Source organism: Mesorhizobium sp. M1307, from assembly GCF_040318155.1.
In the GTDB taxonomy this organism is placed as follows: Bacteria; Pseudomonadota; Alphaproteobacteria; order Rhizobiales; family Rhizobiaceae; genus Mesorhizobium.
The window spans coordinates 1-57,671 of record NZ_JAMYLR010000023.1 but is presented as its reverse complement, the minus strand read 5'-3'; the positions used below and the strand labels follow the sequence as shown (position 1 = coordinate 57,671).

The 57,671-nt window shown below is 59.3% G+C and carries 38 protein-coding genes and 13 pseudogenes (1 of these 51 running past the window's edge); 27 read left to right on the top strand and 24 right to left on the bottom strand.

The features are described from left to right. On the bottom strand, window positions 1-1,046 hold the 5' portion of the coding sequence (locus NKH16_RS22455; protein ID WP_352901824.1) for an MFS transporter. The gene continues 604 nt to the left of window position 1, outside the view; 1,046 of the gene's 1,650 nt are visible here — the first part of the coding sequence; the start codon lies at window positions 1,044-1,046; its stop codon lies off the left edge, out of view. A 281-nt stretch (window positions 1,047-1,327) separates the two neighbouring features. On the opposite strand from NKH16_RS22455, the pseudogene NKH16_RS22450 reads away from it, so the two are divergent. Both NKH16_RS22450 and NKH16_RS22445 read left to right on the top strand, forming a co-directional pair. Further along, a pseudogene (locus NKH16_RS22450) lies at window positions 1,328-1,543 on the top strand (hypothetical protein); the annotation flags it as partial. Window positions 1,544-1,632: 89 nt separating this feature from the next. Beyond that, a complete protein-coding gene (locus NKH16_RS22445) occupies window positions 1,633-1,974 on the top strand; it encodes an FMN-binding negative transcriptional regulator (RefSeq protein WP_352849561.1) in 342 nt (113 codons plus the stop codon). A gap of 626 nt (window positions 1,975-2,600) precedes the next feature. On the opposite strand, the gene NKH16_RS22440 is transcribed toward NKH16_RS22445, so the two are convergent. From NKH16_RS22440 to NKH16_RS22420, 5 genes are all read right to left on the bottom strand, one after another. After that, window positions 2,601-3,035, bottom strand: coding sequence for a hypothetical protein (locus tag NKH16_RS22440; RefSeq protein WP_352901821.1), 435 nt, complete (start codon window positions 3,033-3,035; stop codon window positions 2,601-2,603). Between the two features lie 190 nt (window positions 3,036-3,225). Beyond that, a complete protein-coding gene (locus tag NKH16_RS22435; RefSeq protein WP_352901818.1) occupies window positions 3,226-3,735 on the bottom strand; it encodes a GNAT family N-acetyltransferase in 510 nt (169 codons plus the stop codon). Beyond that, the gene (locus tag NKH16_RS22430; RefSeq protein ID WP_352453587.1) at window positions 3,736-4,020 is read right to left on the bottom strand and encodes a type II toxin-antitoxin system TacA family antitoxin; all 285 of its coding nucleotides are present in this window, start codon (window positions 4,018-4,020) and stop codon (window positions 3,736-3,738) included. A gap of 538 nt (window positions 4,021-4,558) precedes the next feature. Continuing rightward, window positions 4,559-5,743 (bottom strand): glycosyltransferase family 9 protein, encoded by a 1,185-nt coding sequence (locus tag NKH16_RS22425; RefSeq protein WP_352901816.1) that lies wholly within the window; start codon window positions 5,741-5,743, stop codon window positions 4,559-4,561. A gap of 582 nt (window positions 5,744-6,325) precedes the next feature. After that, on the bottom strand, window positions 6,326-8,392 hold the full coding sequence (locus tag NKH16_RS22420) for a carbamoyltransferase family protein (RefSeq protein WP_352638524.1): 2,067 nt from the start codon (window positions 8,390-8,392) through the stop codon (window positions 6,326-6,328). Window positions 8,393-9,405: 1,013 nt separating this feature from the next. Between NKH16_RS22420 and nadE the strand changes: the two are divergent. From nadE to NKH16_RS22405, 3 genes and pseudogenes are all read left to right on the top strand, one after another. Beyond that, window positions 9,406-9,737: pseudogene (gene nadE / locus NKH16_RS22415) on the top strand (NAD(+) synthase); the annotation flags it as partial. A gap of 397 nt (window positions 9,738-10,134) precedes the next feature. Continuing rightward, window positions 10,135-11,217 carry a sensor histidine kinase gene (locus NKH16_RS22410; RefSeq protein WP_352901813.1) on the top strand — a complete coding sequence of 361 codons (1,083 nt, stop codon included), beginning with the start codon at window positions 10,135-10,137 and terminating at the stop codon, window positions 11,215-11,217. Between the two features lie 651 nt (window positions 11,218-11,868). Then, on the top strand, window positions 11,869-12,126 hold the full coding sequence (locus tag NKH16_RS22405; protein ID WP_352453904.1) for an aminopeptidase: 258 nt from the start codon (window positions 11,869-11,871) through the stop codon (window positions 12,124-12,126). Window positions 12,127-12,128: 2 nt separating this feature from the next. Here NKH16_RS22405 and NKH16_RS22400 read toward each other — a convergent pair. After that, a pseudogene (locus NKH16_RS22400) lies at window positions 12,129-12,438 on the bottom strand (integrase); the annotation flags it as partial. Window positions 12,439-12,629: 191 nt separating this feature from the next. On the opposite strand from NKH16_RS22400, the gene NKH16_RS22395 reads away from it, so the two are divergent. Beyond that, the gene (locus NKH16_RS22395) at window positions 12,630-14,291 is read left to right on the top strand and encodes a tannase/feruloyl esterase family alpha/beta hydrolase (RefSeq protein WP_352901811.1); all 1,662 of its coding nucleotides are present in this window, start codon (window positions 12,630-12,632) and stop codon (window positions 14,289-14,291) included. 242 nt (window positions 14,292-14,533) lie between these two features. Here the strand turns inward: NKH16_RS22395 and NKH16_RS22390 are convergent. Next, window positions 14,534-15,660, bottom strand: a pseudogene (locus NKH16_RS22390) (site-specific integrase). Between the two features lie 525 nt (window positions 15,661-16,185). Here NKH16_RS22390 and NKH16_RS22385 point away from each other — a divergent pair. After that, window positions 16,186-17,154, top strand: a complete 969-nt coding sequence (locus NKH16_RS22385; protein WP_352453731.1) for a glycosyltransferase family 10 domain-containing protein — start codon at window positions 16,186-16,188, stop codon at window positions 17,152-17,154. A 138-nt stretch (window positions 17,155-17,292) separates the two neighbouring features. On the opposite strand, the gene NKH16_RS22380 is transcribed toward NKH16_RS22385, so the two are convergent. The 8 genes and pseudogenes from NKH16_RS22380 to NKH16_RS22345 all read right to left on the bottom strand — a co-directional run bounded on the left by NKH16_RS22380 (window position 17,293) and on the right by NKH16_RS22345 (window position 22,328). Continuing rightward, window positions 17,293-17,649, bottom strand: coding sequence for a hypothetical protein (locus NKH16_RS22380; protein WP_352453730.1), 357 nt, complete (start codon window positions 17,647-17,649; stop codon window positions 17,293-17,295). 266 nt (window positions 17,650-17,915) lie between these two features. Further along, window positions 17,916-18,071: pseudogene (locus NKH16_RS22375) on the bottom strand (ATP-binding protein); the annotation flags it as partial. Window positions 18,072-18,167: 96 nt separating this feature from the next. Then, window positions 18,168-18,428 (bottom strand): annotated as a pseudogene (locus tag NKH16_RS22370) (transposase); the annotation flags it as partial. 106 nt (window positions 18,429-18,534) lie between these two features. Next, window positions 18,535-19,557 carry a transketolase family protein gene (locus tag NKH16_RS22365; RefSeq protein WP_502895560.1) on the bottom strand — a complete coding sequence of 341 codons (1,023 nt, stop codon included), beginning with the start codon at window positions 19,555-19,557 and terminating at the stop codon, window positions 18,535-18,537. Next, on the bottom strand, window positions 19,554-20,393 hold the full coding sequence (locus NKH16_RS22360; RefSeq protein ID WP_352975226.1) for a transketolase: 840 nt from the start codon (window positions 20,391-20,393) through the stop codon (window positions 19,554-19,556). Before NKH16_RS22360 ends, NKH16_RS22365 begins: the two co-directional genes overlap by 4 nt. Window positions 20,394-20,412: 19 nt before the next feature. Then, on the bottom strand, window positions 20,413-21,165 hold the full coding sequence (locus NKH16_RS22355; RefSeq protein ID WP_352901809.1) for an SDR family NAD(P)-dependent oxidoreductase: 753 nt from the start codon (window positions 21,163-21,165) through the stop codon (window positions 20,413-20,415). Window positions 21,166-21,200: 35 nt separating this feature from the next. Beyond that, a pseudogene (locus NKH16_RS22350) lies at window positions 21,201-21,861 on the bottom strand (amidohydrolase family protein). After that, window positions 21,861-22,328, bottom strand: coding sequence for an ATP-binding cassette domain-containing protein (locus NKH16_RS22345; RefSeq protein ID WP_352457358.1), 468 nt, complete (start codon window positions 22,326-22,328; stop codon window positions 21,861-21,863). Before NKH16_RS22345 ends, NKH16_RS22350 begins: the two are co-directional and overlap by 1 nt. 122 nt (window positions 22,329-22,450) lie before the next feature. Here NKH16_RS22345 and NKH16_RS22340 point away from each other — a divergent pair, with 122 nt between their 5' ends. Next, the gene (locus NKH16_RS22340) at window positions 22,451-23,422 is read left to right on the top strand and encodes a LysR substrate-binding domain-containing protein (RefSeq protein ID WP_352457357.1); all 972 of its coding nucleotides are present in this window, start codon (window positions 22,451-22,453) and stop codon (window positions 23,420-23,422) included. A gap of 95 nt (window positions 23,423-23,517) precedes the next feature. Here NKH16_RS22340 and NKH16_RS22335 read toward each other — a convergent pair. Further along, window positions 23,518-24,238, bottom strand: a pseudogene (locus NKH16_RS22335) (IS5 family transposase); the annotation flags it as partial. A gap of 151 nt (window positions 24,239-24,389) precedes the next feature. Here NKH16_RS22335 and NKH16_RS35045 point away from each other — a divergent pair. Further along, complete coding sequence (locus tag NKH16_RS35045; RefSeq protein ID WP_502911728.1) at window positions 24,390-24,821, top strand: hypothetical protein; 432 nt, start codon at window positions 24,390-24,392, stop codon at window positions 24,819-24,821. A gap of 627 nt (window positions 24,822-25,448) precedes the next feature. Here the strand turns inward: NKH16_RS35045 and NKH16_RS22325 are convergent. Then, window positions 25,449-25,583 (bottom strand): annotated as a pseudogene (locus NKH16_RS22325) (integrase); the annotation flags it as partial. 1 nt (window position 25,584) lies between these two features. Here NKH16_RS22325 and NKH16_RS22320 point away from each other — a divergent pair. From NKH16_RS22320 to NKH16_RS22300, 5 genes and pseudogenes are all read left to right on the top strand, one after another. Next, a pseudogene (locus NKH16_RS22320) lies at window positions 25,585-26,088 on the top strand (DUF1403 family protein); the annotation flags it as partial. A 5-nt stretch (window positions 26,089-26,093) separates the two neighbouring features. Then, window positions 26,094-26,801 carry an SMC-Scp complex subunit ScpB gene (gene scpB, locus NKH16_RS22315; protein ID WP_352901802.1) on the top strand — a complete coding sequence of 236 codons (708 nt, stop codon included), beginning with the start codon at window positions 26,094-26,096 and terminating at the stop codon, window positions 26,799-26,801. A 342-nt stretch (window positions 26,802-27,143) separates the two neighbouring features. Continuing rightward, complete coding sequence (locus NKH16_RS22310) at window positions 27,144-30,797, top strand: TerB N-terminal domain-containing protein (protein WP_352901800.1); 3,654 nt, start codon at window positions 27,144-27,146, stop codon at window positions 30,795-30,797. Then, window positions 30,794-32,116 (top strand): ATP-binding protein, encoded by a 1,323-nt coding sequence (locus NKH16_RS22305; RefSeq protein WP_352706976.1) that lies wholly within the window; start codon window positions 30,794-30,796, stop codon window positions 32,114-32,116. The genes NKH16_RS22310 and NKH16_RS22305 overlap by 4 nt, the downstream gene beginning before the upstream one ends. Further along, window positions 32,025-34,355: a DEAD/DEAH box helicase gene (locus NKH16_RS22300; protein ID WP_352706978.1), complete on the top strand. Its 2,331-nt coding sequence runs from the start codon at window positions 32,025-32,027 to the stop codon at window positions 34,353-34,355. The genes NKH16_RS22305 and NKH16_RS22300 overlap by 92 nt, the downstream gene beginning before the upstream one ends. A 72-nt stretch (window positions 34,356-34,427) precedes the next feature. On the opposite strand, the pseudogene NKH16_RS22295 reads toward NKH16_RS22300, so the two are convergent. The 4 genes and pseudogenes from NKH16_RS22295 to NKH16_RS22280 form a co-directional block, all read right to left on the bottom strand. Further along, a pseudogene (locus NKH16_RS22295) lies at window positions 34,428-34,529 on the bottom strand (nucleotidyltransferase); the annotation flags it as partial. 237 nt (window positions 34,530-34,766) lie between these two features. Further along, window positions 34,767-35,606 (bottom strand): HNH endonuclease, encoded by an 840-nt coding sequence (locus NKH16_RS22290; RefSeq protein ID WP_352901796.1) that lies wholly within the window; start codon window positions 35,604-35,606, stop codon window positions 34,767-34,769. A 1-nt stretch (window position 35,607) separates the two neighbouring features. Further along, entirely contained in the window at window positions 35,608-37,218 is a 1,611-nt protein-coding gene (locus NKH16_RS22285; RefSeq protein ID WP_352901793.1) for an AAA family ATPase, read from the bottom strand. Between the two features lie 185 nt (window positions 37,219-37,403). Continuing rightward, window positions 37,404-40,226, bottom strand: coding sequence for a TrlF family AAA-like ATPase (locus tag NKH16_RS22280; protein ID WP_352901790.1), 2,823 nt, complete (start codon window positions 40,224-40,226; stop codon window positions 37,404-37,406). A gap of 449 nt (window positions 40,227-40,675) precedes the next feature. On the opposite strand from NKH16_RS22280, the gene NKH16_RS22275 reads away from it, so the two are divergent. Continuing rightward, the gene (locus tag NKH16_RS22275) at window positions 40,676-41,935 is read left to right on the top strand and encodes a metallophosphoesterase family protein (RefSeq protein WP_352901787.1); all 1,260 of its coding nucleotides are present in this window, start codon (window positions 40,676-40,678) and stop codon (window positions 41,933-41,935) included. After that, on the top strand, window positions 41,932-45,402 hold the full coding sequence (locus NKH16_RS22270; RefSeq protein ID WP_352901785.1) for an AAA family ATPase: 3,471 nt from the start codon (window positions 41,932-41,934) through the stop codon (window positions 45,400-45,402). The genes NKH16_RS22275 and NKH16_RS22270 overlap by 4 nt, the downstream gene beginning before the upstream one ends. Before the next feature lie 251 nt (window positions 45,403-45,653). Here NKH16_RS22270 and eruA read toward each other — a convergent pair whose 3' ends face one another. Next, entirely contained in the window at window positions 45,654-49,760 is a 4,107-nt protein-coding gene (gene eruA / locus NKH16_RS22265) for an NACHT domain-containing antiphage protein EruA (RefSeq protein WP_352901782.1), read from the bottom strand. Between the two features lie 618 nt (window positions 49,761-50,378). Between eruA and NKH16_RS22260 the strand changes: the two genes are divergently transcribed. Beyond that, entirely contained in the window at window positions 50,379-50,723 is a 345-nt protein-coding gene (locus NKH16_RS22260) for a hypothetical protein (RefSeq protein ID WP_352619096.1), read from the top strand. Here NKH16_RS22260 and NKH16_RS22255 read toward each other — a convergent pair. Beyond that, entirely contained in the window at window positions 50,669-50,920 is a 252-nt protein-coding gene (locus NKH16_RS22255) for a DUF6074 family protein (protein ID WP_352541505.1), read from the bottom strand. The genes NKH16_RS22260 and NKH16_RS22255 overlap by 55 nt on opposite strands. Window positions 50,921-50,995: 75 nt before the next feature. Between NKH16_RS22255 and NKH16_RS22250 the strand changes: the two are divergent. The 10 genes and pseudogenes from NKH16_RS22250 to NKH16_RS22205 all read left to right on the top strand — a co-directional run. After that, window positions 50,996-51,175, top strand: a pseudogene (locus NKH16_RS22250) (transposase); the annotation flags it as partial. 655 nt (window positions 51,176-51,830) lie between these two features. Then, the gene (locus tag NKH16_RS22245) at window positions 51,831-52,028 is read left to right on the top strand and encodes a hypothetical protein (protein WP_352492323.1); all 198 of its coding nucleotides are present in this window, start codon (window positions 51,831-51,833) and stop codon (window positions 52,026-52,028) included. Between the two features lie 668 nt (window positions 52,029-52,696). Beyond that, a complete protein-coding gene (locus NKH16_RS22240) occupies window positions 52,697-52,924 on the top strand; it encodes a hypothetical protein (RefSeq protein WP_352492322.1) in 228 nt (75 codons plus the stop codon). A gap of 354 nt (window positions 52,925-53,278) precedes the next feature. After that, complete coding sequence (locus tag NKH16_RS22235; RefSeq protein WP_352492321.1) at window positions 53,279-53,533, top strand: DUF982 domain-containing protein; 255 nt, start codon at window positions 53,279-53,281, stop codon at window positions 53,531-53,533. A 227-nt stretch (window positions 53,534-53,760) separates the two neighbouring features. Beyond that, complete coding sequence (locus tag NKH16_RS22230; RefSeq protein ID WP_352901778.1) at window positions 53,761-54,006, top strand: DUF982 domain-containing protein; 246 nt, start codon at window positions 53,761-53,763, stop codon at window positions 54,004-54,006. A 36-nt stretch (window positions 54,007-54,042) separates the two neighbouring features. Next, entirely contained in the window at window positions 54,043-54,261 is a 219-nt protein-coding gene (locus NKH16_RS22225; RefSeq protein WP_352901775.1) for a DUF982 domain-containing protein, read from the top strand. A gap of 8 nt (window positions 54,262-54,269) precedes the next feature. Then, complete coding sequence (locus NKH16_RS22220; protein WP_352901772.1) at window positions 54,270-54,509, top strand: DUF982 domain-containing protein; 240 nt, start codon at window positions 54,270-54,272, stop codon at window positions 54,507-54,509. A gap of 704 nt (window positions 54,510-55,213) precedes the next feature. Then, a pseudogene (ligD, locus tag NKH16_RS22215) lies at window positions 55,214-56,593 on the top strand (DNA ligase D); the annotation flags it as partial. A 100-nt stretch (window positions 56,594-56,693) separates the two neighbouring features. Continuing rightward, window positions 56,694-56,951: a non-homologous end-joining DNA ligase LigD gene (gene ligD / locus NKH16_RS22210; protein WP_352901863.1), complete on the top strand. Its 258-nt coding sequence runs from the start codon at window positions 56,694-56,696 to the stop codon at window positions 56,949-56,951. Between the two features lie 106 nt (window positions 56,952-57,057). Further along, window positions 57,058-57,671, top strand: a 614-nt coding sequence (locus NKH16_RS22205; RefSeq protein WP_352901769.1) for a helix-hairpin-helix domain-containing protein, incomplete at its 3' end; no start/stop codon positions are given.

Genomic DNA, 57,671 nt, shown 5'->3' with positions numbered 1-57,671 from the left:
CACCTTGGGCTTGCCAACTGCACACACACGTCGGTTCCGGTCCAGGTGACAACCCAGCCTGCGCCAGCGATTGCAAGCGCGATCGCTGCTACAGCCACCGATGATGTGAGAGCCAGTAAAAGGCAACACGTTGCGCAAGCAACGGATGCGAGCGTGATCAATCGATTTTGGGACGTGATGCGTCGCAAGTAGCTATTGCCAATGCCCGCGATGAAGGCGCCTGTGCCGAAGCCGGCTAACAGGACGCCGTAAACAATTGGCCCCCCCGCCAGTTGGTCGCGAACCACGAGGGGGAGCAGAGCAAGGATCGAGATGCTTGACAGCCCGAACAGGGTTGCGCGCACGATCGCCACTCTGATCTCCGAGGAGATTGCCGTGAAGCGCATGCCATCATGAATGGCCGTCGTCATCCGCTCGCGCGGAAGAGGCGAAGAGCGAACTTGCCACTTGGAGCGCAGCACAGCGCTCAACGGGACCAGGTCGGTCAGCGCAGCGAAGGCGAAAGCCGTAAGGGGGCCCAGCAAAGCCAAAATTACACCGCCCAGCGCCGGTCCTATACTCCGAACCACGTTGTACCCCACCGACATCAGCGTCACTGCAGCGGGTATGTCGCGCTTTTCCAGGATGTCGCCGACCGAGGCGTGCCAGGCTGGATCATTCAAGGCAAAGCCGCATCCCGCCAAGAAACTCAGTCCCAAGATCAGCCATGGACTGACAAAGCCCAGTCCAACAGAGAGAGCCAGCGCCGTGGATGCCAGTGCGATCAGGCAATGTCCGGCAAGCATCACGCCGCGGCGGCTGAAGCTGTCTGCAATCGCTCCAGCAAGGATCGACAAGAAGAAGGCGGGCAGTGTCGATGCAGCCTGCACGAGCGCAACCATCAGATCGGAGGCTGAAATCGTTGCCATAAGCCAGCTTATAGCCACGCTCTGCACCAGCCAGCCAAGGCTGGATATCTGCGTGGCTGTCCAGATCGAACGAAAGACCGGATTCTGAAGAGGGATCAGTGTGTTTGCCGCAAAGGGCGGGGAATCTTGACGCCGCATGACTTCTCACCTCCACCACGTAGTTCTTTCGCTCACTCACTTGCTGACAGCGGTGCGCTTACGCACAGCTGCGTCACAACCAAGTTCCGATATCGCGCTCGCAACAAAGTAGATGTCGCATCCACGGTGCTGATGCGCGATGAGTGTGCCAGTTGGGCGTCAGCTGGTCTGGGTCGCGCAGCCCGATGGGGTGCGGTCTGCCCTGCGACTCTTGGCCTTGGACGGTGCTACCGCCCCGATGGCCGGGTTGTCAAACTGCCACGGTGCTAGCAGCGAATCCTCTGCCGATCGTCGGCCGCAGGATCGCGGTGGTGGCGGACGAGTATTCTGATCCGGAGAAAGGCAGCGGCGCGGTCAAGATCACGCCGGCGCACGACTTCAACGAATTTGAGGTCGGCAGGCGCCATAAGTTGCCGGCGATCAATATTCTCACCGTAGAGGCGGCGGTCACCCTCACGGACAATGACGACTGTCTCGCCGGGCTGGAGGTGACGCCGTAGCGCCATGCGGTCCGGGACGAGCTCGACGGTCTGACGCTTACATCTCGCCGAACTGGTATCCAAGCAAGCATGAATTCCATAACCAGGTGCCGACGTGGAACTATCTCGTCGTCCACGCCCACGGACGCATCACTGTCCGGGATGATGAGCGCTATGTGCGCCGTAACGTGGCGAAGCTCACTCACATGCATGAAGCCTCGCAGCCTGCCCCGTGGAAGATGGGCGACGCGCCGAAGGACTTCATTGACACGATGGTGAAGGCGATCGTCGCCCTGGAAATCGAGATCACCAGCCTGGTTGGTAAATCAAAACTCAGCCAGAACAAAGAGGTGCGCGACATTCAGAACGCTGGTGAAATGCTGAATGCCCGAGGCGTCAATGGGATGGGAGAAGCGATGCTCGCGGTTGCGGCGGCCAAATCCCAATAGCAACTATCTTGTCCCGACAAGCCGCTGGTGCTGGATTTCCAACGGGTGACCTTGAGAGACAAATGCTTCGGCTCGCCGGAAACGCGACCAGCATCTGACCACCCGCTATGCGGCAGATGGACAAGAACTCAGGCCGCCATCGCCAGCCACATCCGCAATGCCGCCGGATCGATGGAAGCTGCTTACCCCGCCAGTCTCTCCGGTCATGCCGCCTGCGTCGTTAATACCTTGAACAGCAGCCTGGCGGTTAAACCGCCTTGCGTGTTCGGTATGGCGGCACAGCGGTTTGGAGATCGGCGAACGCCACGCCCCACGGTAGCGATGCCTCGCATGACCAAGCAGCGGCATGTGCGGCAGGCTTGCACCCGCTTCAGATGCGAGACGGGTCAAGACAATCATCCTGCACAACGCCACGCGGCGGTGAGCCGGTTTCGAAAAGGGCCGGCCCCGGCCGTTCATACAAGTGGAGTTGGGGGGGCGGGGCCGGATCAAGCCTATCGCGTTGGACCCGCCGGGACCGCGCGTACATCATCCCGGCAACGCCAGGCGCTCGCCTCGCGTCATGCGGGCTTCGGCTTGGCGCGCCGAATGTCTGGACCGGCATCGCGGAGCAATGGCGCACCAGTCTACGACATGGTGCGTAGTCGCCATGCTGCCCCTGGCCAGATCGTAGATGACCTCGGCTTGTTCGCCATGGCGAGCCGAAGCACGTTGACGGCCGTGCCGGGTGATGCGCCGTCCCAGACTATCATCCCAAAATCGGCGCGCGCCATCTCCCGGTCTTTGGCGGCGTAGATCCAGTATCCTCTAGCACCTTCAGGAGACGGGACCCGGTAGGCAGCCCAGTCGCCCAGATCATTGCGGGGTTCCTTGGCCGCATGGAAGACCCCGACATGTTTGTAGCCGTAGCCCGCGAGCAGGCCCTGCGCCTCGGCATCGGCTCCAGACGCGTCGCCAATCAGCACGCCGTGCACGGCAACCACGATTGGGCGGATCCGAGCGACGGCAGGTTCCGTCAGCTCAAATATCTCGCGTGAACCCCCTATGAATATCATCGACATCATGACTTTCCCTTCTCTCCAGGGCTCCCTCGCTCTGACCGCCGTCTCCCTCTGGCCCTGCGTGAGGGGTCACCCGAACGCCGAGACGGCGAAGCCGGCTCGGGGAGCGGCGGGACGCCGCAACTAGAGCCCGGTCGGCGGCAGGCCGGCGCGCAGACCTGCCGCTTCCGGAGGCGCTACGCGCGCGGAGCTAGTGGCCTTTGTCGGCCAGCCAGAGGCTCACGTCCTGGATCGAGCGCATGAGCACCGACGGATTGTCCCGCGCGGGAATGAAGCCCCAGCTCTGCCAGTAGCGCTCTGCCTCGGCGTCGATCGCCCGCACCACCACCGCGCGGCCGCCGACGATGTCGGCGCCGGCGACGCAGCGATACAGCGCGTCCTTGACCAAGTCGCTACCGACGCCTTGTCCGGCATAGCGGTGGTCGACGGCGAGTTGTCCGATCAGCAGGCAGGGGATCGGATCGGGCGGGCGTCCGGTGCGGATGGCGCGCGGTGCGCTATTTGGCTGGATCACGCCCGGCGCGAAGCCGTAATACCCGACGACTGTTCCCTCGTCGTGAACGACCAGGACGCGGGTAAACCCGCGGGCCTGGTTCGTTCGCGCGAAGCCGGCCAGCCAAGCATTGAGCGCCGGCTTGCCGCAATCGAAGCTGTCGAGGCGGTGTGCGTGGTCGAGGAGTTCGATGCCTGAAAGCGCCACCTAGCGGTCCCAGGGCGGGGACCGACGCAGCCGCTCGGCCGCCTTCGCCGGGGGCGCAGCGGCCGGGGCTGAGATCGCCTGCATGAAGGCGTCATAGGCTTCCGGGGACACGCGGATGACGGTTTCGTTGAGGATGGCCGCCTGCGCCTCGTGCAGCGCGGCGCGCCGCATGAACTCCGTGCGCGACAGGCCGAGCAGCTCCGCGCCGCGGTCGATGATGGTGAGATCATCGTCGCGAAACCGCATCGAGACGGGTGCTTCCTTCCTGGTGGGTGTGGTGGCCATGGCGCGCTCCTGTGCTGCGGACGTATATACGTTAGTGTAACGCGGAACGCAATGCTACGTTCCCTGGCGACGTCTCGTGGCGGATGGTCTGAGGATTTCTCGCCGCATCGGTTCTTCTCGGCTTCTCGCCCCAGTCGCCATTGCCGCAACCCAGAGCAAGGTGGCTTTGGTCAGCTCCGGCGGATCAATTACGGCTTAGAAAGCGCATTTGTTTTTGGCGGCCGGATGAGCGGGTCCAGAAGCGAAGTCGCTGCCATGACTGTCGCCGGACGAGCCCCGGCTATCCCGAACCTGATGAACATCTGACGCGATGGCGACTTTCGGGCCGTCACGCCACAAAGGAGGAACGGCTATGAAGGCTGGGCGGCGGCACTTTCATTCTCAGGCGCCGCTCTATGCCACCTGTCGGCCAATGTGACATCGCCACTGCGGTCCTTCGAACAAGTCGATTCGATTCTGAATTTCGGCCTTTAGATGATTGTAGCGATTGAATCAGCGACAAGGGCTGGGCAATCGCGGTTGTGGTGACCGCGAGCCACTAAGCTTGTGCCGTACCCTTACAATGATTCATCAAGGCGTTTACCTCGGCAATCACGAGATCCGGCGTGATGTCGAACTTGCATCGGACTTTGACCGGACAATGCCGCACTTGGTCCAGACCACATCCGCGACATTCAATAACACTCATAAGCATGCTGACCAAGGGACCTCGAAACCCCCAAATCTCCGGTAGATGTGACGCCGTGAAAATGCCGATAGTAGGGCGGCCAAGCTGGGCAGCGACATGGCCGGTGCCTGAATTGTTAGAAACGACGAGCGCGGCCGAATTCACGAGACAATTGAATTCCAATTCTGACAAGTCGACGGCCGTCCGAATGTTCGCGGCCCCACGTTCCCTAGCTATCTTCGCAACCTCCTCAAGCGCTTCCAGGCATTCGCCACGGCCAACGAGGACCACCTCACCACGGGTCGAAAGAGCAGCGATAACTTTGCCAAAACTTTCAATCGGCCAATCTCGCAGGCTGGAATTGGAGAACGGAGCCACGACAATCGGGGCATTGCCTGTAGTCGAATTCTGTGGGTGACCCGCTCCGCTTTCGAAATAGGCAGCTGCCTTTGCGACCAGAAAGAGGAGGATTTCTGACACATGCTGGAGACGCACCTGCTTACGGTCAATGAACCAATCAAGCCATCTACGGGGGATTTTGTTAGCAAGCCCTATTTTTTGGACCAGCTTGTAGAAAATGGTTCTGCGCAGTTTCAGATTGAATGGCGCTATCGCAATATCGATCTGATGCATGCTGTACGGATCAACTATCGCCGCACGGTGCCTGGCGGGGACTTCAAGCAAGATGGGCCTTGTTTCTTCCGGAACACGCATATCAATGGCAAGATCAAACTCGCCAGTCAGCAGCGGCCTTATGTCGGCGGCTTCTTTGCGCGTTTTGACTTTGGGGTTGCGAGGAAAAAAGTCAAAAGCAATGTGATCGTCGGCGAGGTCGAACTGTTTTGCAGTAGCGATGTTCCAGCTTCCCACCACCAGCGTAATGTGGGCATGCGCAAAACGCTGACGAAGGTCCTTTAGGGGCCCTAGAGACATCCAAAAGTCGCCGACATGATCAAGCTTGAGGACCAAAATTCTCATCCTTGCGCTTGACTGTTCCGGCTCTTCCCAGCTGCGGTATATAATTTGATTGCCGTCGTGCTTTGTAAAATATGCCATTGCCATTCCGAAGATTATACGGTCAACACTGATAGCCCAGTGACGCGTGTGTAGGGTTGGAGTGCTCCCCACTTGTCCGCGTCTCCGCAAGAATTCTGCCATTAGATCCAAGCCGCGCTCCAGCAGGACCTGTCGGGCGAAGTCTGCATCTCTAGCGGTGGTAGCGCGCCAAGAAGCCAGCTATGTCCCGACCCGCAATGTGAAGGGCTTCGTCACGGTCTTGCATGCAGTGAGTTCGAGAAACGCCGAGTAGACTGCGTTCGCCAAGCCGCCGTCCCCAGATCTCGAGCATAACGGCAGTGGCCTCGCTCTTTGGTCGATGCTGATCCTGAATGAGACCGTCGCCGCCGGCGACGACATCGCCGGCCGGATTGACTGTCTCCGGCACGCCCTGTCGCTGTGGTCCCGCATCATGGTGGTTACAAAGGACCCGCCGCAGGCGCTTTTTTCTGCGCGTCCGGGTCGTCCAACATGAAGTGGACGAATCAACCCTGTGATGAAGTCGACCGCCTGCCAGCGGTGAGCTGGTAGGCGGCGTCGATGAACACCTTTATTCGCCGAGCTTGGATAGCGGCATCCCTATCACGCTGAGAGCCTGTTATGCTGGTCCAGCGTTTGATCGCAGTCTTGATCCATGCGAGCAGCTTGTGAGGGATGCAACCGAACGAGGCGCTGCTCCCACAGTCGTCGCAGGCCCTCCATCACAGCGTCACGCTTACCCTGATCCGGCGCAATTGTATTGAGGAGATCTCCCAACATGGCTTCGCCCTCAATCCGCATCAGCAGATTAAACAAGTCGTGTGAAATTCGTACACTGTCACTGCTGAAGTGGGTCGTGCTGATCTCGCAGTGAGTCTCCCGACGATCTGGCGCTTTGTAAGCGCGGGTTTGATGGAGGGACACATAGGGCGGCAACGAAACCGCAAGCGCAGTCCAATCCTGCAGCGTTGCAGCCCGCTTTTTTACCAGGAAGGGCCCGACCACAAGTCCATCCAGCTCTGTCGTCAGAAAGGTGGCAATCGCGTCTGCAACCGAATCCACGATCGGTTCGGCATTGTTGTTAAAGGACGTATTGAGCAGAATTGGAGTGCCTGTGCGCTTCTTGAACGCATTGATGACCTCCCAGTACGCGGGATTGGCGTTGCGCGATACTGTTTGCAGGCGAGCGGTACCGTCGACGTGCGTGATGGCACCGAGCAAGGCGCGCTTTGAGTCACGCACGCGAACGACGAAATTCATGAATGGAAATTCGTGCCTACCGTCCGGGAGGTCGAAAAATTCGCTCGCATCCTCCTCCAGCACAGATGGCGCGAAGGGCCGATAGCCTTCGCGCTTCTTGACCATCGCATTGATCCGGTCCTTGTTTGCGGCGGGCCGAGGGTCGGCAAGAATGCTGCGGTTGCCCAGCGCACGTGGCCCAAACTCCGAACGACCCTGCACCCAGCCGATCACGGCGCCGTTGGCGATCCAGTCGGCTGCACTGCTTGCCACGTCATCAGAGCGTTCAACCTCGAGATGTCCGGCCCATGCATTCAGTTCCTGTTGCACGGCGCGCTCGCTCCCGAGATCAGGACCCCAATAGACCTCCTGCAGTCGCTCACACGGCGCGGGGCGGCCCATCTCGTTAGAGACTATCAGCGCAGCTCCCAATGCGCAGCCAGCGTCGTGAGACGCGGGTTGCACGAAAATGTCTTCGAAAAGCCCTGAATACAGCAGCTTACCGTTCATCGTGCAGTTGTGGGCCACCCCCCCCGCCAGGCACAACCGCTTCATGCCGGTGGCCTCACGGTGATGCCGGAGAATGTGGAACACGATCCGCTCAAGCGCTTCCTGCAGTGACGCACTCACATCTCGATGCTGCTGGGTGAAGGGCATTCCCTTTCGCCTGACCTCGATATTGCGGAGCAACGCCGGACCGATGCGGTCGAGGTGAACACGGTAGCCACCGCCGTTGGCGGAGAGCTCGTAGAACTGCTCGAAGAGCTCGCGATAGGGAGCGGGGTCGCCGTAGGGCGCGAGTCCCATTACCTTATACTCGTCGAACAAGCCGTAGCCGAGATAGCGGATCGTCTCGAGATAAAACAGCCCAAGAGAATTGTTCTCGGGGAAAGCCTCGAGTTGCGTAATTTCTGTGCCAGACCCTACCGCCAAGAGGCCCGATAGGAAATCACCAGAGCCATCAATCGCTAGAATGAGACTTTGTTCGAAGCCCGACATTGCAAAGGCGCTCACGGCGTGCGCCTGATGATGACTTACGAATGAAATACGCGAACTGTCCAACTTAGTGCCGAACTCACGCGTTAACAGATCCTGCACCAACGTTTTAGCATCCAACGGAATGGAGAGAATGTCCGGGTGGGATGCGGACATACCTTCAAGCATGGCGTTGGCATAGGGCTCGCTGGCGTAGAGCGCGACACGATCAATGTCGTTGAGCTGAACCCCCGCCGCTGACAGACAGTATTGAATCGAACGAATTGGGAGCTTGTTGGAGTGTTTCATCCGATTGAGGCGTTCCTCTTCGACGGCTGCTATCACCCGTCCGTCTCGGACGAGCACCGCGGCGCCATCGTGCATAAAGGCGTTCCGAAGCTCGAATCGGTTTTCATGGACTTGGTCAAGTCCGCCGCTAATTCCTAGACACAGCATTTCTTTCTCCACATAGTGACGGGCAAGCCAAATTGGCCTGCCTCAGACCGTTTCCAACTAAATAGGCCGCGTTGTCGCTTGCAGCTGCAACCGCCTGTCAGGCATCACCGGCATCAAAGAACGCCTCATAAGGGTCCGCCTGAATCAACATGAGATGCTTCGATCGTGGCGCCTGCCGTTCCATGACGCCGAGAGCTTGGCTGGATCATCGAATCTTGAGCGGCTGCTGACTTGCATGCCGGCGATGCCGTTTTCATCTGCAGCACGAACTTGTGACGCGGGCTGCCTATATCCTTGCGAAGGGGCGGCTGTTGACAAATAATGCCGCGCCGTGAACTGGCCCGATTTCATTCCCCGAACGACCGTCGCACAGGCGACTGACATGTGCTGCACTGTCCGCCTGCTTCCCGGTCGCACATCCGATAACGCCTTCGCTTGTGCAGGAGGCCGCATCGCGTCATTCGTCGGCCAAACATGGCACCGACTGGAAGCCCGGCAATACCGCGTAGATGTAAAGTGCGCTGATGTTGTATGGTAGCGCTGCCGGCCGGGTCTCCAATCCGCTGCCCAAACGAGCGGACTGCCTGCGGCAAAAAGCCCGCCACAAGCAGAATCGCGCTGGGCAGCTGGCTCGCCTGCAAGACTTCGCAGCTCAGGAACATTGGGGACGACTAGCGTCGAACCGCCGACATGATCGGCCAGTTGCAACTCACTTCTCGGCACGACCTCCACTGCACGTCAGGGCGCATGGAAGATTTTCTCCTTTGGATGGGTGACCGGTGCGGACGTGCTTTTGTCCATGCAAGATTTCCGAAGAGTTATGAAATCGTTTGTTTCGATCAAAGTCATCCACGCTATGAATAGCTGCCGGACATGCGCTTCAAAGGGGCTTCAGGCTTCCCGGATGGCTACTCCGATTCGAAGCGCGTGGCATTCCATGCGCTCTATGACAACATTTTTCAGCAAAGGGTATGAGAGCAAACCCACACTTCTTTTTCAGAAGTCGCTTCGAAGCAGCCGAGGCCTTGATGGGCTTCTTTACCAAGTTCGGCGATGGTGCCGCAGACATTCTTCCTCTTTCCGGGCTGAACAAGCGCAGAGTTCGCGCCTTGGCAGTGTGTCTGGGCGCTCCGTCTGATCTTGTTGAAAAGATCCCGACCGCCGACCTGGAGAACCTCGTCCCGGTCTCACATACGATGAGATTGACGACTTCCTCGAAGGCCAAGAGATCAACGAAGCGGCGCACAGGCGTATACTTCATGCGCATTCCAGCACAGCCCATAAGCGAGCGCTTCCCGTCACAACGATTGCCATGACGGGTTCGATATTTAGGCATCGGCAATAGCGTCTCAACATACACGATCGATGGGCTTGCCGCAGTTAGGCAGCTAGCGGCCTGAATTACCGCTGGAGCGAAGCGCTGCTCTTTCAGCCCGCATGCGGTCATGAGGTTGACAGTGTCGGCACGTATCGCCGAGGCCGGCACGCGAACTCATTCTCCCTGAATGCCTGCTCTATCGATCTTCCGCAGCGTACCCACTTGACCGGTCGCTTCGACATTCCAGGCACCTGGATTGTAGCCGATCCTTGCCGCTCTGCTTCGGCCGGTCGCAATCTTAGACGTATGGCCGTTGCACACGACGCAAGGCCTGTTGTCAGGTGCATGACGCGGTGCGAAAGCAGCCTTGGCGATGGCGGGCGCGCTGCATTGTTGATATTCTCCGCACGGAACAGGCGCGCAAATGACACCGGATTCAGAAAAGGCCGAGGCGGTCGAGCAGTTGCTTGATACACCTGAGCTTGCAACCGCACTGGAAAGCGAACAGTTCAAAAAATTCCTTGACCAGGTGCCGATCGCCATTGCCGTTGCGAACCTGGCCGCTGAGGAGCGCGTAGTCTACGCCAACCCGGAATTCGAGAAACTGTCAGGCCTGACGGCCGCTATGCTCACACGAGGAAACTGGGCAGCCCTTTTGGGCAAAGGCCTCCACGAGCAGAAGGACCGGCCACTTGCCGAGGCCGTGGTCGAGGAAACCGATTTTGTCGGCACCTACAGGCTGGAACGCAACGAAGATAAGCCGACGATCGTGGACGTTTATTCCAACGTGATCGAGGACGACAACGGCAAGATGTGCTTCCGGCTGGTGGCGCTGGTCGACGTATCGGCCCATGGCGAGGCGGGAGATGAGCGCTCGGTGGAGGAGCTTGTCAGCGAGAAAGACACACTGCTGCGCGAACTGCAGCACCGGGTGAAGAACAACCTACAGATGATCACCGCACTGATCCGGCTGGAAAGCCGCAACGCGACCGAGGCCGACCGGAGACGGTTTGAGCGGCTTGCCGGTCGCGTCGACGCTTTGGCGATCCTCTACCAGACGCTAACGGCCGACGAGCCGAAAGAGGAGGTCGATCTTGGTGTGTATCTCAGCCAGATTGCGTCCGCGGTGATGAGCTCGCATGCAGTCGAGGGGATCCGGCTGGATATGAAGGTGGATACATATCCGGTGTCAATAAACGTCGCCATGCCGGCGGGGCTGGTCGTGAACGAATTGCTGACCAATTCACTAAAGCATGCCTTCCGGGGGCGCGACGGCGGCACGATAACGCTGCACAGCATCGTCGATGGCGACGGCTGCCGGGTTATAGTGGCGGACGACGGAATCGGCCTGCCGGAAGGCGAGGTGTGGCCCAAACCAGGCAAGCTCGGAGCGCTGATCGCGCGATCGCTGACCGAGAACGCCAAGGCGCAGCTAGCCGTCGAGTCCAGCGCCAACAAAGGGACGAAGGTGACCATCGTTTTCAAGCGGTCGGCGGCAGCAAGCTGAACGGTTGCTGTCGACTAGCAGGCTGGCGGCTGGCTTCATGTCGCGGCTTTGAGCAGGTGGCTGCAAATAGGCTAGGTCGCCCTTCACGGCCTGCTTCACATGGTCGAGGTCTTCCATTATGCTCCAGGCTTGCTGCTTCTGACTTCTCCATCCCCACCTAGCGGAAGGCACTCCCGCCTGATTGCGTTGCGGCTTGAGTCTTGACGGCGGGGGCACCTGACGCCTTCGCGCTCATCACGCGCGGGCCGGCAATTCAGCAGCGAGTCATCGCTTGGCCAATCTTGCCGAGGACGAAGGTCTAACCTACAAATAAAATTGGTCCGACTGTTCGTGGCGGGAGGTAACCGCGAATTTGCGCTATCGGGACAGGAGAGCAGTGCTGTAGGCAAACCGCGATGCGTGCATTCGTTCGATTGGTTCTACGATTATCCTGACGCCTGGGGTGACCAGTTGCACCAGTATTTCCTACTACGCGCAATCTTTGCAGGGTCATGTGCAGACCATCGCGGCCCGCCAAGACATCGGAAAACTGATCGACGATCCTTCAACCGCTGAGATATTGCGCGCCCGAATGGCATCGGCGGCCGCCATATAATAGTTTGCGGCAAAGACGGCCGCGATCGAACGGCTGAGGACGCGCTCGCCAACAGATTGCGCGACAGACGATGGGGTGGATACCGCGGATACGACGCCTGGTTCGATGCTCCGATCAACAACGCGAAGCTCGCCGCGACTTCCGTCTACAGCGATTCGGTTCAAAGGCTTGGCGCGTTGGACAAAGCTCGCCGCGCCGAAGCGCGATGCATAGAAGCCGGGATAGTCGCCCGAACACAAGTCGAACAAGCGGAGTGGTCGACCGTTTCGTCCTCCCCGGGGACGAGCCGGTTGCTCTGGCCTGGGGCGACCTGACGGGTCTTGCGGAGCACCGTCTCCAGCATGGCGATCAGGTCTTCGGGAAGTATGGCCTCATTCTGCACAGACGGTTTTGCGTGGCTGTTACGGATGCCGGCGGGCACGGTGGCGATATGGCGGTCCTTTCGATCGAGCGGCTCGCCACGCTGCGTATAATTCCACGCCAGGGAGGAGAGACGGCGCTCGATCGTCGCCACAGAGTTTGGTTTCTTGTCTCCTGTAACCTTTCTGGATGCACATGTAGAGGCCGACGGTCTGCGGATCAGGCGGCAACACCTCGAGGTGCTGCCGGCGCGCCCAGGCGCAAAAAATCCGCTCTCGACCGAGCGGCGTCAGACCGGTATTCTTATGGATGTTCATCCGGTCCCCCTGGAGTCACTGAAGCTTCGACAATCTCAGCTTTCCCGGTTCGGACCGGATGGACAACCTACTGAAAGCTCACAACTAGCTACCAATGCGATCAGCTTTCGGGCTATCGGGCGCATCCAGGGAGGATGGGTATGTTCTTGGCTAACGGGCTCAAGCTGCGGGACCGCGGGTGCACGCTGGCACTGATGTTGGCGATCATATGTGTATGTGCGCCTGCACTGGCGGCAAACGCGTCGGATCAGGCGTGCCGGTCCATCGCCAAGCTCAAAATTCCAAGCGTGATCTTTACCGAGGCTAGCCTTCAAAAGCCGCAGGAGATCCCCGCAGATCCCTTCACTGCATTCACCGGCGCCTCGCCTCAGGCGGTAAAAGTGGGCGGGCACTGCCTTGTCCGAGGTGTTATCGGGAAACGCCAGGGGGTCGATGGTCAATCATATGGCACCCGGTTTGAAGTGCGTCTTCCGACGACCTGGAACGACATGTTCCTTTTCCAGGGCGGCGGCGCAGTTGATGGCTTCCTGGCGCCGGCCGTCGGGACCATTCCTTGCCGGAACTCGACCGCGGCTCCCGGGCTCTTGCGCGGCTACACTGTTGTAAGCATGGATGGCGGGCACCCAAGCCCCGATCCGGCTTTCGGGGTCGATCAAGCCGCACGCATTGATTTTGCGTACGCCTCCATTGGCAAAGTCACTTCGGTCTCGAAGCAGGTGATTGCCAAGTTCTATGGGGCGGCTCCGAAAAAGTCGGTGTTCATGGGATGCTCGAATGGCGGTCGTGAGGCGTTGATAGCGGCTCAGCGATATCCGCTCGAGTTCGACGGCATTGTTGCAGGTAGCCCGGGTTTTCGTCTCAGTGCCGCCAACATTGCCGAAGCCTGGGATACTCGCCAGTACATGAGCATCGCTCCCAAGGATGAGGCCGGCCATCCTATTCTATCCCGCGCCTTCTCCCAGCAGGATCTGAACATCGTCGCCAAGGCGGTTCTCGCTGCCTGTGATGCCGGCGATGGCATTGAGGATGGCGTCATCAACGCCTGGCAGCAGTGCCGGTTCGACCCAAAGGTCCTGTCCTGCCAAGGCGATAAGACGGACAGCTGCCTCACGGCTGGTCAAGTGCAGGCCATGAGCCGCGCGTTCGCGGGTCCGGAAAGCTCCGATGGCGAAAAGCTTTACAGCGATTGGCCATATGATACGGGCGTTGCGGGCGCGGACTGGAGAATGTGGAAGCTGGGCAATTCCCCCACTTCCCAGTCGGATGCAAATAACATCGTTCTGGGAGCCCGCTCGCTTCAATACTACTTCATGACGCCCCCGGCGCCGAATTTTGACCCCCTGAAGTTCGACTTCGACAAGGATCCGGCACGCGTTGCGGATACGGCCAAGCTCAATGATGCGACCGGCACGTATCTCGCCAGCTTCGCTGCCCACGGTGGAAAGCTGCTCTTGTTTCAGGGACTTTCCGATCCGGTCTTCTCAGCCAACGATCTGGTGCGCTGGTACAAGCAAGTCGTCGAGGTCACAAGCGGCGGCGATTTGGAAGCGACTCGCCGTTTCGTGCGCATGTTCATAATCCCGGGGATGACCCACTGCGGCGATGGCCAAGCCTTCGACGACTTTGATCCTTTGGCCGCCATCGAGGGCTGGATAAACCAAGACAAGGCTCCGGATTCTCTCGCGGCTGGCAGCAAGGCATTCCCCGGCAAGCACCAGCCGATCTGCGCTTATCCCACTCAAGCTGCCTATGGCGGTAAGGGAAATCCCGATGAGATCGCGAGCTATTCGTGTCGGGGATAAGAGACCTCGTCATTTGTTCGCTTCAATCTGCGCGCATTCCCGGAACAGGTCTCCCGGACCAAGGATCGGTTGGAAAAGCTAAACCCGGAATTTGTGGGCCGTGCCATAACGCAGTTGATGATCATGCCTGACTACGAAGCGTCGGCCGCCGATAGTCTGGACACAGCGCTCGCTGTGCTCGATGAGGTAATTGTTATCGCCTGAGATCTGACCGCCTCATCCCAGCGGACAAAACGGGGGCATCAGAGCCCGGACGCCTTGGTGAGATTTACGCGGAAACGATCGCGCCGGCGCTGATAATTTCGCGTCATCTCCGCGGAGGCATGGCCGAGCTGTTTTTGCACATAGCGTTCGTCGACGTCGGCCGACGAGGCGAGGCCGGCGCGCAGTGAGTGGCCGGCGAATTTCTTGGCCCGTTCGCCCTCCGACAGATCGCCGCGCACGCCGGCGGCGAGCGCCGTGCGCTTGACCAGGCGTGCGACCTCCTGGTCGTTCAAGCGATCGGCACCGACGGCTCTGCCTTGACCAGCAACGCGCCGAAACAGCGGTCCGTGCGCAATGCGCGCCAGTCTTAGCCAGGTCTGCAGAGCGACCACAGGGCAGGTGGCGTCGGAGGAGCCGCGGCCGATTTCGACCTCGCGCCAGCCGGTTTTGCCGCGCAATGTGACAAGCAGACCCTTATCGGCAAAAATCTCGACCCAGCCGCGCCCGTCCTCGGTCTGATCCCTGCCGACGTCGAGGCCGACGATTTCGGATCGGCGAAGGCGGCCGGCGAAACCCAAAAGCATGGCGCGGTCGCGCAGACCACGCAGCGTGCCGCGGTCGAGGGTCTCGAACATGCGATCAGATCCTCGGGCAGGATCGCTTCCTTCTGCCGGGGAGGGGAGGCGTGGGTGTTGCGAACGCCAGCCATCACCGTGGCGATATGCCGGTCCTTGCGGTCCAGCGGCTGGCCGCGCTGGGCAAAATTCCAGGAGAGCGACGAAAGCCGGCGCTCGATGGTTGAAACGGTGTTGGGCTTTTTGTCGCCAGTGGCCGTACCTGACGCGCAGGCGGCGATATAGAGCCCGACCACCTGAGGATCGGGCGGGAACATCTCGATGCCTTGGCGCCGGCACCAGCTCGAAAAATGCTTCCAGTCGGCTGCGTAGGCGCGGCGCGTGTTGGCCGAACTCGCCGCCTCGATATAATCGCGCGCGCGGCCGGCGAGCGCCTCAAGATGCGCAGGCAGGCTGGGATTGGCAATGGCTGGAAGGGGAGGGGACGGGGCTAGGTCGGCATCGCCCATCTGCATGACGATATCGATGATGTCGGGCAAAGCCGCTTTGTGTATGAAGCTTGTCCGAAATTCGTAGCATATTTCGGACATCTTGACCGTCACTTCGTCCGAAATCGGACCACAGATTTCGGACAAAGCCCCGGCATCAACCCGCCAATATCTCGATCTGCCGTGGCCGCTGCAAACGTCGCCTGTGAGAGGCGAGCCGCCTCTAAACTGGTCGTATATCCCGATTAATAATAAGAATGTAGTCAACTTCCATATTTTAGAGGGCACGCATGCTGCCACTCAACCGGCCTGATCACCACACAAAGTGAGGAAGAACCTGGTTAGGTGCAAAGCGACAATTGCCTCGACAGCGGGTCCCGGAAGGTTTATGCTGCCCAATCTTACCGCAATCCGAAATGGCGATTGAGTACCTTCACGAGTGAAGGGATTCCCGCGGTCTTAGAGATGAGTTGTCGAATGGCGCGAAGTCGCACAGAATCGCGAAGTCGCACAGAATCGTGTGTTTGATACCGATCAGGATCGCGAGCTATTTCAGGTGCAGAGAGGTCTTGCGCCCGATGCACGAGTTGCTCCCGGTCCAACGGAAGTGAATGGGGTGGAACTGCTTTGTCGACCAAATTGTTGACGGAACGTCCGGCGCCCATTGTTGCTACATGTCTGGATTCTTGGGGCGTTTTGGATGATGCAATCCACCATCTCACTCCAAAGGGCAGTGGAATCTGGAACAATGTCGCTTTTGTACGCAGGACATCCTTCGCGCCCGATTGGCATATTGTCTTTAACTCTGCTTCTATTTTTGGGCTCCCTGTTGATATCGAGGCGAGTCCAAACAGGACAATTTTTGCAATCGGCGAACCGCCGACGAAAGCTCATCGCGCATTTCATGAAGGGCAGGGGAAAAATACCATCGTCCTGACGTCTGACGCAGAGCTGGCTGCTCGGCAGAATGCAGAGCGCCGATTCGTTTTGTCTCCACCTATCACTCGGTCTTGGTCTGTAACAAAGACATATGACCAACTTCTGGTCAGCGAAGTCGTGGACAAGCCGCTTCGGCTCTCATGGATTACCAGTAACATCGCCCTGCTTAAAGGGCATCGATATCGGCTGGCGTTTCTGGAACGGCTGAGAGAGGAGCTCGATTTTGACCTGTTCGGCCGAGGTTTTCGGCTGATTGGAGATAAATGGGACGCACTCGCACCGTACCGTTACAGTATAGCTTTCGAGAATACTCGTGCTGATTACTATTTTACAGAGAAGCTTATGGACTGCTTCGTTGCTGAAACAATGCCGATCTATTACGGCAGCCCGGCAATCACGAGGTTCTTCCCTTCCGACTCAATGGTTCTGATTGACCCAGAGGACAAGAACGTAATCCAAAAAATTCAAGAAATCATCGACTCGGACCTCTGGAAGGAGCGTCGCGGCGCAATACAAGAGGCGAAGCGGTTGGTTCTTGAGAAATACAATACGTTTGCTTATCTCGCGGGCTTCATCGAAAGCGTTCACGATAAACCCTTACCGCCGGAAGTTATACACATCGGTTCGCCTGCGGTCGATTTTGGGACAGACGAATGAAGTACTCCAACGCTCGCTTCGCGTGCCCGGCGGTTGGTGGTCTGGCGAGATCGGTACGGAGCGCTCGGCGGAGAATGCCTATCTGCGCAGACGGGCCGGCACGGGCGCACGAGGTCATGCGCCCCCGGCTGCCGCTGATCAGACGAACTGGGGAAGGCCAGGAACGGAATTGAGGACCTCGTCCACGAGTTCGTCGCCGGCATGTTCCTTGGCGAAGGCGATCGTCTCGTTGGCGATGGCGGCGATCTTTAGAATGCTGAGACCCTCACTCATCAATTGCTGGCCGAGCCCCATGAGGCCGCCTCCGCCCTCTGGGTCGTTGCCATGATACTTCGCCACTAATTCCGAAGCTCCGGGAATGGCCGCGATCATGCGCGCAACGGGACCGTCGGCCGCGTGGCGTTGCAGGAAACCCAGCATTAACCCAACGGCCTTCTCTGCGAGAGCCGGGCCGATGCCGGCACCAGTGGCGATGCGCGATAAGAATTCTTCCATGGCAGGGTTCGTCTCTCTTTAATGAGGTTTACACGGGGCCGGTCCGGCGCCCAAAGCGCCCTTGGCCGAACCACAATTGAACTCCACAAAAATAGGCCGGCGGAAGTGCTATTGCAACTGCGCGTAAAACCGCCTCTGTCAACGCAAGCTGCGTCGGACGTGCGTATTTCGCAAAAACGGGACAGTCGTTCCGCTAAATCGCGGACAGCAGTTTCACTAATTCGCGGACAGCAGGATGGGGTCGGCGCTCGGTTGCCTGGTTGAAGTCATTTGCGATTGATTTCGCCGTTTTCGGCGCCGGTCAAGGGCGGCGGTGTTTTTTGCTTTCTCATGCTGTCGCCTTCGAGGGTGATGCGATGGGCGTTGTGGATGATCCGGTCGAGAATGGCGTCGGCTATTGTCGGCTCCGCGAATGCTTCATGATGCACCTTTCCTTGATCGCCTGGTCCGTTGCAGTCGGCGTTGAAGTTGATCGATCTGGTCGCTGGAAAGGTTTCCGCTTGGCCGCGGGCGCACCATTTCTTTCCCACAAGATCCTTCAACGCGGCATTGTCGAGCATGGCGTCGGCCAAAAGCCGCTTCAGCCGCGTGTTCTCGTCCTCCAGAGCCTTCAGTCGCCGAGCCTCGCAGACATCCATCCCGCCGAAGCGGGCCTTCCAGTTGTAAATCGAGGCGTCGCTGACCCCGTGCTTGCGGCACAGATCGGCAACCGATACCCCGGCCTCATGTTCCTTCAAAATTCCGATGATCTGCTCTTCAGAGAAGCGGCTACGTTTCATGTCCTGGTCCTCTCGATGGGCCAGAACGAACTTCAAACCGGATTAGATAAGAGGGGCAAGGTCAAGGTCGATGACTCAACTGTTGTGTGGGGAGAGCTCTTACTTCTCATTCGCTCCAAATGCGGACGCGGCGCACGAGCTCGGAAGTTGAGATCCCGTAGCGATCGTGAAGCGTCGGCAGCGCGCCAGCGTCGAGGAACTCGTCGGGCAGGGCGATCTGGCGAAAGACTGGGGTCACTCTCTCGCGCATCAGCAGCGCGGCAACGCCTTCGCCAAGGCCACCAATGATGGTGTGGTTCTCCGCCGCCACCACCAGCCGTCCCGAACGGCGCGCGGCAGCGAGTATCGCCTCCGTATCCAGAGGTTTGATCGTCGGAACGTGCAGAACGGCGCAGCCGATCCTGTCGGCTTCAAGCGCCTTCGCGGCCTCCAGCGCGCGCATGGTCATCAGGCCGCTGGAAATGAACAATACGTCCGCGCCCTCGCGCAGCATTCGCGCCTTGCCGATTTCAAAAGTATAGTCGTCTTCGTCGAGCACGACAGGAACCTTACCGCGCGAAAGCCGCATGTAGACCGGCCCGTTGTAGTCCGCGATCGCCTCCGTGGCCTGTTCGATGTCGAGCGCGTCGCAAGGGTCGATGATCGTCAGGTTCGGCATCCCGCGGAAAATCGCGATGTCCTCCGTCGCCTGGTGGCTGGGGCCGTAGCCGGTCGTCAGCCCCGGTAAGGCGCAGACGATCTTCACATTGAGTTTCTCCTCGGCGATCGCCATGCAGATGAAATCGTAGGCACGTCGCGATGCGAAGACGGCGTAGGTGGTGGCGAAGGGCGTAAAACCCTCCCGCGCCAAGCCGGCGGCGGCGCTCATCAGCACCTGCTCCGCCATGCCCATCTGATAGAAGCGGTCCGGATGCTCCTGTGCGAAGACATGGAGATCGGTGTATTTCGCGAGGTCCGCCGTCAGGCCAACTATCCCGGGCCGCTGGTGCGCCAGTCTGGCCAGTGTGTGCCCGAACGGCGCATTGCGTGTCGGTACGCCATCGGGCGCGATCGACGCGATCATCGCCGATGTGGTCTTGCGCTCACCGGCATTGGCGGCGTGGCGCGGCGCGAACTTTGACAACCTCAACGCGGACGTCCCTTTTCCAAAGCTTCGAGCGCTAACGTCCATTCGTGCGGTTCGACGCGGATGAAATGCGTGATGTCGCGGGTTTCCAGGAATGGCACACCCTTGGCCATGCGCGTATCGCAAACGATCACACGCGGACGAGGTTCCTTCAGGCCGCGCGCCATGTCGAAGGCCTTGCGGACCGCCTCGATGTCGTTGCCGTCGACGCGCTGCGCATGCCAGCCGAACGCCTCGAACTTGTCGGTCACCGGTTCGGAGGAGAGCATGGCCGTCGACGGACCATCGGCCTGCTGATTGTTGAAGTCGACAATGGCAATGAGATTGTCGAGCTTGTGGTGGGCGGCCGACATCGCGGCTTCCCAGGTCGAGCCCTCACCGAGCTCGCCGTCGGACAAAAGATTGTAGACGAAACTGTCGCTTCGCTTGCGCGTCAGCCCCATGCACATGCCAACGGCAATGCCAAGGCCGTGACCGAGCGAGCCGCCGGTGATCTCCATGCCGGGCGTGTATGGCGCCATGCCGGACATCGGCATACGGCTTTCATCGCTGCCATAGGTTTCGAGCTCTTCCTCCGGCAGCACGCCCGCTTCGATCAGAGCCGCGTAGAGCGCGATCGCATAGTGTCCGATCGACAGCAGGAAGCGGTCGCGTCCCTCCCACAACGTGTCCTCCGGCCGGTAACGAAGCGCATGGAAATAGGCGACGGCAAGCACGTCGGCGACACCCAGCGCCTGTCCGACATAACCTTGGCCCTGGACTTGACCCATCCGCACGGCGCGTCGGCGGATACGATAGGCTCGTTCGGCCAGGCTGACATTGCTGCCAGCGCGAGGCATCTCAAGCTCCGTTGTCCACTCAGCCATGGATTAGCATCCCACCGTTGACATCGATCACGGCGCCGGTGATGTAGCTGGCCAGATCGGAAGCCAGGAAGAGATAGGCGCCGGCTACGTCGCGCGCCTCGCCCAGCCGGCTGAGCGGGATTCCCTTGATGATTTCGGCGCGCATGGCGTTGGTCAGTTTGCCGCCGGTGATGTCGGTCTGGATCAGGCCCGGTGTGATGCAGTTGACGCGGATGCCTTCGGGACCGAATTCGCGCGCCATGGCCTTGGCAAGCCCCAGAACACCCGCCTTGGCAGCCGAATAGTGCGGGCCACCGAAGATGCCGCCGCCGCGCTGGGCCGAAACTGACGACATGCAGATGATCGAGCCGCCGCCATTTTCGCGCATGTTCGGGATGAATGCCTGGCTGAGATGGAGCACGCCGCGTAGGTTGACATCGAGGATGCGGTCCCAGTCAGCCGCGCTGATCTCCAGCGTCTTGACCGGCTGCGTGACGCCCGCATTGTTGCAGAGCACATCGATCCTGCCCAAGGTTTCTGTCACTTGCGCCGCCGCCCTCTTGCAGGCGTCGAGGTCCGCGACGTTGCACGCAAGGCCGATATGGTCGGGTCCAAGCGACGCAGCGGCGTCACGCGCTTGCCCGTCATCGAGGTCGAGTATTGCAACGCGAGCCCCGTGCTGTACCATCAGCGCTGCCGTGGAGCGGCCAATTCCCCGGGGGCCCGCGGCCCCCGAAATCACCACGGCCTTGCCCTTCAGCAACAAGTCGAACTCTCCTGCTATTTCTGTTTGCCGGTGATCTAAAGTCGGTAGAACCGGGCGGCGTTGTCATGGAACAGCGCGAGCCGCTCCTCGTGCGGGTGGGCGATCGTAATTTCCTTGAAGGCGTTCAAAATGGCGTCGAAGCTCGAGAACAGCTTGTCGACGGGGAAGTTCGTCGCGAACATCGAGCGGCCGACGCCGAAGGCTGCGATCGCCTCCTCGATGCTCGGCGCCGTCGACCTGCATGCCGGTGTGATTGAGAATGATCTGCACGTCGGGAAAGTCGCGCGCCAGTTCGAGGAACTCGCTCATCTGCGGATAGTAGAGCTGCGGGTCGAAGCTCAGCCCGCGCTTCGCCAGCTCCCGGAAGCCGCGCCGCCATTCGGGCGTACGACTGACCTCCGGCCGCGCCAGATAGGTCTTGGCGGGGTCGGGATGATAATTCATCGGCTGCCGCATGCCGCGGAAGTTCGGATATTCCATGTGGCGGTCGAGGAGGTCGCCGACGTCGGGTTGGGACAGGTCGGCATAGCCGACGATGCCATGCGGAAAGCCTCGCTTGTTGGCGATCTCCTGCAGCCAGCGCGTTTCCCCAACCGGATCGCCGGGATCGAGAAGCAGCACTTCGGCTCCGGTGGAAAGGGCACGAGCGATCCGGACGATCTGGCCTTCGTGGAGGGACAATTTGCGTGCCGGCATTATCGATGATCGCTTCGCCGATCGCTGGGTCGATCAGCTGGAGCGCTCCGAGCGCAGTTTCGCGCGTGCGGCGACGGCTGATCTGCGACCAGCCCGACCTCGCATGCACAATGCCGATGTTTTCCGCGACCGGACAGCTCGGGCAACAGCGCCAGCTCCTGATGCACCACCGCGATGATCGGGCTGTTGTGGTCGGCCTTCGACGAGGCGAAGCCAATCTCGCCGGCTTCGCGTGAGGTCAGCCCTGTGACGATGCGGATGAGAGTGCTTTTGCCGGCGCCGTTGCCGCCCAGGAGCGCGTGGATTTCGTCGGCCCGGACCTGAAAACTCACACCCCGCAGGACACGGGTTGCGTCATAACTCTTCTCGATATTGGCAGCTTCGATCAGGGGCTTCCTGGTCAATACCTGTCCAACTCCCGGCACGTTGCCGGCGCTACCCAAGCTTTGGGTTGAACTCGGCTCCATCCTGTATCTCCTTCCGGGACCACTGTGCGACCGATTGACATTCGGCTCAATTTTCGTTTCTTAACATTCTGTGTAGCTGAGCTTAACTGACGAGGACGAGGTCAGACATCAAGTTCAATTCGATGACGCATTTCGAGGCAGTCGCGCGGCTCGGCGGCGTGGCAAAGGCCGCTCAGGAATTGCAGGTGACACCTTCGGCGGTTAGCCAGCAGCTGCGGCTGCTCGAACACCAACTCGGGGTGCGGCTTTTTCAGCGCGAAAAGCGCCATCTCTCGCTCACGATCGACGGCGAGCGGCTCTTCCAGACCACGACCCAGGCTTTCGAATCCATACGCGAGGTGCGTAATGCCATTGTGCGGCAGCGCGAAAGCTTCCAGCTTAGCCTGCGCGTCAGTCCTTCCTTCGGCGAGAAATGGCTGGCGCCGCGGTTGGCCGAGTTCAGCAAGGGCTATCCGAGCTGGAATTTGCGCGTCGACGCCACGCCCAATTTCTCGGATTTCGAAACGGAGGTCATCGATCTCGATCTTCGTTATGGCGACGGCGGCTGGGCCGGCCTTTATTCGGATTGCGTCGTCAACGATCTGATCCTGCCGATGTGCTCGCCTTCCTATCTTGCCGAACTGCGCGCGATCTCACCGGATCCGCGCGAGCAGCTTCGCCATGCGCGGTTGATCGACAGTGTGAAGGCCTATTTCCGGTGGGATTATTGGCTGCCGTGCAACGGTATCCAGGGCGCCCGCATGACGTATCCCTATCGTTTCGACCGTTCGTCAATGTCGGTTCAACTGGCGAAGGACGGTGCAGGTGTGGTCCTGGAAAGCACATCCATCGCATTCGAGGACCTGGTGTCGGGTTCTCTGGTTCCGGTCTCGATAGAGTTCGAGGTCATCGAGTTTCCGGGATACTGGCTGGTCTGTCCTTCGCGGCATATGAACCGGCGCGCGGTTCGCCTGTTTTCGGACTGGGTGTCACGCGTGGGTAAGCGCGACACCGATCTGGCTCGCCGGTTTCTGGCGGATAAGCAACTGCGCATATCGTTCGAACGACGGCCTCATTTCGGGGCACGGGATGACAAAGCGGCGCCAATGGCGTGAACAGTTCGGCGTTCAAGACATGGCAAGACGAAGATTGACAGCACGTTGCGGTTGAGGAGCTGGCAAAACCCAGGCTGTGTGCAAGCGAATGGGTTGGCCCCGCTTTTCATTTTCCGCGTAGCCTGTGCCTGTGGCTGCCTTGCGGTGACGCTGTGTTGCAGCACCGCGCAGTAGGTGGGACCGCCATCATATGCTCCGTCGGCCGTGAATTGGTCGATCTCTGCGTCGACCCGGTCGAGCAGCGGCTTCACCTGCGAGGGATCGTCGCCGTCCTGGTCGGTCAGACAATGGGCGATGATCTCCCCGCTGTCGGCATTGAGAACCAAATGCAGCTTGCGCCAGGTCCGGCGTGATCTGGCACCGTGCTTGTCTTCCAGCCATTGGCCGGCGCCGTAGACTTTCAAATCCGGTGCTATCGATCAGCACATGCAGCGGACCGTCCTCGGGATGCCGCTGCCGCTTGGCCGATGGTTCCCATATCTGCGCCCGGCGGCTTAGCGTCGTGTGATCGGGAACCGGTAGATCAAGCCCCATCAGATCGAGCAGCGAGGTCGCCAATCCCTCGCTCTGGCGCAGACGAAGCCCGAAGACGCATCCCAGTGTCAAGACCGCCTCGATGGCGAGATCGGAATAGCGGGGCTGGCCGCCGCGGGTCGTTCTTCGCGGCGCATGCCACCTGGCAAAGCCTTCTTCTGTCAACCACAGCGTCAGACTGCCGCGCCGCCGAAGGCCCGCCTCGTATTCCGGCCAGTTTGTCACCTTGAATTTCATCTTCGCGACTCGGTGGCGGCGGCTGGCATTGTGTTTGTAGGGCATCGGGCGAAGATCATGTCGTTGGCGATCTCGCCTGCCTATCGGCAAACCTTTGAAAAATGTTCCACGCACCAACGCCTCGACAAGCACCTTTCTTCAAACATTTCCCGAACGACCCGCAGCGCAAAGCCTCCCCATGAGAAAAGAGCATCCCATGTCTTTCACGCCATTGATTGCCCCCGAGATCAAGGCCCGCTACCCGGATTTTCATCTGATCAGCATTGTGGTGCGGAACGCTGAAATCGACGTGCCGGATGCACAGGCGTTGAACGACACGATTGCGGCGGCGGAACAGGCGGCGCTTCGCGATGACGCCCAAAGGGACGCGCGTCTTGCGGCGTGGGCCGTTGCCTACGAGGCTTTCGGCACAAAGCCAATCGAACGCCGTGCTCGGCCGCCGCGCTTCTCAAGCGGGTGCGGAAAGATGGCTCTCTCCCGCGGATTTCCCCACTGGTTGATGCCTACAATGCCGTCAGCATGTTGTATGGCGTTCCGATTGGCAGGGAAGATCTCGATCTCTACCAGGGGTCCCGAGACTTTTAACTGCGAAGGGAGCGGAGCCATTCGACACGATCGAGCAAGGTGAAATGGTAACCGAGCATCCCGAACCGGGCGAAGTCATCTGTGCGATGATGCCGGTGTCACGTGCCGCCGCTGGAACTGGCGGCAGGGGCGGCGCACCATGGTCACGGTCGATACCCGCGCCATGTGGCTCGTGCTGGAAGCCCTCGGCCCAATGTCAGTTAAACAGATGACGGCCACCGGAGAGCATCTGATGGGACTTATCCAAGCGTTGTGCCCGGGTGCGCGAATCGAAACAGCGCGGATCGACGAGTCCACTACATCTCGTGTTCCTTAGGGCATGGCCCCACCTTTCGGAGAAACACCCCACTCAGCCCTGTCCGGATCTGGCGCTCCTTGCTCGCTCCGCTGGCCTACACAGTTGATTGCGAACGACCCAGAACGGCTCTCGAAAACGAGCGTCGAACGAAATCAGATCACCGTTTGTTCTCCCTTAGCGTTGTTTGGCGTACTTTTATCGCGATGCCCTCTTGTGGGCCGTGCCATAACGCAGTTGATGATCATGCCTGACTACGAAGCGTCGGCCGCCGATAGTCTGGATACAGCGCTCGCTGTGCTGGATGAGGTATGTTATCGCCTGAGATCTGACCGCCTCATCCCAGCGGACAAAACGGGGCAGGGAGGGGGCTTTTCAGAGCCCGGACGCCTTGGTGAGATTGACGCGGAAACGATCGCGCCGGCGCTGATACTTTCGCGTCATCTCGGCCGAGGCGTGACCGAGCTGCTTTTGCACATAGCGCTCGTCGACCTCGGCCGAGGACGCGAGGGTGGGAATAATGACCGGCGCCATCGCGATCGCCGAACGCCACGGCTTTGGGCGCACCCTTGGAGCCTGGCTCGCCGACGCCCTGCTGTCGCAACGGATGGGTTGGGTCCACGCGGTGCCGCTGCTGGGCGCCGATGCGGTCTTGGGCACAAGCGCCCGCCCGCGTCGATCGGCAGCCAACTCTGTGGCGACAAGCATTGGGACAAATCCTGAGCGTGCGAAAGGCCTGCTTGCCGCGCAAGCGCGCGCTGCGCTGCGCGCGATGGATCTTTCCGCCGAACTTGGGCGCCGGGCGGACCGGCTGCTTGCCGTTGCGCCAAAGCTCAGGGCCAAGGCGGCGGACATCGTCGCCGAAAAGCTCCTGTCCGACGACGCCATCGTAGCCTCGGAAAACATTGCCGGCATGAGCGATCGCGGATTGCGCCGCCTGTTCGACCGGCTGGGCGAGCTCGGTGCCGTCCGAGAGCTATCCGGCCGTCCGACCTTCCGCATCTACGGACTCTGAAGACCATGGCCGAGGCGACGCGCAGACGACGGAACGACCAGCCAGATGACGATCGATCAGGCGACCGCCTGTTTGATCGGGAGTTGGATCATCTGCCGCCGGAGGCGCGCTGGCGCGAATGGATGCATCGCGTCGAGGCGACCATTTTTGCGGCCAGCGAGCCGGTCAACCGCGAAACGCTGGCGCGCATCGTCGGCAAAAGCTGCAGCATTGATCTCCTCATCGACGACATCCGCGAAGAACTGCGCGGTCGGCCCTATGACCTCGTCGCCGTCGCCGGCGGCTGGAAGCATCTGACGCGGCCGGCCTATGCCGATGCCATCCGTGCCGCGGTCGGCGGAAACGAGCGAGCCGTGGATCTGACACAATCTGAAGTGCTGGTGCTGATGTGTGTGGCGTACTTCCAGCCGATCACCCGCGCCGAGCTTTCTTCCTTCTTCGGCAAGGAGATCAGCCGCGATCTCATCGGTCATCTGCGCGGCGCGAAGCTGATTGCGTCCGGTCCGCGCAGCCCGACGCCCGGCGCGCCCTACACCTACGTCACGACCAAAGAATTCCTGCTGGAGTTCGGTCTCGACACGCTGCGCGACCTGCCGGATTTCGAAGCGCTGGAGGATGCCGGACTGCTGAGCAAGGAGAAGCTGCTGGCTGGTGACATCATGTCCGACTTTGCCAGCCTCAAAGAGGCCGTTGAAGTCGAGGCCGACGAATAGCTGGACGCTGACGACGGAACGACCGCTGCGTTTGCATGTACATGATCAATAGATCGATCGGCGATAGGCAGTGGGCAGGCCGACAGGTGGCGCATTGTCCGAAATTTGCGGGCATATTTCGGACATCGGTCGAAATTCAGCCCGGCCTCGTTTGGCCCGGCCTTAGAGCCATCCGTTGTCCAGATCGGCTATCGTGAATGGAGCTTCTGTTCGGGCTGAACGAGGACGAGTTCGAGGGGGGAAGAGTGCAATCAAAGAGATCGGCAGTTTCTGCTGTTGAACGTCCGTTCTCATTTGGAGGAAATGTAACAGCGCGAGTTCTCAAAGGAACTTATCCCAGCTATGCTTAAACGGGGCGGCGGGGCAAACGGGATGAGGTTGCCATTTCCTTGGACGGTGGCTGTCGCCTTGGCGACAGTGCTGAGTGTTGCAGGCACCGCCACTGCCCAGGAATCCCGATACTCTGCGCGGCAGGTTCAACAGGCCCTTACCGAACATGGGTACGATCTCGGCACCGCGGATGGAATTTGGGGACGTCGGTCCATCAGTGCGCTCAAGGCATTCCAGAAAGCGAGCAATCTTCCTCAGACGGGTACTTTGGACGAAGCGACGTCAGCGGCGCTTTTTCCGAAACCCAAGGTGGCGCGTGGCCCGTTGACGCCCATAGCCACGGATGCGCGCCCTTCGAGTTTGGAGCAGCCTGGTGTTCCAACGACGGTAACTCCAGAGACAAGTAACGTGGAAGCCGGGAAAGCTGGCGATGTCGGCCAGGCACCGCCTTTGCTGACGCATACGGAGGGGGCTTCAGCCAAATCCGATCGTTTGGCGCCGGAGCCCAACAAGGTCAGAGAGAGGCCAACCAGCCCAACGCCACGTTTGATCTATTTGGGCCTGCTAGGGATCGCAGCCGCGTTCTTCTTCCTGCGGCGACGCCGAAGAAATTCAGCAGCGGAGTCGGTTCCAACGGCATCCGAAAGCAAGCGCAGCGAACCTGAGCGCACTCCCAACCGGTCGGCCAGAACCGATAGGCATCGCCTCCATGTCCCGACCGATCGCATGGTTCCAGCCAACAATGCTGCTGGAAGGCAGCCAGTCGACCAAAAGCTGGTCCTGCCGGCGGATATTGCGGCTTCTCTTGCGGTACACAACGCCGCCGTCCACGATTTCATCCGACAGAGAGGAGCAATCCGATGGCCTAAATCAGGGGCCAATCCTTCAGCCAGGCAGCCGGACGCTCCCGCAAAAACGAGTTGGCAAAGCATAGAGGCCAGCGAGGTCACCCCGGTAACGACAACGGGATCGCTCGCATCGCATGGTGCTCAGATAGCGGAATCCATTCGACAACGCGGTCCTGTTCTCATTCCCCCTACGGCCGCAACGGATCAGACGCAGCCGTCGGGTTCCGAAAGCAAGGGCAGCCAACTTGATAGCGGTCTCTACCAATCGGCCAGACGCAACAGGCACCTCTTGGTTCGGAACGATCTGATCGCTCCAGCCAATATTGCAGTTGCAAGACAACCGGTCGAACAGAAACAAGCCTTACCATCAGATATTGCGACTTCTGTCGCCGCACATAATAGAGCTGTCCACGACTTCATCAGACAACGCGGAGCCATTAGACCGCCCAAACCACTGCCCAATCCTTCAGCCGCTCCCGCAAAGACGGGTTGGCAAAGCATTGAAACCACCAAGGTCACCCCGGTAACGACCACAACCGATGGATCGCTCGCATCGGACAATGCTCAGGTTTCGGATTTCATTCGGCAACGCGGCCCTATGCTTGTTCCCAACACGGCCCGAACGGACCAGCCGCGGTGGTTCGACCGGCTACCCGCAGTGCGAGCGAGCCCCACCGCCCGCCAGTCGGCACATTGGTTTCCTGCGAATACAGCAGCAATGGTGGGAAGCCATGACATTCCCGGGGGCATGATCTATGTAGGCGAGCACCTGCCGAGGCAGGGCACTTCAACCGACCCGGAGAACTGCCTGATCGACCCGAGATTGACCGTGGGCGCTCACGGCGATCCGCTCGGTCAGACGATGGGCTACTGGCCGTCCTACTTGAGCATTTCGCCCCCGGCGCGAAAATCCTTTCTGGACTGGCTTGCCGGATCGCGATCCGATCCCGACGCCTATATCGGATACGTGTTCCTCTACTTCTACGGTCTCGAACGCCGCCTCATGTTGGAAGAAAGCCCACCCGACGCCGATGGTGTCGTTGCCGAGGTTTGCCGGCTATTGCAGGTGTATGGAGGGAATGGTTCGTTCAAGCGTTATGCTGGTGCGTTGCTTTCGGCCTACCAGCTAAAATCGGCTCGGTTGCCAGAAAAGTTTGATCTGGAGGTCGAGGAAAATAGCTACGAGATCCCGATAATGCTGAAGGTCGCCCTCGGGATGCGGGTGCGCAGCGGAGAGGCGATCGAGCCGGACCTTTTGTTGGCTTACGTCCTAGCCGACCCCGAAACGAGGGTGCGAACGCCGGCGCGACGGGCACAGACTCTGTTGCGAGAGCTGTTCGCGGAAGCGGTGGAGAAGCAATATCCAAATGGTGTGCGCGTTCCGGCCGCCGGAGTACGAAAACTGAAGGTCAACTACCGTGCCTGCAGCGGGACGTTCGATCTTGCAATCCGCGCCTTTGGCGGTGACCTGCCGGACATCACAAACCGCAGCGAACCGATAGGCGGTGCACGCCGCATCTTCGACGACTGCACGGATCGGCTCGACAACTACAGCCGCATGCTCGGCCGTTCGGAGGGACTGAGGCCTAGCCTTGCGGCTGCGGCTCAGCTGCCCTTGGGTTTGCGCGTGAAGAATTGTGAAACACTCGCTGGTCGCCCATTGAGCCGGCTCCAGGAACTAGCGCGTGATGGAATATTGATACCCATGCGACAACTCGCTGAATTGGCCGGGATGGAGCCCAACAAAATTTCCGCGCGGGCGAAGCAGAAGGAACTCTCAGCAATTCTGGCCGCCTTTGGCTATGGCCATACCGCCGACCCTTCCTTTTCCCTGAAGTCGGCAAAGCCAGACGAACTGGCGATGGTCTTTGCTCTGGAGCGTGAAGCCGAAGCTGACCTCGAGCCCGGCGACCACTACCGTCCCATGCAATTGTCAATCATGCTCGGCATGGTGATCGCTTTCGCCGACGGTCTCCTTCACCCCTTGGAGGAACGCAGGCTCTTCGGCAGGATTAACGAAGCGCCCGGTCTGTCGAGGGACGAACGTGTACGCCTCAAAGCCGAACTCACCGTCTGCGCAGCCGATGCCAGCCGCGTGGTGGATTGGACCAAACGCATAGGAGACGTGCCAGAGGACCGCCGCGAAGACCTTGCCGATGAATTGGTGGCTGTCGCCGCGGCAGACGGAACCCTTCACGCACGAGAAGTGTCGCAGCTGGAGAAACTGTTCAGGCTGATGGATCTCGACGAAAACTCCCTGTATTCGCGACTGCATGGGAGTGTTGCGCCGCAGAACAAGCCGCGTGACGGAAGTGACGATCTTCCCCTGGTTATCCCCGCCGGGATCCAGCCGCCGGGCACTCCGGTGTCGCTGGCGCCTCCTGGAGCGCCTGCGATGCGCGTCGACATCTCGCGTCTGGAAGCGATCCGACGCGAAACACGGAGCACGTCCAGCGTCCTTGCCGATATCTTCGTCGACGAAGCAGAGCCGCCGATCGAGCTTCCGCCCGCGATCGAGGAAATCGAGACGTCCAATGGCGACGCGCGCTTCGACGGACTGGAGCGACGCTATGCGTGGCTTCTGTCGCAACTGATCGAGCAGGACAACTGGACAGCTTCGGATTTCGAGCGTCTGGTGCGTGGTGCCGATCTGATGCCGGGCGCGGCGAAGCAAGCACTGAACGATTGGTCGCTCGACCGCTTCGATGAACTCGTCCTGGACGGCGAGGACCCTGTCACCGTCAACACCAGCCTGTTTCCCGAGACTATTCCCCAGCCTCCGTCGCTTACCGTGTCTGTCGAAGGAATGTCAGCATGACGACAAAAACCCCACCGATCAAACCGAGAGATCGAGACACCATCATCAGTGCCTTGCGTGCCGGCGTCGTACCGCGCATCGGGCTCCAGCATATCCAGGTCGGACGCCAGCGCGAGATCGAAGCGCTGATTCAGGACATAGAGCGTATCAGCAATGGCGGCTCGAGCATCCGTCTCGTCATTGGCGCCTATGGTGCCGGCAAGACCTTCTTCCTGTTCCTCATCAGGCAGATCGCACTTCAGCGCAAGCTCGCCGTCTGCCAGGCCGACCTCTCTCCGGACCGACGCATCCATGCCACCGGTGGACAGGCGCGAACGCTTTATGCCGAGCTTGCCACCAGCCTGGCGACCCGCACTGCTCCAGACGGAGGGGCGCTCAGAAACATTCTGGAAAGCTACATCCAGAAAGCGTCGGAGCGGGCTTCCTCCAGCGGGACGACCATCGAAACCGCGATCAAGGACGGTCTTGGCGACCTTCGCGAGATGGTCGGCGGATATGATTTCGCAACCGTGATCGTTGCCTATGCGCGCGGTTACGAGGAAGGAAATGGCAATTTGCAGGACGCGGCGCTGCGTTGGTTGCGCGGCGAATACACGACCAAAACAGAGGCGCGGGCCGACCTGGGCGTGCGTACCATCATCGACGACGCGTCCTTCTATGATGGCCTGAGACTGCTCGCCCGTTTCACAAGGCTCGCTGGCTTCGGCGGCCTGTTGATCTGTCTCGACGAACTCGTCAATCTCTACAAGCTGCAGAGCGCCCAGGCCCGCAAACAGAATTACGAGCAGATTCTGCGCATCTTCAACGATGTTCTGCAGGGCACGACGCAGGGTATCGGCTTCATATTGGGCGGGACGCCGGAATTCCTGCTCGACACGCGGCGCGGCCTGTACTCTTACGAGGCCTTGCAGTCCCGCCTTGCCGGGAACAGCTTTGCCGGCAATGGCCTTGCCGACTATTCCGGTCCGGTGGTCAATCTGCCGAACCTGACGCCGGAAGAACTCTACCATCTCCTGGAGCGGCTACGCGACGTCTTTGCGGCGGGCGATCAGGAAAAATGGCTCGTACCGGATGAGGCGCTCCACGCATTCATGGACCATTGCGCCAACCGGATCGGCGAGGCCTATTTTCGTACCCCGCGCAACACGGTGAAGGCCTTCGTCGATCTGCTCGCGATCCTGCAGCAAAACCCCGGCACGGATTGGAAAGAGATGCTCGGCGCAATGGATGTCGCGGAAGATCGAGGCAGTGCTGGCGACCAGGCGATCGACGACGTCGAAGGCGGATCGGACGACGAGCTTGCAACCCTCCGCATTTGACACGCTTTCCGAGCCGGTCAGGCGCTGGATATGGCAGCGGAAATGGTCGTCCCTGCGTGATGTCCAGGAAAAAGCCATTCCGGCCATCCTCGCGGGCGGCGATGTCGTGATCTCCGCACGCACTGCCGCCGGCAAGACTGAAGCCGCCTTCCTGCCGTTGTTGACCCGGTATGCCGAGCACGCAGGCAGCGCCGATGGGTTCGCCATCCTCTATGTCAGCCCACTGAAGGCATTGATCAACGATCAGCACCGGCGGCTGGAGAGCCTGTGCGAGGGCAGTGGCGTCCTCCTGCACAAATGGCATGGCGACGTATCGGCGGACGCCAAAACCCGGGCACGGAAACGCCCGTCAGGTATCGTGCTGATCACGCCGGAATCGCTGGAGGCGTTGCTCGTTCGCAGGGGCGGTGAGGTTACGCAGCTGTTTTCGCGCCTCGATGCGGTGGTCATCGATGAGTTGCATGCCTTCATCGGCACCGAGCGTGGCATGCAGCTGCAGTCGATCCTGAACAGGATCGAAGTGGCGACCGCGCGAGACCGCATCGATCGAATTGGGCTGTCGGCAACACTTGGCGACATGAGCCTGGCTGCCGAGGCGCTGCGGCCCGGCAAAGGGACCAGCGTCACGATCGTGGAAGGCGAGGACGAGGGAAACGGGGTCCGTTTGCAGATCCGGGGTTATCTGCTGGACGGCACCGCCCCGGGCGATCTCACGGCCACATCAGACGATGGCGATCCGCCCAGAAAGTCGGCCGAACCTTTCGAACAACCGACGGTCCCAGCGGCGCTTGCGGCCGACTTGTTTCGTCTGCTGCGCGGCCAGAGCAATCTGCTGTTTGCCGGATCTCGCGCCAATGTCGAGGTTTATGCCGACATGCTGCGTTCGATGTGCGACGAAGCGAGCTTTCCAAATGAGTTCTTCCCGCATCATGGCAATCTCGCAAGGGCAATGCGCGAGGAGGTCGAAGCGCGACTTCGAGACGATCCGCGCCCGACCACGGCGGTCGCGACCACCACCCTGGAACTCGGAATCGATATTGGCGAGGTGGAGACAATCGCCCAGATCGGGCCCGGTTTTTCGGTCGCATCACTTCGCCAGCGCCTTGGCCGATCCGGCCGCAGGGCCGGAAAGCCCGCAACGCTGCGCATGTTCGTCATCGAGCCCCCCATTGGTAAGGGGCGACACCCAATTGATCGCTTACGCCTGGATCTGGTTCAGTCGATTGCAATGGTTGAGTGCCTGCGGGGGGGATGGTGTGAGCCGCCATTGCCAGCTGGCCTGCATCTTTCAACGCTCCTCCATCAAGTGATGGCACTGATAGCACAGACGGGGGGCGTAAGCCCGACGGTCGCCTGGAAACTGTTATGCGAGCGCGGCCCCTTCCGAGCCGTGGACAGGAGGCTGTTTGCCGAATTGCTCCGGTGCATGGCCACACCTGAAAACCAGTTGCTTGAGCAGTCTCCGGAAGGCTTGCTCATGATCGGATCGACCGGGGAAAAAATCACGGAATCGTACGAATTCTATGCTGTTTTCGCCACGGAACGAGAGTACCGCATCATTCACGATGCACGCACACTCGGCACCTACCCGCTGAATTCCCCGGTTGCACGTGGCGAAACCATCATTTTTGCGGGGCGCCGCTGGCAAGTCAGCGAAATCGACGATCGCGCTCGGGTCATCATGGTCAAGCCGACACGGGCGGGAAAGCCACCGCATTTCAATGGCAAGGGGGCGGCGATCCACGATCATGTGGTGGCAACGATGCGCACGGTTCTCGCATCCGACGAGGCCTATCCATATCTCGATCCCGCCGCAAAGCGGCTGCTGGATGAGGCGCGCAGTTCGTTCCTGGACCTGCAGCTGAATCGTCGTTCAATCATTACGCATGGAGAGGGGGTCCTGATTTTCCCTTGGGTCGGAACCAGGAAACTGCAGACGCTGACCCTGGCACTGCTGTCGCGCGAGGTTAGAGCATCGCATTTCGGGCATGCCATTGAGCTTCAGGAATGCGAAGCGGAGAAGGCCATGCAAACGCTGCAGGACATAGCCGGTTCGCCGGCGCCACACGGAAAAGACCTGGCTGTACGACTAGCGCAACCCGCATTGGCGAAGTTCGACAACTTCCTCACAAACGACCTAATGACACTGGTCACAATGGTGGAAAGAATCAGCGCCAAGGACTTGCCCCTGATCGCCTCCAACACACTGGGAAGTCATACGCCGCATGAAGTCGCGTAACCGCCGGGATCGGTAGCTCGCACTCGAATCTGGCAGCCTTTCGTATATGTCGAAGGCTGCTATAACGGACACGTCGACTGCCTTGTACCAGTAAGCGAAGTCGGCGAGCTTGTTGTTGTTGACGACTGCCAGCAGATCAAAATCGCTGCGATAGCCCTTCATCGTCAGTGGCTCGCATGCGATTGTGAAAATGCGCCAGCGCGGTTCAACAACCTAAACGAGGCCTATGTCAAAGCTCGGTATTCCGAGCACTCCGAGATAACCGAGGAAGCGCTTGTCTAGTTGGGCGAGCGGACGGAGGAGCTTCAGAAGTCTGCGGAACAAATCTGTGTGGAGCATCTGGAGCGGATGAAGAATGCTGCAGGTGAGTTGTAGCAACCTAGCCGGATGCGTCCGACGACAATGAGGAACTCATAGTCCAATATACAGCTCTGGCGCAGTGCAGAATTCTTGATGTTCGGATAGCGCGCGCAACAGTGCAACCCGCCAATCGTTCCGCCCAAACGATCCGGATAGACTATTTGCGCAGCGACCAAGGTACTGTGCGAAAAGTTCAGGGCTGATCTCGTTGAACATGCGCATAGCGGTACGCTGCTCTGAGAGGAATTTATTAATTTGGCTGCGGAACCGCTCATTCAACTTTAGTCGACCGAGTTGAAATTCGAGTTTAGCTGCGAGATCCGCCTCTAAATCAGGGCTGTCGATCCAAAACCGTACTTCTAGAGCACCACCTTCGAACGTTATCTGCGCCTTCAGAAACTCAATATCGGGCAAATCTTGAAAATACGCGTGTATTAATCCAGGGCCGTGCGCTGGGCCCAGGCCAGGAACTATCGTTCTCTTTGCATTGTTACATGGACTGCAGCTTGGAATCAGATTGCGAGGATATATCGCGAGCTCACCATATACGCTGCGGGGTAAGTAATGATCTAGGTCGCGCGGTTCCCCAAAGCCGCAATAGGGGCACTGATCGGTCGACGCTAAGAGTTGCTCACGGAGCGCTGCCAGGCGCCCACCAATTTGGACCTGATCGTATGCCGAGCGCATGTGGGGACGAGCGGTATCGAGCACGTTTGGAGTAAGGTCCAAATGTGGTTGACCGAGACACGCGTCGTATAGTTGGTAGACCTCATGCAATGCTGCACGCTCGGCAGGTGACATCGCGTAGACTGCGGCACCGTTCGTCAGTGTTAGGGCGGCATTTAGCGCTTCATCAACGTCGCCGAGTTGTTGGGGAGTGATGACCCACATTTCAGGTCCTTTTGCTCGCAAGCTTCGTCATCACAAAGGCCCTAGCCTGCAGGCTCAACCCACGCTCGAACAGGCCTTCAATGCTTTCGAGGGAAAGCCCGGTGTCTACAAGCTGAGACAGCACGCTATGGAAATCCGTCGCGTCGACGTTGAGGCCAAAGATTTCGTTGGTGACCTCGCCGATACTCTCGCCATAAGTCTCTATGCGAGGTGAGAATATCCTTATTTCCGCTCCCGACCGCCGAACGATCGCAATATGGCGAGCGAGCGTTTCTTGTACCACCACAGGTGAGTGTGTTGCGACAACAGCGAACGCATCGTTCTGCCGTAGAATGATGCGTACCGCATGCATGAGGGCTGCTAGTAGCGGTGGATGGAGATGGCTCTCGGGTTCATCAATTAGGACGATTGACTTAGGCTCGGTATAGGCGACGAGCGACGCGACGGCATGCATAACTATCTTATGGCCGGTGCTCCAGACACGAAACCAAGGAACAGCGTACTCGAAAATTGAGGCAGCAGGATCGGAGCCGAGATCGAAGAACGATGAGTCTGAACCCAGAACGCGACAGACTTCGTTGAAGAGGTTTTGCCGGCCGCTCTCCTTGATGCGAAGAACAATGGCTCCGAACTCCTTAGACAGCTGCTCACTCGTCTTGAGAATAATACGTTCTTGCCGATCAAGGTCCTGCGGTTGGATGGGCGTGCCATCGATGTCACCTATGCCTTCCGCTTGACGAACTTCCGATGCAATGTCGCGAAGGCCACAATAGTGATAGCGGCCAACGCCACGCTCTAGGTCGTCGACAATCTGTTTCCGCTCACGATAATCGACCCCGGGGAGCTGAAACGCATCGAACGCACTATAGGCGACGTTGACTATTCGCGTGAAGCCGATCCCGAGAGGTGAGATCGCACCGAGTGCTTTCAGCGGCTCGCTCGCGCGTTCGCGCTGGGAGGCGTGGAGCACGCGCGCAAGCCGCGAAAGCAGTGTGCTCTTGCCCGAACCATTACGACCTATCAGTTCCGCAACTCTCTCGGGCAGCACGCTCGTGTCCCAAAACAAATGACCACCGGGCGCTTTGAAATCGATCCGAAGCGGATCGACCCAACCCTCAACGTGGAAGGAAACCTCTAGGCCAAGGCGCGCGACGCGATCGTAGTCGCGGTTCAGCAGAACCGCAGCGTCACGGCGGAAGCTGTCCCAGTCAACATATCGCAGGATGGAGGTACTCCATCCTTTTTCCGTAGCGAACGTCTCAGCGTGCTGTGGGAATGCTAGCGCATCGCGGAGAAAGGCCAGAATCTCCTGGCGAAGCGTCTCGGGCAACCCGGCCAGTCTTTCGTAGTAGTCAAGCTCTTGTCCGAGCGAAACGAAGTCGTCACCGAGTGGCGAGAGAGGCCCAGTTGGAAGTTGCAGATCGTCAGATTCGGTCTGACTGCGGCGTAATATCTTCACTGCTCCAATCAGGCCGCTGAACTCCGGCACCGAAACCACAAGGTGGTACTGAGTCATAAAACTGTAGTCGTTCCACCGGTCCTGCAGCAATGCCACTCCTGTGAAGGACGGCGGATCACCACGTGAAGGAGGAAAAACTGTAAAGTCGGTCATGGTCAGGAAAGCTCCGAGGCGAGGGCCATCTTCCTCGCAATAGCTGAGGCACTTTTCTATCAGTTGCTTCTGCGTCGCCCTCTTGCTCAAGCAACGAAGGTGATGGAGCCGAGTGAAGTATATCGCCGATGGGAAACAGGTGAGTTCGGATTACACCAGACACACCTGAACGGCGGCCTCCAAAATCAGTACCCGTATTTGTTTTGGCGGTCTTTAAATGCCTTCTCACCGCCCTCCATGGTGGAGGTAATGACCTTGCAAATCGATGGCGTATCGATTGCACCCGCGCATTCAAACTGGCGTTCGCCTGTATCTTTTACGTCAAGATGGCCAACCAACTCTGACGATCCATTGACGACAATGTTTGCATTGTGACTGGCAAAAATGAGCTGCCGGTTTTGCTTTGCAGTGTGCAGCTTGTCAGTAAGCTCAGCAATGATGCGATTATCGAGATCGCCTTCGGGCTGGTCTATGATCAACGGCCCCCCAGGTTGCTCTAGAAGCATAAAGAGCAACGCCGCCGCACGCTGGCCCTCCGAAGCCTTTTCGAAGGCAATTTCCTTAGCGCCATCTGAATAGGAGAGGGTAATCATGGGCTTCGGAAGTGCGGCCGCAACTGTTTCTACCCGTGTCGTGTCCAGTTTTTCGCTCAAGGCCGCGCGAATGCGATCTGTGTCACCAAGCACTCCGAACAAGACTGCACTATCTGGCTGCTTCTCACCGCTAGCCGCGCCTATCTGACGCCAATACAACAGCGAAAGGCTATCGGCGCGCATTTTGTCGAGGAACGCTATGGGCGTGTCTTTGGCAACCGCATCATCCAATTCTTTGAGACGGGTTGCCTCTTGTGATCCGGTTTTATTGGCGAGAAGATCGACTGCGTCTTTGATCTCCGAAACGTCGCCCGCCGCATCTACGATCGCTTTGATTTTCCCGTTCGACAGACGCTCGATCTCTTTCGCCCACTCCTGCGTCCGTTCCGTACGACGATCATTTAGTGCTCTGAGGGCAACGAGCTTTTCATCTAAACCGGCGGCCGGGTCTCCATTGGCCTTTATTTTCGCGTCCAAATCGCCGATCTGGTTGGTCAGGTCGGTGATCTCTTCGCGAAGCTTGATGATCTGGCTTGTAGCGGTCCTGTGTGCACCCAGCTTTTCGAGAACCTCGTCTCTTGCTGTCCTTGCCACCTTGAAATTTGCCGCCCATTCGGTTTCAGCAGCAGCCAATGTTGAGCGCTTGGCTCTCATATCGGATTTGAACTGTTTTATGCCGGCGCTGAACGTTGAAAACAATTCGCCATAGCCTTTGCGGATTGCCGCCGAGTCATCTGCCAAATCGGTCGCTAGATCGCGTTCGTTAACGAGCTCCGTGATCGATTTGTCCAGCTCTTCGACTATCTGGTCCGCGTGTTTTGACGCCTGGAGCCGCTTCGATTCAAAGTCATTCGCCTTATCGAAATACGCGACAATGGACTGATCTTCTTCGGACAGGGCCGGAAGCGTCTTTTCAAGTGCTTCGACGCGCTGAGTGAGCGACGCCTTGGTCGTGGTGAGCTTGCGCAGTTGAGATTGCAATATCCAGTGCGCAGCGAGGCTTTGTACGCCGCCCTTGACCGTGACCTTGGCAGCTTCAATGTCGAGGGTCAGGCGGTCGTCTTCGCGCTTGTAATCCGGATTTACAAACTGGAGTAAGTCCGAAAGCTGGGTTTTCTTGCCTGCCTGCTTTCCAATCTCTGCGAGCTCGCCTTGGCTATACACTACGGCAGGGAATAGTGCCCGAAGCTCTTTGACCGTTGCAGTCTGCTTCGAGCCGTTGGGATAGGTAATCGTCGGCTGAAAGGCGGTGGCAGGACCCCTAACAATCTCAAAAGCCGCATTGTCCTGTGTGACAGTTAGCTTGACCCGTGCACCCTTTGCAATGAGCGTGTCGTTGATCAGATCACGCATGCGTTGTGTTCCCGAATAATGGTCGCGCTCCACATCATAGCAGCTGCGGCCTAAGCCAAAGGACACATATTCAAGGAATGAGCTCTTCCCGCTGCCCCGTCCGCCAATGACGGAGTTGAACTCGGGGCTGAAAGGGAATTTAGTTTTCTCCAAAATTGCGGAGCCGTCGATCTCGATCTCAGACACCACGAGGGAAGGGAGTTGGGGTGGCTTGATGGTGATACGGGATTTGTGACCAAGGAATGCTTGGCGGATTGCCTCCGCTGTCGGAGCTGCGAGCTTTATCCAGGTACTGTTTGACCCAACCATCGAAAAATCGGCCGATCGGCTGTCCGAAGTTGGAAGCGGGAAAATCTCCCGCGTGCACCAAGTCTTGTCGAGACCGGAAAGCCGTTTTTGGTTTTTGCTCCCCAGCGTGGAGTGCGTTTGGCCTTGATCAAGATAGCCGCCGACATAAGGCATACGACGGAAATCCGCGTGGCCCCCGTCGGTCAAGACTGTGTGGCTGTTGCCTTGGGAGACATTCGGTAGAACGATGTACTTGCCGCGAAGCCCTTCGAGTTTATCCAACTCGGCGCCGATATCGGCGTAGTGGGAGGCGAGTTGGGTGACCTTTGGACCTTTGGCGTGCTTTTCGTCAAGATCGGCATAGACGATGCCAAGCTTCCCCTGTGCTTGTCTGCGCCAATCCTCCGAAATGTCGGCGTCAAAGATGATCAGGCATTGCTTCCCACCAGCCGCTGTGAGCTCCATTCCTGGAAAAAGCCAGAAGTCAAATTGGGCATCGGCCGCCTTTCGTTCCGCGATTGCTTGCTGAACGTAAGGGACAAACACCATCTCATGGTGATCGGTGAGGGCGATGGCATTCAAACCTCCGGCGAAGCATTGATCCAGAAATTCATTCGCCCACTGTTTGCGCGCTACATCAACGTCCTGCGCCGTTGCTGGGGCGCCAGTTCCCTTTGTGGGTTCGCCTAACCCAACAGTCCTTACCCCGACCCAAGCAGGATCGCGGGGCGTATGAATTTGAAAATCACACTTTCTCCATGAGGCAAAGCTCATATTCCCTCCCTAGCCAAGCGTACCAGCGCCGGGACATATTGCCGGTAGATCAAACAAGCGTACGCAGATTGCCCGCGACAGTATTCGCCTATATGGCTCTTTCAACTAAAGGAGCCGAATTTACTAGCCCTCTACAAAATAATCCCCCTAAAAGAGAGAGGTTTGAGATAGTTTATTCGTCGCGCTCCTCCTGGTCGACGGGAAGGACGAAGAGGACGTCTTGAAGTTGGCTGAGCCAGAATGGTGTCCATAGGAAACGCTCGCCGCCGTACTCCGCTCGCTGTTGCCGGGATAGCGTGTCGAATTTTGACCACCGCACCCTCTAACACGATAGCGGCGGAAGCGCCCATTGACAGTAACCTGGTCTGGACACCCAACACCGCGTGTCGTGAAATTCTTCTATCGGACCGCGATCGAACATCGATATGTTCGTGGGCGGAGACCGCTCGATGGCATTTCGATTCGTACACACGGCCGATATTCATCTCGACTCGCCACTGCGTTCGCTGGCGATGCGAAACCCCGACCTTGCCGAACTTGTCGGAGACGCCAGCCGTCAGGCATTCATCTCCATAGTTGACCTCTGCCTTGCGGAACGTGTCGATGCCCTGGTCATTGCCGGCGATCTCTATGATGGCGACCAGACGTCGATGAAAACGGCGCGGTTTCTGGGGTCACAGATGACACGACTTCACCAGGCCGGCATCAGGGTTTTCAAGATCCGTGGCAATCATGACGCAATGTCGCGGATATCGAAACAGCTCGTGTTCCCGGACACGGTCACGATCTTCGGCGGCCGTCCCCAGTCAGCGCTGCAGACAGCCGGCGGGCTTGACGTCATGTTCCACGGCTTGAGCTTCGCGAGCCCAAAGGCGCCGGACAGTCTGCTTCCCAAGTATTCAGCTCCGCGTGAAGGCGCGGTCAATGTCGGCATCATGCATACGAGCCTGGCCGGATCGCCCGGCCACGACGTCTACGCGCCCTGCAACGTCGCCGACCTGCACAGTCATGGCTTCGAGTACTGGGCGCTCGGGCACATCCATGTCCGCCACGTCCATCCTGGGGCGAGCACCGTGGTGATGCCAGGAATTCCGCAGGGCAGGGACATCAACGAGGACGGAGAGAAATCCGTTACGCTGGTGACGATACGAGACGACCGCACCATCGAGATCGAGGAAAGGCTGACCAGTATCGCGCAATTCGAGCGGGTGAGCGTTGACCTGACCGTAACGGTGGAATGGTCCGAAGTCGTCGGGCGTGTCCGATCCGCGCTCGAAGCTATCCGGGCCTCCGTCAGATCCCGCCATGCCGTGGTGCGCCTCGGTCTGAGCGGCATGTCGCCTTTGTCGTGGGCACTGATCCGCGACCGGGATCTGCTGCTCGCGGAAGCTGAGCAGGTCGCGGAACAGGTAGGCGAAACCTGGGTGGAAAAGCTCGAACTTAACGTCTCGCCACCCGCAGCCGAAACATCTGAGGGCGTCGCTGATCCGATTTTCGAACTCGCTCAATCCATGCGTGCCGATGCCAGCTCGGAAGCTTTCCGTGCCGAGGCGAGGGCGTTGGTACAGAAGATGATCGCGGATCTTCCGCCTGACGGGCGCGATTTCGCGGGTAAGGACGAGGCTGAGCTGGAGTTGTTCCTCGACAGGGTGCTTGCCAACGGCGCCGACCTGGTCACCGCCCGCCTGAAGGCCGGTGGATCACAATGAGGCTCCGGCGACTTGAGCTCATCCGTTATGGCAAATTCACCGACAGAGCGATCGACTTCGGGCCGAAACCGGAATCCGGTCCCGACCTGCATATCGTCTTCGGCCTGAACGAGGCCGGCAAGTCGACCGCGCTTTCCGGCTATCTCGACCTGCTGTTTGGCATCGAGGAACGCAGCCGCTATAATTTCCTGCACGAGTACAGCGCGATGCGGATCGGCGGGGTGCTCGAACTCGGCGGCGCGGAGCACACGTTCACACGCACGAAACAGCGCACCAACTCATTGTTGAACGCGAATGGCCAACCAGTCAGCGAAATGGCGATATCAGCACATCTCGCCGGGCTGTCTCGCGATGCATACGAGACCATGTTCTCGTTGGACGACGAAACGCTGGAAGCAGGTGGAAAATCAATCCTGGAATCGCGCGGCGACCTGGGCAAGCTGTTGTTCACCGCCAGCGCCGGGCTCGGGCACGCAAGCGATATACTGAGCGTACTCGAGGCCGAAGCAGACCGGCTCTATCGCAAGCAGGCACACGGAACCGAGCTTGCACTGCTCAAGAAGCGGCTTGCGGAACTGAAGTCCGGGAAGGAGGCGATCGACACCTTGGCGTCGACGTTCGAAACTCTCGAGACAGAGCGCCTGGACGCGACAGAAAAATACGACCGCAGCATCGCCGAACGGTCGGTACTGTCGGCTCGGCTCGATACCATCGCCAAATATCTTCGCGCGATCCCGATCCTTGCCGATATCCGACGTAAGAAAGCCCAACTAGCCGAGTTGCCTGAAATCGCTTCCCCGTCACGGACCTGGACGGGCAGCGTCGCCGACATGATCGAGACCGATGCCAGTCTGAGAACGCGGCTATCCGCAAGTGTGGACGAGCTCGCGCGGGTGACGACGAAAATCGCCTCGGTCGATGTGGACGCGGTGATACTTGCGATTTCCGAACGGGTTCGCGGCTTGACTGACCGCAAGGTGCGCCACGTCTCGGCCGGCCTGGACCTTCCAAGTCGCAGGACGGAGCTGCAAATCCTCGACAATGCCGTGGCGACCTGCCTTGCCGCGCTTGGAAGGTCCTCGGAGCCACATCCTGCCAAGCTGCTCTTGCCTGCTGCAACCATTGGCACTGTGCGCATCATGGTCGAGCAGCGATCCGGGATCGTTACTAGCGTGCGCGTTGCGCGCGAGGAGGCTGCGGCTGCTGCTGATGCACTTCATGCGGCACGCGAGCGGGTCGGCGAAGAACGGGCCGTGCCCGAGCCTGCCAGGGCAAGGCTGGTTTCGGCTTTGTCGACGGCAAGGGCCAGCGGGTACATGAGGGAAACCAAGGCGGCACGCGAGGCCGCGGATGCGGGTGCAGTTCGATGGGAGGCCGCGATCGCGCGCTTGCATCCCTGGTCGGGCGATGCTCAGGCATTGGCCAGGCTCGCCATTCCGAATGCCGGACAACTTGGCGCATGGAAGGCGCTGGCAGCAGAGCTCGGGAAGAGCAGGGGCGTTCTCTCCGAACGCCTTGCCGAACACCACGGCAACCACGACCTGCTTGCGGCGCGGCTGGATGCGCTTCGTGCCTCAGTCGATGTCACCGACGATGACGCGGCGGACGCCATTCGGCGTGCCCGGGACGAGGCCTGGGCAAGACATCGCGATGACCTGACTGGCGAAACGGCGGATAGTTTCGCGGCAGCACTGGCCCGAGACGACGCTGCCGGAGCAGGCCGTCTGGCCAACGCCCGGGAGCTCGCTGAGATTCGCAGCACAAACCGCAACCTCGCAGAAACCGCTGCCACCATCGCGCATGGGCGCGACCAACTTGAACGCAACAGGTCAGATCGGGAGGCCGTGCTCTCGGAAATTCTTGCAGCCGCAAGACCCCTGGTTGGAGAAATTCCGGAGAAATCCCCCGAACAGCTGATCGAACTGATCGAGGATCGCATTGCTGCCTACATCGATGGGCTCGCGGCCTGGGAGGAGGTCGAGCTTTCACGCAAGAAGGCCGAGCGGGCAGTTGATGAGGGAGGCCGAATACACGGGGAGCTGAGCAGCGCGCTGGCGAGCGTCGGCGTTGGTTCGGACCCTGGTGACAGCCTGGAGACGGTCATGGCCGTGGCAGAGCTGTTCCTTGACAGGCAATTCAAGGTGGACGCTGAGCGTGCCGAGGCGCTCAATACCGTTGGCACAAGGCAAGAGGATCTGGCCGCCAGGCGCCGAGCCATCGAAGTCGCAGAGCGGCATGGGGATGAATGGCTAGCCGGCGTTGCCGAAGCGCTCAAGGGCACCTGGCTCGAGAGCGGCATCTCGGCGCCCGGCGTCGGCGGCGTCCTCGATCAATTGGCTGAACTGTCCAAATGTCTTCAGGACCGGGACGCCATGCAACTCCGTATCGAGAAGATGGAGGCCGACAGGGACAATTTCCTGGTCGAGGTTACCGCCGTTGCAGCCGAAGCGGGCGAGGCAGCCGATGACCACGACCCGGAACAGCTGGCGATTCGGCTTGCCGAGCGCCTGGAGCGCGCCGAGCGCACGCGGGAGGCCAAGGCAAGCCTCGTCAATGACCTGAAGCGATTGCAGGATAGTCGCGAGATCCTCGATGCTGAAATTTCCGGACATGAGCGCCGCAAGAACGAGGTCCTGAGTGTTTTTAACGTGGCCACCCTAGCCGAGGTCGTGGAACGTGACGAACTGCTGCGCGACAGGGATCGCCTGCGCACAGCCGTGGCCGAACTTGAGGAGCAAATGTCATCCGAGCTCGCTGCGGAAGGGCTCGAGCAAGCGCGTTCAATATTGGATGCTGTCGATTTCGACAGCCTCGCAGTCGAGAAGGCTGAAGCCGAGCAACGGCTTCGCGCTTCTGACGAGGCGATACAGCAACAGCTCATTCGGCAGACGCGCGCGACTGACAAGCTGGACGCCATTGGCGGCGACAGCGCTGTTGCCCGGATAGATGCCGAACGGCGCACCGTCCTTCTGGAAATCGAGGAAAAGGCCGTCCGCTATATCGAGCTGAAACTGGGAATATTGTCGGCTGGAAATGCTCTGCGCGTCTACCGCGAGCGTCATCGCTCCGGGATGATGGAGCGCGCATCAGAGGCATTCGCTCTCATGACGCGCGGCCAGTACTCTGGCCTGACAACTCAACCGGTGAAGGGTGGGGAAGTACTCATCGCATTACAGCGCGATGGGCAATCCAAGGTTGCCGACGCGCTGTCAAAGGGTGCGCGTTTTCAACTCTACCTGGCGCTCAGGCTGGCCGGGTACTACGAGTTTGCTCAGTTTCGACCCTCAGTTCCATTCATCGCCGACGACATAATGGAAACCTTCGACCATTTCCGATCCGAGGAGGTTTTCCGGCTGTTTGGGAAGATGGCAAGTGCCGGACAGGTTATTTACCTGACACATCACCAGCACCTGTGCGAGATCGCCAAGACTGTAGTGCCGGGCGTGGCGATCCATGAGCTCGGATGAGATTGGACTTTACTTGATGCGTTGCTGAAATACCGTGCTGTTCGATATTTTCCCCTTAGCTAGACAAATCGACATTCCAAGCGCCGGCTTTGGCATCCGCTTTGCGCCTCATGCACGAACCTCGCTTCGCGGCCGTACGCAGCAGGACCACGTTCGTCATGTCCGGCGCTTCGCCGCGTTCCTTGGGCGCTCTCCGGATACCGCTGCCTGCGAAGCGCTCAAGGCGCTGAGCGCTTCGAGGCCAACGAACGTTACTTATCCCCGGCAGGCTTCGGAACCGAGCTCTTCCGGGGCGAAGATGACTTCGGCGTCGCTTTGCGATGGGGTGCGGTCTTGCCTGTGGCCTTTTTTGCGGGCTTAGGCCCCGCCAGGGGTCGCGACAGATCGAGCACAACGACATCGATTCTCGCTTTGAGATCGTCGGACATTTTCTCGAGGATTCGCGTTCTCAGCTCGGTGGCGGTCGTAATGGTCGGATCGAGGACTTTCGCGACCTTTTCCCCGTTGGCGTACCACAGCACGAGATAAACACCCTGCTTGGCTGCGTCCGGATGGATCGCGTAACGCTTATCGAGTTGCGCCGATGCAGCCGTATAAAGCTCGTCGTTCCACTGTCCCTTCACCTCGGTTACGAGAAGGCGATTGGCTCCGCCGAACACCGCAGACGCCGTAATATCGCAGCGATTACCGCCAGCCATATATCGCTCGATGTTGACCGAAAGGCCGAGTGCCTTCATCGATGACTGAAGCTGATCGACAATACGGTTGCGAGCCGTATTTTCATCCAGCCGCTTGCCACCGTCGTAGAAGGAATCCAGCGGGTTGGTTTCCGAACCGATCAGCCATTGCTGAAGCTGGCCCAACTGCTCAACCATCAACGCACGAAGGTCTTCGACGGAGGCCACGTCGCCACGATCGAGAAGCGCATTGATATCGGCTGGCGATGGAGCCCGGAAATCTTGCAAGGCAAGTTTCCGTCCGGCTTCGGCACGAAGAGTAAGGGCGGCCCCCCTGAAGTCCACAAATCGCGGATCGGCGATCATTCGGTCCAGCACCTCGATGCGACGCGCTGGAGCGTCCTCAGCCACTTTCCAGATAAGGTCGCGCAGGAACCGATAAGCGGTTTCCTCTTCAGGGTTGTCACTGCCCCAACTGCTCGGAAGATGAACCTTGGGCCAGACCCCAACATAGGCGTCCATGATCTTGAACACCATTTCAGCCGTCACAGGCGCTTTGTCGACGTCGTTGTCTTCGTTAAAACGTCCCAATCGATGCTCAAGAGCGAAGATGGTCTTGGGATCGCGCCTGAGTTCGTCCCACGCGGCCGCTCGGCCCGGCGTGTCGTAGAGGAAAGCGTTGAGCTGCCAGAAGGTGTGCCGGGCTCTGCTGCGCTTTTCAACTTCCGGGTCTTCCTTGTTCTCAATGACCGGATCAGCAAGACGCTTGTCGATCAGCGCGATTAGCTCGGAGTCGTCACCGTGTTTCGACGCCATGTTGAACAGGGTGCTTGCCGCTTCGAATGACGTCTGCGGAAAGCGCTCCAGCCATTCTAGCGGTAATGTCTTGCGCAGATTCTGAAACGCTCGCGTCTGATCCAGCCTGTAGCAACGCTGAGGATGGTTTTCGCCTGCGACAAGCTGCGGCTCGATATAAGCTCGGACAAAAGCTTCGGCCGATCCGTCCGCGGTGAACAGCGCGGCATCAAGCGCGGCCTCAAATTCCTCAGCTTCCCCTTCCGCAAATGTCGGATAGGATGATGCTTCCGCCTTCGCTGCGGCTACTATACGCGGATCGATTTCCTTCAGGTCCTTGCCGTCGCGATAGAGCACGACACATGCCGCGAGAAGCACCTCGGCTATGTCCGGACGCTTACGCAGGCCCAGCGCCTCCACAGTAGGAATGTATGCGTCGAGCAACGGGAAGCAGTTGCGCAAAGCCTTGAGAGGCGTTTCCGGATCATCCACCAGACCGTTCAACTCATCCGGTTCCAGCAAATACTTCTGCGCAAATTGCCTCAGCCAAAACCAGTTTCGGCCCGCTTCCACTGCGGCGATGTTCGCACGCAAATGCTCACGGTTCTGGCCTACAACGTCTTCTTCACGCTGCCGCCACCGCTTCCGGTTACGCACATGGAGGCCTCTTCGCTCGATCCGGTTGTAGTTCTGGCGTCGCCGTTCTAAGAGCGAGCGTGCGGCGAGAAAAGCCCGTGCGGTTCGGCTCTGTTGTCGCTGCAGGGCTCGCAGCGGGTTCGGGCCCTTGTTCTTGCTCCAGCGGTCGTAACCGACTAGAAGCGCACCCCAAAGATCAGCGTTCCCGATATCGAACGCGTGCTGGCTCAAGGCCTCCGCATCGCCTTCATGCATGCGGAGTCCGGAATGCACATGACTTGAATATAGCCGCATGACCGCTTCGTGGGCTGCATCTTCGCCGGTGACCCCATCCACGTCCATGCGCTGCATCGTCCTACGCAGCTCGGTATCCTGCGAGAGATGCTTGACTGCCACGCTACTATCACTTCCGACCTGGCCCTGAAAATGCAGAGCCTTCAGCCAGGACCAGATATGAGCCGGATCTTGCGTTCTGCCTTCGCTGAGTTCGAAATTCCGATCCAGCAGCTTGGCAGCGACCTTACTCTTCCCGTGCCTGCATGTGCAGCTATACGCATGCTTTGGGGTGCAGGTGCACTTGAGACTTGTCGTCAGATCATCAAGGAAACGCTCTACATCGGCCAACTCGAACGACCGGATCAGCAGGTCAATGAAATAGAGCGAAATCCCATCGCGGTCGCGCACATTCGGCCGCGGATAGAGCGCGGTGAGTTTTTCAAGAAGCGAACTTACAAACGTCGCACCGACCGGCTGGACACCGCGTCTGGTCACGGTCCTTGCTGCAACTTCGAGCGATGCGGGCGATCCTTCCGCCAGCAGCGCAGTGAAATCCGAGGTCGGATCGTAAGTTGTGACACTCAGAAGGGCTTCAGACGCAAGCCTTCGCGTGTCCACGTCAACACCGGCATTGGTGACCAGCGCGGAAAGCTCGGGAGCAAGTGTTGTAGCCGCCTCTGTCCCAATCAGCAGCTCCAGAACTAAGGCCTGCAACGTGCTCTTTTTTGCAAGGATCGTCTTCACGCGGTCGAGGATATCAGCAGTGAAGAAGTGTCCGACGTTGAATCGGCGCCACAAATCGCTGCGACGAAACAACGGATCACGGTCGGCGAGCGCATCCAGCGCCACCAGCAACTCCTTCTTGGATCTGGGCGTCAGCTGACTCGGATCGCCGTTCGCCAGGACGGCGTAGGGATCGAGCTTGATCACAGTAAGCTGCAATGGCTCGTGGCCCATGGCAGCCATCCAACCTGCCATGCCACGAAGTTCGTCGCGGATGACGCCGTTTGGCGCCACTATGGCCAGAACGCGGTCTAGCGACAATCGATCAGCAGGGTTTTCGATCCGCTTCACCAGATGACCCGCTGCGCAGTATTCCGCGACGATCCGGTGCACCGGTTCGTGCCTGTCAGTATCCCCGGAGGGTTTCAGCAGGCGCGTGTCGATGAGATACGAGGCAGAAGCGCCCTCACCGCAAAGGCTGTTGATATAGGGGTAGTCGCGATCCGCCAGAGGCTCGACTGTCGCGATGCCGCTGGCGCCGGAGAGCATCAGCTTCGCGAACACCTCCTCGCCAAGGGCCACGATCTCATCGGTGGGTGGCTTATCTTTCTGCCTTGGCTGCTGGACATTGGTCTCGTGCGCCAGCCTGCGCACTGCGTCCGCAAATATCTTCGCCTTCGAGATGAAGACACGGCCGCTTTCGAGGTACGCATCGCCGAGCAGCTGCAGAAATTGCGGGTTTCCCAACAGCGGCTCAAGTTCGAACCGGCGTGCCTCCTGCGCGAACGCGCCGAAATCCTCTCCCGGAAACCTTGCGTTGAACAGGAGACGCTGCTCGTCCTCGTTGAACGGCTCCAGCCGAACAATGACCGGCTTTACGCCGAAGCACTCCTCGACATAGGCGGTGCGGCTCTTGTCCCATTCAGCAGAGCGCCCGGCAAAGACGATAGTGGAAATGCTGTTCTCACTGGCCAGGGCAATAATCCTGTCGGTTGCAAGCGTGTCGATGCGAGCAACCTCATCCATGGCATCGATAACGAGCGGACCGTTGCCTGTCGCGGCTGGCTTGTTCCTGAAGACGCTAGCCCTGACACGGGTCGTCTGAAGGAGCTCAGCCAGCTTGTCCAAGAGCTCGGTCTTCCCCGCGCCCGGTTCCGCCAAGACAACAAAAACTCTCCCTTCACGAAGCAGCGCTTCTTCGGTGAAGGTACGGTCTTCGACCGACAGAGAGCGGGGGATGTAAACCGGCAATGCTCCTCCAAAAACAAGGACGATCCACGCTGGAACGCCAATTCACAAGGCCCCTACAGATTTGGGCATTTAGCCCGCCAAACTGCAAAAGGACAAAACAATAACAAAAGCTATTCCGGCTCGGCAACCTTATCCCCCACAAACCGGAAGCGCCTCCCGATCCTACTCAACGGTAGAAGCAGGGCCGGTCCCTAAAGAACGGCCTCCCGATCCAATGAAGCTGCGTGAAGCCAACGGGATGTTTCGATGTTCCCGATCAGCTCGCATCAGAAGCGGCCATCACCATTCCTTTCAAGGAAAAGTCCGCTTGATAGTGTTGAAAAAAGTCCGCGCCTCGGTCGCCTGCGGCACTTTCGTAGAATGGCGTTCCGCAGAGACCCCAAAATTGAATCCTGTTTCCGTGCAACGCGCCGGGGTGGAACTGGATTCTAATATCGGTGGCGACTTTGCGGTGCGTCGGACTTTTTCAACAATGTCGGCGCCAAGCCGCCGTTGATGAAACCCTTCCTCGACGGCGGCTCACGGCCCCAAATGCGGTCATTTCGGAACATGCAAGTCAATAACCACGCCGCGGCAGTGTTCATGGTTTGTGCCTAGAAAGTCGCATAAAATGGCAGTGTGGAACTCAACGGCGGCTCATTGGTTTTGCGGGTTCAGCTCGTGGAAAAGGTCCGTCGGCCTTTCGTGAATGCGGGTTTCCGCATCGCCTACCTCGATTTGGTCGATGACCGCCGGACAGGCGAGGCGGAGCCGTATCTCGCCCGAGAGCACATTCGCGCGCATTATTTCGACGAACGCGCCTATCTTTTCATCCGCAGTGAGAAACCTGCGTTTGACGGATGCAGTGGTGCTACGCTTGTGGAGCCCCGGGGCGTCTCTATGCGGCAATCCTTCATCGTGAGCCGATGCTATTGTGCAAGTTTCGCAGCACTGCGGGTGGCGATATCGGCCAAGACAGCATGAAGAAGCGTTCCAACTTCCTGTTCGGCGACCCCGGGTGCAATTCCTGATTCGGACAGTTGAACGAGAATTGCCTTGGCGGTGTTGCGCCAGAAGGCGTTCGCGTCCTTCCCGTTCTTGGATTCCAGGACCCGGGCGATCCCTTCGACCAACTTCCGCCGCCGATGCAGCGGAAACGCGCTTATGTTTGAATCACACATCGATCACCTCACCCCTTCAGTCGCGCGAATAAGCATTGGCGGGTGAGAAAATTTGGTTAACAGCGCTTTTGGACAATGGTCAGCAATGGAATAAAGCGTCTACCCAACAAGCCAAGAGGTGTGCCACGTGTTGATGATCGGCGCGTGCTGAACGGCATCTTCTGGGTGCTGCGCTCCGGTGCTCCACGGCGCGACCTGCCTCAGCGCTATGGCCCGCGCACCACCTGTTGCAACCGCTTCGTCCGATGGCAAAAGTAGGTGTGTGGCTGCGCAGTAACGAGTCTACGCCTAAGGTTTGCGGAGCCTCACGCCGGTGCGGCTGCCGTTCTCCGGGATGAACTCGACGCCGGCGGCCTAGAGGGCGATGCGCAAGGCAGCAACGGTTCGCTCTTGGAGCCCTGTCGGGCCGCGACATCTACTTAATGTCTATTTTAGACAGTCGCCGCGACCACAACTTTTGATAACAGGTCAGGGTCGCGGGATGCCGAGCCGCTTGAAATACCGAGTTACGTCCGGATGCTCGCGATCGTCCCGCCTCAACCGCGCAAGCGCGTCATCATCGCCGGCGAGCGCCATAGCCAAACCGGGAGCGCTTATTCTCCACGGAGCACCGGGCATTGTCTGGTTGTGAAGACGGTGCTTGATCACCAGCCGCCTGAGTGTGTCTTCGCTTACGTTGTAGTCGTACCTGAACAGATCAATCGCCCTCTGGACCGTGATCGCCTCTGCCCGTGGGATGTAGAGCGGCCGAAGCCGTTCGCCTGTTGCCGGCGCTGTTTTGACAGGGCGCGCATTGGTCGTTCGGCCCATCGCGCTTTTCTGCGGCCCGCCGTTTCGCCCGACATCAGGGAACGATATCTTCCCCCATGTATTAGAAACCCATGGACACTTGGAACCCCACGGCCACGGGATGGCGGCCGATCTTTTGACATCGGAAGTTGCCAATGCCAGGCAGCGCATCCACCGGACCGAGCTCGCGATTCAACGCACTGAAGAAATGCTGGCCGAAAATCTCGCGCTGTGCAGCAGGATACGAACTGCGGTCGAGGCCGCAGACCGCTTGGTGAAGATCGATCCCCCCAGCTTTGAAGGACGTCGCGCGGGTTGAACTGGGCCGGCGTTTCATCGTCGCGACCTTGCGGCATCCTGCCGCAAGAGCCTGCCCTGTTGGCATCACAGCGTGAGCAAACATTGGACAGAAGCATTTCAACGGTCGCTATGTGCAACACCGACGCTAGATCGACACGATCTTCTGTTCAAACAGCGGGGATTAATGCTCGGCGGATCGAAGGGGGCACGGGGGTCTTCGCGCGAGCCAGTTAGCCGATCTCCCGCTCAGAAATTTCAGCCAAAATATTCCGACCTCCTGATGGAACCCGTTCGTTGCGGGCGAGTTACGGCTCATTGGGGACGGACTTCCCGAACATGACAACGAGCAACAAAGCAGACCATCAGTCTGTCTCCGGAGCGTTTCGGAAACTGATCCGTTCCGAAGGCTATCGTCATCACGTACAAACGTTCTTAAATCTGGAGGTCGAACCAGAACTGCCGCCAACCCTACAGTCATTACTTGCGGCTATTGATCGGGCCAAACAGGGGCCGACGGAAGAAGTCCCTTAGCGGGCTGGCTGAGCGTCAGGTCAAAGAGTATAGAGGCTCGCTTCGTGGCTTGTCCCCCTGATTCCCCCTCAGAAGTTATCAAACATTCTTCTTGATTTTTCTCGACAGAGGGTCATGAATGTTCCCTTGGGTTCTCGCTGAGGTGGGAGGCCTTGTATGAACGTTTGGACGAACTGCCGACCCGACAAAGTGACTGCCGAACACCTTGTTCACGAGCTGATCCTACAAGTCCGTCGCGGCCAAATCATCTCCGTCAAAGAGACTATTGCAGCGGTGCGCCGAGACGGGCCACATCTGGCGGAAACTGACTGCGAGCTGGTGGAGCTTATTGTCAATGTTGCCCCAGCCTTTGGCCTGTTCGTCGGGTTCGATCTTCGCGAATAACCGCCTCCTCAACAGGGCGGACCGTGGCGACACGGTCTCGATCAAAGCGGCACTACGCGAAGCTCGGGAGACTGCGTCTTATTTGGTGGCCTCCAACGAAGAACTAACCGAGGCGATCGTCGAGGCAGCAACTGCCATGGGCCTCTGCGTGGCTATCGACGGTCGCGAGTAGCTGTCAGCCAACTTCAGCCGCTGTGGCATCGCAACGGAAGCGCGCCGTCCTGCGCCATTTCAATAGTCAGAGGTAATCCGTAATTACCTTCGCAACCTGCTCACTCTGCCTGTAGAACGGGAACTGGGCTGAGCAAAAGTATTTGCTGGAGGAACTTGATCGGGCCGACAAAGAGTGACCGCATGGCTCTCCACTGGTTCAACCCTCCGGTCCCGGTCAAGACCGAGCGTCCCGGGATCATCCGCAGCGTAAACAACGCCGAAGCAGCCGGCGAGGAGCTGATGAAGTGGACCAAGCGTGGCCCTTGGTGGGACCTCGCGGTGCGCGTTTGCATGGCCGTGATTTTCGACGAGATGGAAGCTGAGGAGGCCCGCAAGGCATTCCTGGCTGCTGCAAAAGAGGAGGGGACATTACTCCCCCCAATGACAACCAGCTAAATTGGATTGCGGTATAAGGTTCTAGGTGTCTCAGACCAACACCGCCTTCGCGAAAGGAGCCCGCCGCCAAGCATGGAGATGAGAGGCGACGGACCCCCCCACAGCGGCTGCACATCCACGAAGTAATCCCGCTGCCGCCTCTAAACCCGCGAGGGCCTACATCGTTCCCTTAGCTGCAGCTAAAGCGGGGTTGGTCGGCGGGCTCTTGCCGCTCTAAGTTCCCTCTTATGGGTCCCCTCTGGTTCGCTCCCCCGGTCTACGTGAAGACGAAACGTCCGGGCATTCGCAATGGGGTCAGCCACGTCGAGGGAGCCGCCGAGGAACTCCTGGCATGGGACACAAAGGGCCCGAGGTGGACGAAGGCGGTCCAATCCTGCGTCGACGCGTTCGAGGGCAGGATGTCCCCCCAAGAGGTCCGTGAAGCCTTCGAGGCGGCTGCCAAGGAGGCCAACGTGTATCTCTCCCCTGACTAGGAGGTATCATGGCAACCCATCTGGTTCGTCCCTCCGGTGTTCGTGAAGACTGAAACCGGTGTCAGGCATGGCTGCAACAATGCGAAGGAAGCCCTTGAGCAGCTCAAGATGTGGACCCGGCGAGGGCCTCGCTGGCACAAGGCGGTGACCCTCTGCCTGTCAGCCTTGGAGGGCGATTCGATTGACCCCCACATAATACGAAAGGCCTTTGAGGCTGCCGCCAAGGAAGCCAACGTGTATCTCTCCCCTGAGTAGGAGTTGTCGTGGCAACCCATTGGTTCTCCCCTCCGGTGTACGTCAAGACCGACCGACCTGGGGTCACCTACGGGTGCAACAACGTCGAGGGTGCCGCCGAGGAACTCATGAAGTGGACCAAGATGGGACCTAAGTGGCGGAAGGCTGTGCAACCGTGCGCCGACGCCCTTCAGGACCGTGTGACTCCGGAAGAGGTCCGTCAGGCTTTCGAGGCTGCTGCCAAGGAGGAGAGGGTGCTGCGTGAGTAGCAGGCCGGTGCCCATGGCTATGTTGGGAAGGACCCGTTAGGCTGTCTAATGCTGACCAAGTCCGCGCTGCTCGAAATAGACCCGGATACGAGAGCATTCACTCTGGTCGGCGCATTTATGGGCCATTTTGCACTTCTTGAAACTGGCATCGGAGCTGCTCTGGGCGAGGTACTTGGCGTCAATGGGTCACGTCGACTAATCGTCAATCGAATATGGGTTCGACGAGAAGATTCAAAACCGAACGCACACTATATGGACCGGAACCGGAATATGAGGCTTCTAAAGCCGATGGCAGAAACCGGATACGCTGTGGCGGCATTTGAGGGCACGTTCCTGCTCTTGATTGTTGCCTGTGAGCTGTGCGCGAAAATCGGGAATGGAAGGGCCGGAGGCAGGAAGCACGGCCTCAGGCCGAGGCGCTAATCAAGCGCGTCGGCAATGATCGCGAAAAGCTCAATACGGCCTGCAGCGAAACTAAAGAAGTAGTCGCGCGTTGGACGCGGATAACGCTGTTTTCATCTCTGAGTATGATTTAGGACAGAGTGGTCAAGCCAACGTCGCATAAGGCAATCAATGCGTCGAGCGCTAATCAAGCGAAGTCGCCCGCTCGTGACGAGGTCACTTTAGCGCCGCCCGCTTTCCGGCCGGTCCAGCTCGCAACGCTCGTGAACACGGTCCCTGCCGGCGATCGTTGGATCCATGAGATGAAATACGACGGCTATCGTATTCTCGTTGCCGTCGGCGGGGGCGAGGCGCGAGCCTACACACGATCTGGTCTGGACTGGTCTAGCCGTTTTCCCTCGATCCTCTCCGAGGCTCGCAAGCTCAAGGTGCGCTCCGCCCTGATTGACGGCGAGGCCGTGGTTGTCGATGCGGAAGGAAGATCTAACTTCCAGGCGCTTCAGAATGCATTGAAGGGTGCCCCGGCGACTATCGACTTTTATGCGTTCGATCTGCTGCAGCTCGACGGCGAAGATCTGGCAAGGCTTCCTCTTGTTGAGCGCAAGGCGAAGCTGGAGGCGATCTTGCCTGCGAAAAATCCGGTCCTTCGTTACTCCGACCATATCCTCGGCCGCGGAGAAGAGCTGCTCGATCGCTTCTGCGCAGCCGGCCTTGAGGGCGTCATCTCAAAGCTCGCGGATTCGAGTTATGTGGCGGCCCGCGGCGCAAGCTGGCTGAAGATCAAATGCATCAGGCGGCAGGAATTTGTGATTGTCGGCTGGACGCCGTCCGACAAGGTCCGCGCGTTTCGGTCCTTGATCCTTGGCGTTCATGACGGCGGCAAGCTGCGTTACGCCGGGAAAGTCGGCACCGGCTTCGATACCGCTGAACTTCTTCGTCTTTTGAAGATCATGGCGCCGCTTGAGCAGAAGGCCGCGACCGTCGACGCACCACGCGCCGAAGTGCGCGGCGCACACTGGCTCCGTCCGAAACTGGTCGCGGAGATTGCCTTCACCGAAATGACAAACGAAGGGACGTTGCGACATCCGAGTTATCTTGGTCTCCGCGAAGACAAGAACCCCGAGGCGGTCGTGCTCGAGACGGAACGTCATGCAGCCGATCTCGCCGCGTCTGCGACAACCGCCATCGCGATAAGTAACCGTGACCGCGTCATCTATCCGGAGTCCAACATCACCAAGGGACAGCTTGCGGACCATTACGCAGCGGTCGCGGCGATCATGCTTCCTTGGGTTGGCAGCCGGCCGATCAGTCTGGTTCGATGCCCACAGGGCCGCGCGAAGAAGTGCTTCTTCCAAAAACACGACGCCGGCAGCTTTGGCGACAAAGTCCACCACGTCGGCATCACGGAGAAGGACGGGCACGAGGAACCATATCTCTATGTCGACGATGCCGATGGACTGATGACTTGCGTCCAGATGGGAACGATTGAGGTGCATGGATGGGGAGCTCGGATCGAGGATGTCGAAAAGGCCGACCGCCTCGTGTTCGACCTCGACCCCGATGAAGGCCTCGATTTTGAGGCCGTCCGCGCCGCTGCCTTTCAGTTCCGTGCTATCCTTAAATCGCTGGGACTTACGACTTTCCCGATGCTGACGGGAGGCAAAGGAGTGCACGTCATCGCGCCCCTCACCCCTGGCGCCGAGTGGCCAGAGGTGAAGGACTTCGCGTCTCGCCTGGCCGCAGGCGGTCGCCCAGAGCGATCCGGCCCATTTCACGGCCGTCTTGTCAAAGGCGCGCCGCAAGGGTCGCATCTTTGTGGACTATCTACGCAATCAGCGCGGGGCGACCGCGATCATGCCCTACAGCGCAAGATCACGTCCGGGCGCTCCTGTCGCGGCACCGATCACGTGGGCGGAGATGAAGACAATAGATGCGCCCTCTCATTTCCACGTGGGCGATGCTCACGAATTAAAGAAACGCGCAGCCTCCAAAGCTCTGGAAGGATGGGGTCGCGCTGACCAATCCTTGCCCAATCTGTAGCGTCCGACGCGGGAAGAGGCAGTAAAGCCGGGATTTAAAAGGCAACGCGGCGCTCATGGCCTTGCTGATTGGAACCTGCGGAGATCGGCCTCGTTTGGCTAAAGCCATGGCTAAAGCCGACCCGAGAACCATCGCCACTCTTTTGAGGGAATACGCGCAACGGGCGTCTATGCGCGGCGACAATCCCTATCGCACAAAGGCATACTTGCGCGCGGCAGACAGTCTGACGGCGCTGTCGCAGCCGCTTGATCGGATCATCGCCGCCGGCGCCCTCACCAAGATCCCGGGGATCGGTGACGCGATCGCAGACATCGTGACCAAGCTTTACCAAACCGGCACGCACCCAAGCCTTGAGAAGCTGCGCGAGGATGTTCCAGCGGGCGTGATGGAGCTGTTTGCCATACCCGGGCTTCGTCCCGATAGGATACTGGAGCTTCATCAGGCGCTCGGCGTGAACTCGCTGGCGGATCTCGAGGCCGCAGCAAGAGAAGACCGCATACGCCCAGTCAAAGGCCTCGGCGCCGCGCTTCAGACAAAGCTCCTGCAGAACCTGGCCATCGTGCGAAGCGGCGAAACGCAACTTCACCTGCACAAGGCCGCCGCTCTTCTCGAACATGCGGTCATATCGGTGAAGCAAGAGCATCCAGAGTTTTCGCGCGTGGAAATTGCAGGTGACTTCCGACGCGGTTGCGAGCTCGTTTCCGACTTCGCCCTGGTAGC

Bases quoted from the DNA above. Each gene is read 5' to 3' on its own strand.
- scpB (WP_352901802.1), top strand. From the start codon at position 26,094: ATGGCCGAGGCGACGCGCAGACGACGGAACGACCAGCCAGATGACGAT.
- NKH16_RS22305 (WP_352706976.1), top strand. From the start codon at position 30,794: ATGACGACAAAAACCCCACCGATCAAACCGAGAGATCGAGACACCATC.
- NKH16_RS22410 (WP_352901813.1), top strand. From the start codon at position 10,135: ATGACACCGGATTCAGAAAAGGCCGAGGCGGTCGAGCAGTTGCTTGAT.
- NKH16_RS22300 (WP_352706978.1), top strand. From the start codon at position 32,025: ATGTCGCGGAAGATCGAGGCAGTGCTGGCGACCAGGCGATCGACGACG.
- NKH16_RS22270 (WP_352901785.1), top strand. From the start codon at position 41,932: ATGAGGCTCCGGCGACTTGAGCTCATCCGTTATGGCAAATTCACCGAC.
- NKH16_RS22230 (WP_352901778.1), top strand. From the start codon at position 53,761: ATGGGTCCCCTCTGGTTCGCTCCCCCGGTCTACGTGAAGACGAAACGT.
- NKH16_RS22360 (WP_352975226.1), bottom strand. From the start codon at position 20,393: ATGCCTCGCGCTGGCAGCAATGTCAGCCTGGCCGAACGAGCCTATCGT.
- NKH16_RS22345 (WP_352457358.1), bottom strand. From the start codon at position 22,328: ATGGAGCCGAGTTCAACCCAAAGCTTGGGTAGCGCCGGCAACGTGCCG.
- NKH16_RS22255 (WP_352541505.1), bottom strand. From the start codon at position 50,920: ATGTGTGATTCAAACATAAGCGCGTTTCCGCTGCATCGGCGGCGGAAG.
- NKH16_RS22275 (WP_352901787.1), top strand. From the start codon at position 40,676: ATGGCATTTCGATTCGTACACACGGCCGATATTCATCTCGACTCGCCA.
- NKH16_RS22290 (WP_352901796.1), bottom strand. From the start codon at position 35,606: ATGTGGGTCATCACTCCCCAACAACTCGGCGACGTTGATGAAGCGCTA.
- NKH16_RS22395 (WP_352901811.1), top strand. From the start codon at position 12,630: ATGTTCTTGGCTAACGGGCTCAAGCTGCGGGACCGCGGGTGCACGCTG.
- NKH16_RS22440 (WP_352901821.1), bottom strand. From the start codon at position 3,035: ATGTCGATGATATTCATAGGGGGTTCACGCGAGATATTTGAGCTGACG.
- NKH16_RS22280 (WP_352901790.1), bottom strand. From the start codon at position 40,226: ATGAGCTTTGCCTCATGGAGAAAGTGTGATTTTCAAATTCATACGCCC.
- NKH16_RS22425 (WP_352901816.1), bottom strand. From the start codon at position 5,743: ATGGCATATTTTACAAAGCACGACGGCAATCAAATTATATACCGCAGC.
- NKH16_RS22240 (WP_352492322.1), top strand. From the start codon at position 52,697: ATGAACGTTTGGACGAACTGCCGACCCGACAAAGTGACTGCCGAACAC.
- NKH16_RS22235 (WP_352492321.1), top strand. From the start codon at position 53,279: ATGGCTCTCCACTGGTTCAACCCTCCGGTCCCGGTCAAGACCGAGCGT.
- NKH16_RS22245 (WP_352492323.1), top strand. From the start codon at position 51,831: ATGGCGGCCGATCTTTTGACATCGGAAGTTGCCAATGCCAGGCAGCGC.
- NKH16_RS22430 (WP_352453587.1), bottom strand. From the start codon at position 4,020: ATGGCCACCACACCCACCAGGAAGGAAGCACCCGTCTCGATGCGGTTT.
- NKH16_RS22310 (WP_352901800.1), top strand. From the start codon at position 27,144: ATGCTTAAACGGGGCGGCGGGGCAAACGGGATGAGGTTGCCATTTCCT.
- NKH16_RS22380 (WP_352453730.1), bottom strand. From the start codon at position 17,649: ATGGAAGAATTCTTATCGCGCATCGCCACTGGTGCCGGCATCGGCCCG.
- NKH16_RS35045 (WP_502911728.1), top strand. From the start codon at position 24,390: ATGTCTTTCACGCCATTGATTGCCCCCGAGATCAAGGCCCGCTACCCG.
- NKH16_RS22420 (WP_352638524.1), bottom strand. From the start codon at position 8,392: ATGCTGTGTCTAGGAATTAGCGGCGGACTTGACCAAGTCCATGAAAAC.
- NKH16_RS22285 (WP_352901793.1), bottom strand. From the start codon at position 37,218: ATGACCGACTTTACAGTTTTTCCTCCTTCACGTGGTGATCCGCCGTCC.
- NKH16_RS22340 (WP_352457357.1), top strand. From the start codon at position 22,451: ATGACGCATTTCGAGGCAGTCGCGCGGCTCGGCGGCGTGGCAAAGGCC.